At 36.7% G+C, this 57,671-nt stretch carries 60 protein-coding genes and 1 tRNA gene (2 of these 61 only partly in view); 26 read left to right on the forward strand and 35 right to left on the reverse strand.

Annotated elements, in window-relative coordinates:
* Positions 1-834, forward strand: partial view of a GH3 auxin-responsive promoter family protein gene (locus tag SJY37_RS01890; protein ID WP_379953352.1) — the 3' portion only. 687 nt of this gene lie to the left of the window's left edge; only the last 834 of its 1,521 coding nucleotides appear in the window; its start codon lies off the left edge, out of view; its stop codon occupies positions 832-834.
* Positions 835-906: 72 nt separating this feature from the next.
* Here SJY37_RS01890 and SJY37_RS01895 read toward each other — a convergent pair whose 3' ends face one another.
* Positions 907-1,536: a hypothetical protein gene (locus tag SJY37_RS01895; RefSeq protein ID WP_379952740.1), complete on the reverse strand. Its 630-nt coding sequence runs from the start codon at positions 1,534-1,536 to the stop codon at positions 907-909.
* A gap of 60 nt (positions 1,537-1,596) precedes the next feature.
* Here SJY37_RS01895 and SJY37_RS01900 point away from each other — a divergent pair, with 60 nt between their 5' ends.
* Complete coding sequence (locus SJY37_RS01900; protein ID WP_298330406.1) at positions 1,597-2,319, forward strand: DUF6503 family protein; 723 nt, start codon at positions 1,597-1,599, stop codon at positions 2,317-2,319.
* A 3-nt stretch (positions 2,320-2,322) separates the two neighbouring features.
* Here SJY37_RS01900 and SJY37_RS01905 read toward each other — a convergent pair whose 3' ends face one another.
* The 3 genes from SJY37_RS01905 to rplU all read right to left on the reverse strand — a co-directional run bounded on the left by SJY37_RS01905 (position 2,323) and on the right by rplU (position 3,972).
* Positions 2,323-2,874, reverse strand: coding sequence for a hypothetical protein (locus SJY37_RS01905; protein WP_298330409.1), 552 nt, complete (start codon positions 2,872-2,874; stop codon positions 2,323-2,325).
* Between the two features lie 134 nt (positions 2,875-3,008).
* Entirely contained in the window at positions 3,009-3,269 is a 261-nt protein-coding gene (gene rpmA / locus SJY37_RS01910) for a 50S ribosomal protein L27 (RefSeq protein WP_144668082.1), read from the reverse strand.
* Positions 3,270-3,309: 40 nt separating this feature from the next.
* Complete coding sequence (gene rplU, locus SJY37_RS01915) at positions 3,310-3,972, reverse strand: 50S ribosomal protein L21 (RefSeq protein WP_379952741.1); 663 nt, start codon at positions 3,970-3,972, stop codon at positions 3,310-3,312.
* Positions 3,973-4,321: 349 nt separating this feature from the next.
* Here rplU and SJY37_RS01920 point away from each other — a divergent pair, with 349 nt between their 5' ends.
* A complete protein-coding gene (locus SJY37_RS01920; protein WP_298330419.1) occupies positions 4,322-4,891 on the forward strand; it encodes a hypothetical protein in 570 nt (189 codons plus the stop codon).
* Positions 4,892-4,956: 65 nt separating this feature from the next.
* On the opposite strand, the gene SJY37_RS01925 is transcribed toward SJY37_RS01920, so the two are convergent.
* From SJY37_RS01925 to SJY37_RS01970, 10 genes are all read right to left on the reverse strand, one after another.
* Positions 4,957-5,445, reverse strand: coding sequence for a DUF4199 domain-containing protein (locus SJY37_RS01925; RefSeq protein WP_379952743.1), 489 nt, complete (start codon positions 5,443-5,445; stop codon positions 4,957-4,959).
* A gap of 84 nt (positions 5,446-5,529) precedes the next feature.
* Entirely contained in the window at positions 5,530-6,066 is a 537-nt protein-coding gene (locus SJY37_RS01930) for an RNA methyltransferase (RefSeq protein ID WP_379952744.1), read from the reverse strand.
* Positions 6,067-6,127: 61 nt separating this feature from the next.
* Positions 6,128-7,012, reverse strand: a complete 885-nt coding sequence (gene era, locus SJY37_RS01935) for a GTPase Era (protein ID WP_108876956.1) — start codon at positions 7,010-7,012, stop codon at positions 6,128-6,130.
* A 138-nt stretch (positions 7,013-7,150) separates the two neighbouring features.
* Positions 7,151-7,612 carry an RNA methyltransferase gene (locus SJY37_RS01940; protein WP_298330429.1) on the reverse strand — a complete coding sequence of 154 codons (462 nt, stop codon included), beginning with the start codon at positions 7,610-7,612 and terminating at the stop codon, positions 7,151-7,153.
* 63 nt (positions 7,613-7,675) lie between these two features.
* On the reverse strand, positions 7,676-7,900 hold the full coding sequence (locus SJY37_RS01945; RefSeq protein WP_013751231.1) for a hypothetical protein: 225 nt from the start codon (positions 7,898-7,900) through the stop codon (positions 7,676-7,678).
* A 159-nt stretch (positions 7,901-8,059) separates the two neighbouring features.
* Positions 8,060-8,278, reverse strand: a complete 219-nt coding sequence (locus tag SJY37_RS01950) for a YgjV family protein (protein ID WP_204161796.1) — start codon at positions 8,276-8,278, stop codon at positions 8,060-8,062.
* Positions 8,279-8,457: 179 nt separating this feature from the next.
* A complete protein-coding gene (locus SJY37_RS01955; RefSeq protein ID WP_379952745.1) occupies positions 8,458-9,153 on the reverse strand; it encodes a VIT family protein in 696 nt (231 codons plus the stop codon).
* Positions 9,154-9,155: 2 nt separating this feature from the next.
* On the reverse strand, positions 9,156-10,292 hold the full coding sequence (locus SJY37_RS01960) for an efflux RND transporter periplasmic adaptor subunit (protein ID WP_379952747.1): 1,137 nt from the start codon (positions 10,290-10,292) through the stop codon (positions 9,156-9,158).
* Positions 10,293-10,302: 10 nt separating this feature from the next.
* Positions 10,303-14,634, reverse strand: a complete 4,332-nt coding sequence (locus tag SJY37_RS01965) for a CusA/CzcA family heavy metal efflux RND transporter (RefSeq protein WP_379952748.1) — start codon at positions 14,632-14,634, stop codon at positions 10,303-10,305.
* Positions 14,635-14,712: 78 nt separating this feature from the next.
* Positions 14,713-15,111: a hypothetical protein gene (locus SJY37_RS01970; protein WP_298330446.1), complete on the reverse strand. Its 399-nt coding sequence runs from the start codon at positions 15,109-15,111 to the stop codon at positions 14,713-14,715.
* A 195-nt stretch (positions 15,112-15,306) separates the two neighbouring features.
* On the opposite strand from SJY37_RS01970, the gene SJY37_RS01975 reads away from it, so the two are divergent.
* From SJY37_RS01975 to SJY37_RS02060, 18 genes are all read left to right on the forward strand, one after another.
* On the forward strand, positions 15,307-15,594 hold the full coding sequence (locus SJY37_RS01975) for a DUF983 domain-containing protein (protein ID WP_298330449.1): 288 nt from the start codon (positions 15,307-15,309) through the stop codon (positions 15,592-15,594).
* Positions 15,594-16,226, forward strand: a complete 633-nt coding sequence (locus SJY37_RS01980; RefSeq protein ID WP_144784973.1) for a Crp/Fnr family transcriptional regulator — start codon at positions 15,594-15,596, stop codon at positions 16,224-16,226. Before SJY37_RS01975 ends, SJY37_RS01980 begins: the two co-directional genes overlap by 1 nt.
* 75 nt (positions 16,227-16,301) lie before the next feature.
* Positions 16,302-17,114 carry a sulfite exporter TauE/SafE family protein gene (locus tag SJY37_RS01985; protein WP_298330456.1) on the forward strand — a complete coding sequence of 271 codons (813 nt, stop codon included), beginning with the start codon at positions 16,302-16,304 and terminating at the stop codon, positions 17,112-17,114.
* Positions 17,115-17,314: 200 nt separating this feature from the next.
* Positions 17,315-18,727, forward strand: coding sequence for an MBL fold metallo-hydrolase (locus SJY37_RS01990; protein ID WP_298330460.1), 1,413 nt, complete (start codon positions 17,315-17,317; stop codon positions 18,725-18,727).
* A gap of 160 nt (positions 18,728-18,887) precedes the next feature.
* Positions 18,888-20,294 (forward strand): rhodanese-like domain-containing protein, encoded by a 1,407-nt coding sequence (locus SJY37_RS01995; RefSeq protein ID WP_298330462.1) that lies wholly within the window; start codon positions 18,888-18,890, stop codon positions 20,292-20,294.
* A gap of 6 nt (positions 20,295-20,300) precedes the next feature.
* Positions 20,301-20,618 (forward strand): rhodanese-like domain-containing protein, encoded by a 318-nt coding sequence (locus SJY37_RS02000; RefSeq protein WP_298330465.1) that lies wholly within the window; start codon positions 20,301-20,303, stop codon positions 20,616-20,618.
* A 156-nt stretch (positions 20,619-20,774) separates the two neighbouring features.
* Complete coding sequence (locus tag SJY37_RS02005) at positions 20,775-21,140, forward strand: rhodanese-like domain-containing protein (RefSeq protein ID WP_366519241.1); 366 nt, start codon at positions 20,775-20,777, stop codon at positions 21,138-21,140.
* 138 nt (positions 21,141-21,278) lie between these two features.
* The gene (locus SJY37_RS02010) at positions 21,279-21,545 is read left to right on the forward strand and encodes a heavy-metal-associated domain-containing protein (RefSeq protein WP_379952749.1); all 267 of its coding nucleotides are present in this window, start codon (positions 21,279-21,281) and stop codon (positions 21,543-21,545) included.
* A gap of 3 nt (positions 21,546-21,548) precedes the next feature.
* On the forward strand, positions 21,549-21,809 hold the full coding sequence (locus SJY37_RS02015; RefSeq protein ID WP_298330471.1) for a DUF202 domain-containing protein: 261 nt from the start codon (positions 21,549-21,551) through the stop codon (positions 21,807-21,809).
* Between the two features lie 107 nt (positions 21,810-21,916).
* A complete protein-coding gene (locus SJY37_RS02020; RefSeq protein ID WP_379952750.1) occupies positions 21,917-22,822 on the forward strand; it encodes a DUF3365 domain-containing protein in 906 nt (301 codons plus the stop codon).
* A gap of 1 nt (position 22,823) precedes the next feature.
* Complete coding sequence (locus SJY37_RS02025) at positions 22,824-23,549, forward strand: DUF2490 domain-containing protein (protein WP_298330476.1); 726 nt, start codon at positions 22,824-22,826, stop codon at positions 23,547-23,549.
* Between the two features lie 3 nt (positions 23,550-23,552).
* Positions 23,553-24,338 carry a carbonic anhydrase gene (locus SJY37_RS02030; RefSeq protein WP_379952751.1) on the forward strand — a complete coding sequence of 262 codons (786 nt, stop codon included), beginning with the start codon at positions 23,553-23,555 and terminating at the stop codon, positions 24,336-24,338.
* 192 nt (positions 24,339-24,530) lie between these two features.
* Positions 24,531-25,838: an FAD/NAD(P)-binding oxidoreductase gene (locus tag SJY37_RS02035; protein WP_298330481.1), complete on the forward strand. Its 1,308-nt coding sequence runs from the start codon at positions 24,531-24,533 to the stop codon at positions 25,836-25,838.
* Positions 25,839-25,930: 92 nt separating this feature from the next.
* Positions 25,931-26,716, forward strand: a complete 786-nt coding sequence (gene epsC / locus SJY37_RS02040) for a serine O-acetyltransferase EpsC (protein ID WP_013751212.1) — start codon at positions 25,931-25,933, stop codon at positions 26,714-26,716.
* Between the two features lie 7 nt (positions 26,717-26,723).
* Positions 26,724-27,602, forward strand: a complete 879-nt coding sequence (cysM, locus tag SJY37_RS02045) for a cysteine synthase CysM (protein WP_298330486.1) — start codon at positions 26,724-26,726, stop codon at positions 27,600-27,602.
* A gap of 878 nt (positions 27,603-28,480) precedes the next feature.
* Complete coding sequence (locus SJY37_RS02050) at positions 28,481-29,146, forward strand: peroxiredoxin (protein WP_379952752.1); 666 nt, start codon at positions 28,481-28,483, stop codon at positions 29,144-29,146.
* Positions 29,147-29,209: 63 nt separating this feature from the next.
* Positions 29,210-30,538, forward strand: coding sequence for an MBL fold metallo-hydrolase (locus SJY37_RS02055; protein ID WP_298330494.1), 1,329 nt, complete (start codon positions 29,210-29,212; stop codon positions 30,536-30,538).
* A 6-nt stretch (positions 30,539-30,544) separates the two neighbouring features.
* Positions 30,545-31,018, forward strand: a complete 474-nt coding sequence (locus tag SJY37_RS02060; protein WP_108876974.1) for a Dps family protein — start codon at positions 30,545-30,547, stop codon at positions 31,016-31,018.
* A gap of 68 nt (positions 31,019-31,086) precedes the next feature.
* On the opposite strand, the gene SJY37_RS02065 is transcribed toward SJY37_RS02060, so the two are convergent.
* Together SJY37_RS02065 and SJY37_RS02070 are read right to left on the reverse strand one after the other, a co-directional pair.
* The gene (locus SJY37_RS02065; RefSeq protein ID WP_379952753.1) at positions 31,087-33,192 is read right to left on the reverse strand and encodes a TonB-dependent receptor domain-containing protein; all 2,106 of its coding nucleotides are present in this window, start codon (positions 33,190-33,192) and stop codon (positions 31,087-31,089) included.
* A gap of 69 nt (positions 33,193-33,261) precedes the next feature.
* A complete protein-coding gene (locus SJY37_RS02070; protein ID WP_339850159.1) occupies positions 33,262-33,627 on the reverse strand; it encodes a hypothetical protein in 366 nt (121 codons plus the stop codon).
* A gap of 214 nt (positions 33,628-33,841) precedes the next feature.
* On the opposite strand from SJY37_RS02070, the gene SJY37_RS02075 reads away from it, so the two are divergent.
* The 4 genes from SJY37_RS02075 (at position 33,842) to SJY37_RS02090 (ending at position 37,395) form a co-directional block, all read left to right on the forward strand.
* Positions 33,842-35,236 carry a cytochrome ubiquinol oxidase subunit I gene (locus tag SJY37_RS02075; RefSeq protein WP_379952754.1) on the forward strand — a complete coding sequence of 465 codons (1,395 nt, stop codon included), beginning with the start codon at positions 33,842-33,844 and terminating at the stop codon, positions 35,234-35,236.
* 2 nt (positions 35,237-35,238) lie between these two features.
* Positions 35,239-36,276 carry a cytochrome d ubiquinol oxidase subunit II gene (gene cydB / locus SJY37_RS02080; RefSeq protein ID WP_298330510.1) on the forward strand — a complete coding sequence of 346 codons (1,038 nt, stop codon included), beginning with the start codon at positions 35,239-35,241 and terminating at the stop codon, positions 36,274-36,276.
* Between the two features lie 144 nt (positions 36,277-36,420).
* Positions 36,421-36,978: a YeeE/YedE family protein gene (locus SJY37_RS02085; RefSeq protein ID WP_298330513.1), complete on the forward strand. Its 558-nt coding sequence runs from the start codon at positions 36,421-36,423 to the stop codon at positions 36,976-36,978.
* 3 nt (positions 36,979-36,981) lie between these two features.
* Positions 36,982-37,395, forward strand: a complete 414-nt coding sequence (locus SJY37_RS02090) for a YeeE/YedE family protein (protein ID WP_379952755.1) — start codon at positions 36,982-36,984, stop codon at positions 37,393-37,395.
* 73 nt (positions 37,396-37,468) lie between these two features.
* Here SJY37_RS02090 and SJY37_RS02095 read toward each other — a convergent pair whose 3' ends face one another.
* From SJY37_RS02095 to SJY37_RS02170, 16 genes are all read right to left on the reverse strand, one after another.
* Positions 37,469-38,431, reverse strand: a complete 963-nt coding sequence (locus SJY37_RS02095) for a succinylglutamate desuccinylase/aspartoacylase family protein (RefSeq protein ID WP_298330519.1) — start codon at positions 38,429-38,431, stop codon at positions 37,469-37,471.
* Complete coding sequence (rimK, locus tag SJY37_RS02100) at positions 38,424-39,296, reverse strand: 30S ribosomal protein S6--L-glutamate ligase (protein ID WP_298330521.1); 873 nt, start codon at positions 39,294-39,296, stop codon at positions 38,424-38,426. The genes SJY37_RS02095 and rimK overlap by 8 nt, the downstream gene beginning before the upstream one ends.
* A gap of 249 nt (positions 39,297-39,545) precedes the next feature.
* Positions 39,546-40,172 carry a Pycsar system effector family protein gene (locus SJY37_RS02105; RefSeq protein ID WP_379952756.1) on the reverse strand — a complete coding sequence of 209 codons (627 nt, stop codon included), beginning with the start codon at positions 40,170-40,172 and terminating at the stop codon, positions 39,546-39,548.
* A gap of 138 nt (positions 40,173-40,310) precedes the next feature.
* On the reverse strand, positions 40,311-41,558 hold the full coding sequence (locus SJY37_RS02110; protein ID WP_379952757.1) for a cation:proton antiporter: 1,248 nt from the start codon (positions 41,556-41,558) through the stop codon (positions 40,311-40,313).
* A gap of 1 nt (position 41,559) precedes the next feature.
* Positions 41,560-42,213 (reverse strand): ion channel, encoded by a 654-nt coding sequence (locus SJY37_RS02115; protein ID WP_035335779.1) that lies wholly within the window; start codon positions 42,211-42,213, stop codon positions 41,560-41,562.
* A gap of 172 nt (positions 42,214-42,385) precedes the next feature.
* The gene (locus SJY37_RS02120) at positions 42,386-44,335 is read right to left on the reverse strand and encodes a thiamine pyrophosphate-binding protein (protein ID WP_379952758.1); all 1,950 of its coding nucleotides are present in this window, start codon (positions 44,333-44,335) and stop codon (positions 42,386-42,388) included.
* An 11-nt stretch (positions 44,336-44,346) separates the two neighbouring features.
* Entirely contained in the window at positions 44,347-44,718 is a 372-nt protein-coding gene (locus SJY37_RS02125; protein WP_379952759.1) for a hypothetical protein, read from the reverse strand.
* A 58-nt stretch (positions 44,719-44,776) separates the two neighbouring features.
* Positions 44,777-45,529 (reverse strand): hypothetical protein, encoded by a 753-nt coding sequence (locus tag SJY37_RS02130; protein ID WP_379952760.1) that lies wholly within the window; start codon positions 45,527-45,529, stop codon positions 44,777-44,779.
* A gap of 11 nt (positions 45,530-45,540) precedes the next feature.
* Entirely contained in the window at positions 45,541-47,148 is a 1,608-nt protein-coding gene (locus SJY37_RS02135; RefSeq protein WP_379952762.1) for a glutamate synthase-related protein, read from the reverse strand.
* A gap of 29 nt (positions 47,149-47,177) precedes the next feature.
* Complete coding sequence (locus SJY37_RS02140; RefSeq protein ID WP_379952763.1) at positions 47,178-50,693, reverse strand: metallophosphatase; 3,516 nt, start codon at positions 50,691-50,693, stop codon at positions 47,178-47,180.
* A 1-nt stretch (position 50,694) separates the two neighbouring features.
* Positions 50,695-51,075 carry a hypothetical protein gene (locus SJY37_RS02145; RefSeq protein ID WP_379952764.1) on the reverse strand — a complete coding sequence of 127 codons (381 nt, stop codon included), beginning with the start codon at positions 51,073-51,075 and terminating at the stop codon, positions 50,695-50,697.
* Positions 51,075-51,341 carry a hypothetical protein gene (locus SJY37_RS02150; RefSeq protein ID WP_379952765.1) on the reverse strand — a complete coding sequence of 89 codons (267 nt, stop codon included), beginning with the start codon at positions 51,339-51,341 and terminating at the stop codon, positions 51,075-51,077. Before SJY37_RS02150 ends, SJY37_RS02145 begins: the two co-directional genes overlap by 1 nt.
* A 12-nt stretch (positions 51,342-51,353) precedes the next feature.
* On the reverse strand, positions 51,354-53,006 hold the full coding sequence (locus tag SJY37_RS02155) for a CRTAC1 family protein (RefSeq protein WP_379952766.1): 1,653 nt from the start codon (positions 53,004-53,006) through the stop codon (positions 51,354-51,356).
* A complete protein-coding gene (locus SJY37_RS02160; RefSeq protein WP_379952767.1) occupies positions 52,999-53,664 on the reverse strand; it encodes a DUF6796 family protein in 666 nt (221 codons plus the stop codon). Before SJY37_RS02160 ends, SJY37_RS02155 begins: the two co-directional genes overlap by 8 nt.
* Positions 53,665-53,935: 271 nt before the next feature.
* A complete protein-coding gene (locus SJY37_RS02165) occupies positions 53,936-54,613 on the reverse strand; it encodes a Crp/Fnr family transcriptional regulator (protein WP_379952768.1) in 678 nt (225 codons plus the stop codon).
* Positions 54,614-54,880: 267 nt separating this feature from the next.
* Positions 54,881-54,953: transfer RNA gene (locus SJY37_RS02170), tRNA-Met, on the reverse strand.
* A 163-nt stretch (positions 54,954-55,116) separates the two neighbouring features.
* Between SJY37_RS02170 and SJY37_RS02175 the strand changes: the two genes are divergently transcribed.
* Positions 55,117-56,673: a hypothetical protein gene (locus SJY37_RS02175; protein ID WP_379952769.1), complete on the forward strand. Its 1,557-nt coding sequence runs from the start codon at positions 55,117-55,119 to the stop codon at positions 56,671-56,673.
* 4 nt (positions 56,674-56,677) lie between these two features.
* Here the strand turns inward: SJY37_RS02175 and SJY37_RS02180 are convergent, their stop codons facing one another.
* The 3 genes from SJY37_RS02180 to SJY37_RS02190 form a co-directional block, all read right to left on the reverse strand.
* Complete coding sequence (locus SJY37_RS02180; protein ID WP_379952770.1) at positions 56,678-57,034, reverse strand: STAS/SEC14 domain-containing protein; 357 nt, start codon at positions 57,032-57,034, stop codon at positions 56,678-56,680.
* A 70-nt stretch (positions 57,035-57,104) separates the two neighbouring features.
* Positions 57,105-57,284, reverse strand: a complete 180-nt coding sequence (locus SJY37_RS02185) for a CPXCG motif-containing cysteine-rich protein (protein WP_013751183.1) — start codon at positions 57,282-57,284, stop codon at positions 57,105-57,107.
* A 51-nt stretch (positions 57,285-57,335) separates the two neighbouring features.
* On the reverse strand, positions 57,336-57,671 hold the 3' portion of the coding sequence (locus SJY37_RS02190) for a TolC family protein (RefSeq protein WP_379952772.1). 999 nt of this gene lie beyond the right edge of the window; the window shows 336 of its 1,335 coding nt (coding positions 1,000-1,335); the start codon falls outside the window, past its right edge — the gene reads right to left on this strand; the stop codon is at positions 57,336-57,338.

Consider the following 57,671-nt stretch of genomic DNA (forward strand, 5'->3'; position numbering starts at 1 on the left):
ATTGCTTATCATAACGTAAAAAATATCCATGAGATATGGCCCAATCTACAAGTTTTCACAAGTGGAGGCGTTGCTTTCAAACCTTATGAGAAGAGCTTTAGACAACTACTAGGAAGAAATATTACAGTAATCGACACATACCTTGCATCAGAAGGTTTTATGGCTTACCAGAGCAGACCTGAGACTTCCTCTATGAAGCTTTCTACTAATGCTGGTATTTACTTTGAATTTGTACCCTTCACTCCAGAATATATCAATAATGACGGCTCGCTATCACAAGATGCTACATCTCTTACTTTAAAAGAAGTAGAAACAGATGTAGACTACGTGCTTATCATAAGTACTGTTTCTGGTGCATGGAGATATCTTATAGGTGACACGATTGCTTTTACCGATGTAGAGAGAGCAGAAATTAAAATAACAGGACGCACTAAGTTTTTCTTAAACGTAGTTGGCTCTCAACTTTCTGTAAATAAAATGGAAGTAGCCCTAAGAGAACTTGAAGAACAATTTGATATTGAAATTCCGGAATTTACGCTAAGTGCAAAAAAGATAGATGGAGAGTTTTACCACTGCTGGTATCTAGGCACAACGGCGACTACAAATGAAAGCGAACTTGCAGAGGCTCTAGATAAAAGTTTGAAAGAAGCAAACAAGAATTATAAAGTGGCTAGAGGAAAATCTCTCAAAGGAGTAAAAGTTACCACTATTGACCCTAATATTTTTCACGAATGGAGTGGTCAAAACAAGAAAAAAGGAGGACAAGTAAAAATGGAGAAAGTGATGGATGAAGAGAAATTTGAAGCCTTTGAAGCCTTTGTTGCTAAGCAATAATTTCATAAAAAATCAACTATAAAAAAACGGGTATCATAATAGTGATACTCGTTTTTTTATATAAATATCTTGCTAGTCATGCTCCAGCAGGTGCATGACTTCTTCTGGCGACATGTATAGACTGCGCAGGCGTTCTTTGTAAGCCTCAGAAATATTTGCATGGTCGAGTATAAAGTTTTTAGTTTTTAAAATATAAGTTCCCATTCCATGAGTAATGGCAAATACATCTGCGGTACGTTCTACTTCTTTAATATGAGCGCCAGAATATAAATACTTCACTCCAAAAACTAACATCCCAAACCCAGAACGTTCCCTATAATCCATTACATGACCTAGCTCATGCCCTAACCATCCCGTAACCACATCACTTGGCACTTCAGAAAAACTGAGTTCATCTTGATCTATTTGTATCGTTCTTGATATAAGTATAATGTATTCTCGTTTCTTTCTAGATTTCAAAAAACTAGCCCAACGCGGTTGTGCCTGCATTGTCGACTTTTTTATATTGTCTTTAAACTGAAAAGTTATTGCAGTGTTCCACAACTCTGGGTAATGCTCTAAAGCAACGATAGCTTCATCATAAATTTCTTTAGGAATCACTTTATTCTCAAGGTTGAGCACTGCATCCTCAGTAGGTATTACATCTTTCTCTGTCATACTTTCAAAGTAGGGTTTATCTGCTTGCTGTGCTGTTAAGAGCATACTAAAGTTAGTTAGGATAATCCAAAAAGCAATGTGTATCTTCATCTTCAAAACATAGGTATGAAAAAATTATTAATAACGAGTATTGTTTTTTGTCTCGCTTTCGCGAAAGCGGACTTTGCAAATGCGCAATCTTTAAGACCTGTTACGGGGGCTGAGATTATTAAAAAATCAATAGCATTTCATGACCCCAATGACAATTGGTCAACCTTTCAAGGGGAATTTACCGTAGCACTTGATATGCCAGAAAAAGCTTCTAGAAAGAGCATTATCACACTTGACATTCCTAATGAATATTTTAATCTCACCACAAAACAAGAAGATGCAACTTCGTTTAGGGAGATAAGCAATGGCACTTGTAAATATACAGATGAGGCTGGAGAAATAATCACCACTACCACCGATAGCCAAGATTGTGAGAGAACGAGAATGTATCGCGATTACTACTCATACTTATACGGGCTTCCTATGAAGCTTAATGATCCAGGCACTCAGATAGATCCTACGGTGAAAAGCGTCACTTTCAAAGGGAAAAAGTATACCATGGTAAAAGTAACCTATGATAAGGCTGTAGGTTCAGATATTTGGCAATTTTACTTTAACCCTTCTACGTACGCTCTAGAAGTATATCAATTTTTTAAAGGCACAGATGAGACTACAGGCGAGTATATTCTGCTTGATGACATAGCTATCATCGAAGGCATTAAAATGCCTAAAAACCGCGCTTGGTATTACAACAAGGATGATGGATACTTAGGTACAGATAGCATTGTACAAGATTAATCGCTAATCCCTTTTTACGGTTAAAATCGCTTGCTTGTAATTACGCATGCTGTAATATTCTTTGTGCAATGAGGAAGCAAACTCCTCTACCCTTGCAAAATTTGCATATGATGGATTAAGACCATCATTAAAGTCCTCATCTGTGATAAGAAGCGCGATATACCACGTATCGCCATAAATTCTAATAGGATCATCATTAAATACAGGACCTATTCCATTTTCCTCCAACATCTTATTTGCTAACGGTCTTAGTAAATTGACAGTTTTTGTATTCTTACTCACTTCATAAAACGAGACATAGTAATTATTTCCATCAAGCACTACTGGCACATTATCTTCTACATAATTGTGCTGTAGATCATACTTTGTATTTACGTAAGTATAAAACTCATCTGCATCTTTTGGATCTGTGAAGATGTATGAATACCTCTTAGGCAGCTTTTTATTAAACTTCTTGGCTTTTTTAATGGAGCCATTACTCAGGTCAGGAGCTATTGCTACTGGAAAGCAAGATTGCAAAATAACCAAACAGAATAAACCTAGTATATATCTCATTTAATGTGTTTTACGTAACGCATCAAACAACATACCAAAACCATAAATACTTATTGAACTGAGTATAACCAAGAAAACCCTTACCGCATTGCGGTAAGGGTTTTATATGATAATTGAGAAACTATCCTCGTTTATTATGCCTCAAAAGGCACGATAGAAACGTAAGATTTGTTGTCTTTTTTCTTTTGGAATTTTACAACACCATCTACTCTTGCGTGTAGTGTGTGATCTTTTCCTCCGTATACGTTCTCACCTGGGTGATGCGTATTACCTCTTTGACGTACGATGATGTTCCCTGCGATTGCAGCTTGTCCTCCAAAGATCTTAACACCTAAGCGTTTTGATTCTGATTCGCGACCGTTTTTAGAACTACCAACTCCTTTTTTGTGAGCCATCTTGTTTCGGTTTTATAAGTTATACTTGATAGTATAGCGATTAAGCTTTACCACCGTCTAATTCGTCTTGCCATTTCTTAAGCTCATCCCACTTACCATCTGCAGCAAGTTGTGCTTGTGCTGGCCATGTGTCAGTTACGTGATTTCCACGTACACCTGCGATAATTTCAGAAATCTTAGCAGCATCAGTTTTTGCAAGTTGTGCAAAAGTTGAAATTCCTGCCTCTACAAGAGTTTCAGCAATTTTAGGTCCGATACCCTCTACTTTTTTAAGATCGTCTGCTTTAGAAGATTTTTTTGCAGTAGCCTTAGGAGCAGTTTCCTTTACAGGAGCAGCAGCTTTAGGTTCAGCTTTTTTCTCTTCTTTCTTAGGAGCAGCTTTCTTAGCTCCAGAAGTAGCGATACTTTCAATTACGATTTCAGTAAGAGACTGGCGGTGTCCGTTTTTCACACGGTATCCTTTACGTCTTTTCTTCTTGAAAACGATTACTTTGTCACCTTTAAGGTGTCTTAAGACTTTTGCTCCTACTAGAGCTCCGTCTATAGCTGGGGCGCCTAAAGTGATGTTAGATCCGTCTCCTACCAAAAGTACTTTGTCGAAATCGACAGTTTTTCCTTCTTCGGTAGATAGGCGGTTAACAAAGACTTTTTGGTCTTTTGCAACTTTAAATTGCTGCCCTGCTATCTCTACAATTGCGTACATAGCGATTAATTAAATATTGTTATTACACTAATAATAGCCCAAACCTCTCAGTTTAAGCGGGTGCAAATATACTATTTATCTTAAGATTTACAATAAGCATCATTTGTTTTTATATAATAATATCACTCTACAAATACATTCTTACAGAAAATTAAAAATTAACCTACAACAAATACCCAGCACCACGTCTCATTCTTACAAAACTCAGACAACAAATACCTACTCATCAGCGCAATAACAACATCTAAAGCAATAAGCTGCTAGAAAAATAAAATATTTTAACGTTTTTATTTGCACTTTAACGATTGTAGATATATTTTCGCCCACTTAACTAATCAATCAATTAACAATGAAACATTTAAAATCAATCATCACATTAATTATCTTAACATTTACACTTGCGTCTTGCTCTACAGATGATGCTCCAGATGTTGACACAAATCTTATTGTAGGAACATGGTCAATCCAAGATTTAAATTTCAGCAGCGACCTTACATACGCTTTTGCTGGTCAAACCATCTCATCTACCTCAAACGGCAGCGGATCAAACTTTGACTACACAGTAACTTTTAATGAAGACAACACACTGGTTGCAAATGGATCTTATGACTACTTAGTAACCTCAACAACAGATGGCGAAGAATTCACTCAAACAATTACTATCGAAGACGTTGACACAAATGGAACTTGGAGCATCGATGGAAACCAACTAACTTTTACAGGGTTTACAACTGCCCAAGTTGACAATGATTTTATTAGCGGAGGTCAAGATGCAGGAAGTTCTACAATAGAAATTCTCAACGCAACTACGCTTCTTATAACTAGCGATCTTGAAGATGCTGTACCTTTAGATTTACCAGAAGGAATAGATATAAACATAGAAGGATCTAGCGACGTCACACTAACTAGAATTAATTAGAACCTACCCAGTAAAAGCAAAAAAACCGCCAATTGGCGGTTTTTTTTGTTCTTATCTTTAAGTGCTTATCCTCGCACAGAGTCTCCTCTATCTTTTAATACTTTCTTTGTTCCTTCTGTATTCCAACTTGGCTTAAATAACTGCATAAAGCAGAGCGATAAGCATACCACAGTTGCAAAGCCTGCAATCGCTACTGTAAATACAACAGAACCTATGCTTGTATTATACGTTTGCTCCCAAGGACCAATTAGACCGTCTAGAAATTCTGGATTTATATTCCCTGCATATAATGCAAAAAATCCTGTAAAAATGATGGTTGCTACAAATCCCGAGACAACTCCATTTACCATACCGTCGGTATAGCTGTATGTAGCTCCGTTTTTAATTTGTGTATACTTAATAACCTCGTATATCCCAAAACCTACAATCACTCCATTAAAAAGTGAGAATAGCACATTAGTATGTAAGTTAAATAGAGAAAGTACTAAGAAGTACGCTATGAGGCCTCCGCTCATTGCAAAAGCAAATCTGATAGGCATTGTGAATTTTGACATCTTGTTCAGTTTTTGTGACATAAAGATAAACAAAATATAAAGCTATACTCTTAACCCACTGTTAAATAACAGCTTAACAAATCATTAAGAAACTCCTAACTTGCTGAATAGGTCCCAAATAACCACTCCAGCGCTCACAGAAATATTTAGAGAGTGCTTTGTACCCAACTGTGGGATTTCAATAACAGTATTACTTAGAGACACAATTTCTTGCTGAACACCTTTTACTTCGTTACCAAAAACAACGGCATACTTCTCACCAGTAGTAGGCATAAATTTATCAAGCATCACCGCTCCTTCTGCTTGCTCTATCGCACACACATGAACACCATCCTCTTTTAATTGTTGCACAAGAGAAACACTGTCCTCTACATATTCCCATGCTACAGCATCTGTTGCTCCTAAGGCTGTCTTTTGTATATCGCGATGCGGTGGCGTTGCGGTAATGCCACAGAGATAGATTTTCTCTACAAGAAAAGCATCTGAAGTGCGGAAAACGGACCCTACATTATTAAGACTACGTATATTGTCCAGTACGATAATTATAGGCGTCTTTTTTGCCTCCTTGAAGTCGGAAACAGATTTTCGGTTGAGTTCGCTATTTTTAAGTTTTCTATTCATGAATCAGTCGGTGTGGCCGTAATGCTTTGTAAACTTACGCTTTCGCGAAAGCGTACTTATACTACTTCTGGTTATAACCAAAACGCTTAAGCTGGTTAGAATTACTTCTCCAGTTCTTATTTACTTTCACATAAAGTTCAATGTGCACCTGCTTGCCAAAGAATTTCTGCAAATCCTTTCTAGCCTCTACACCTACTCTTTTTAAAGCAGTTCCTTTATGTCCAATTATAATTCCCTTCTGACTATCACGCTCCACCATAATTACTGATCGCATGCGGATGATCTCATCCTCCTCAAAGAAATCTTCTGTATCAATCTCTACAGCATAAGGAATTTCCTTCTTGTAGTGCATCAAGATTTTCTCACGGATGATCTCGTTTACAAAAAAGCGCTCTGGCTTATCTGTAAGTTGGTCCTTAGGATAAAAAGCTGGCGACTCCGGTAATAGCTCAATAATTCTATTGAATACCTGTGGCACACCAAAGCTCTCGAGTGCAGAAATAGCAAACACCTCAGCATTTGGCACTTTTTCAGACCATAACTTCAATGCCTCTGCTAGTGTCTCTTCGTTTCCTTTATCTATTTTATTTATAAGTAATAAAACAGGGATTTTTGAACCGCGTATTTTATTAAAAAACGCCTCATCTTTAAGCTCTTTCTCACCCAGCTCTACAATGTACAAAAGCACATCTGCATCTTCAAAAGCACTTTTTACAAAGTCCATCATAGACGCCTGTAACTCATATGCTGGTTTTATAATACCAGGGGTATCACTCAATAGCATCTGGAAATCCTCCCCATTTACAATACCTAAAATACGGTGACGCGTAGTCTGCGCTTTTGAGGTGATGATACTAAGACGCTCGCCCACAAAGGCATTCATAAGCGTACTTTTACCCACATTAGGGTTACCGATGATGTTTACAAATCCTGCTTTATGAGACATAATAATTTATTTTGGGCAAAGATACTTTAATTTGCCACGTTGCGCTTGCTCCTCAACGAGAACTGAGGTAATAGATGAATAAATATATGATTGAAGTTTACAAATTCTATACGTACGCTTTCGCGAAAGCGTAACTCATCAAGATCTAGGCTTCTCCCTAGTTCTATCATACATTACAATACTTCCCGCCACCGAAACATTGAGACTTAACGTAGATGGAAATTTTATAAGAAAATGCGACTTATCTATAGCCTCATTAGTAAGACCATGATCTTCTGCACCCAATAAGTAAACGCAACGACGCGGGTGATGAAAGGTCTCTAGCGCCTCTGCTCGATCATCAAGCTCTACGCCTACAATGCGCACACCTTTAGGCAAGTGCTTAAAAAAGTCATCAAAGGTATCATAATGGTAATACGGCATTGCCTTTACCGCATTATGCGTATCACTAGATTGCTTTGCATATCTATTACCGATGGTAAAAATAAAACTGGCGCCTAGATTTTGAGCAGAGCGCCATAAAACACCTAGGTTTTCTGGTGTTTTACCATTCTGTATCCCAATGCCAAAAAATTCGTTTGTAAAGTTGTCTGGTTGCATAGCCACACGCTTAAAAAGGGGTTCAATAAAAAAGAGACCGTCACAAGTGAGGCCTCTTTTATTTTACATACTATCAGGTCTACCCTTCAAGCGTTTTTCTATCTTCTTTTTCTTTTCGGTGAGACGCTTCATGGCGTCCATTATTTCAGAGTCTTTTGTCTCTTTAAAAATCTCATTCAGTGCAAGAATGAGTCGTTTAGCCTCTCTTGAAGCAGCAACGCGATCACTGGTGGACATATTGCTCATTGAAGCATTTTCAAAAGCCACCGCTTCTTCCATTAATTTCATACAGTATTTCAAATTTTGGCGAATATAAGCGAACCCATACTAATTTACAAGGATTTATGCAAATTTATACTCAATAATGTGCAACTTTAGATGAAAAAAGCGTAGCTTAAGCTATTCTTCCCCTTATTCACCCTAAGCCCTGTGACACAACAAGATACCTTAATCCTTCTTTATAAATAGGTAATATCCGTTTACAAATAGTATCGCAAGATTAGTAATAATGATAGGGATACTACCTAATAACACTCCGTACGTTACAAATAATGCACAGCCTATAGAGTTTACAATACGCAACTTGCGCAAATCTTTATTTAAAAATGATAGCAACACAAAAAGGCTTGCTAGGTAACCGACAATTTCTGTAGGATTGATTTCCATTATTTTTTATTGTTTTAGCACGTAACGCGCACTGACATGAACGCGCGAAGATACTTTACAATCTAGTCCATCACAAACTTAAAACCTGCGGTAACAAAACTAGCAACCTATATTACTGCGCACAATCTTTTGCGCAGTCGTTCTTAAACACACTAACACCCTCGATAATTAACTCACAATTAGATACTCACATTAAAGAACTGACCTATAAGCGCAGTTAATCCCATAGCCAGCGTACCCCAGAAAGTAATTCTAAGTACAGCCTTTATAGGGCTAGACCCTCCAGCCTTTGCTGCCACGACGCCTAAAATGATTAAAAACAAGATTGCAGCTACGTATTGCACATATTCCATCATCTCCAAAGGCGCCATAAAAGCAACCAATACAGGTAAAAAACCACCTACTGTAAAAGCCACACCAGAAGAAAATGCCGCTTGCAATGGTTTTGCCTCCGTCATTTCGTGTATTCCAAGTTCATCTCTTGCGTGCGCTTCTAAGGCATTATGAGCTGTTAATTGCGTTGCCACCTCTAGCGCAGTCGCTGGACTGAGACCACGACGCTCATATATTTTTGCGAGCTCTAGAAGCTCCTCATGCGGTGTTTCTATAAGTTCGCGCTGCTCACGGGCAAGATCAGACTTCTCTACATCTGTTTGCGAACTAACGGATACATACTCTCCAGCTGCCATAGATAATGCGCCAGCTACTAAGCCGGCTACACCTGCAAGCAGTACAGGTTCTCTAGTAGTACTTGCTGCCGCAACTCCTATAACGATACTCGCTGTAGACAGAATCCCGTCGTTTGCACCAAGTACTGCCGCCCTAAGCCACCCACTTCTATAGATGTAATGTTTTTCTGGTATCCTTGTCTCCATGATTACTCTCCTAATAAATTAAACAATCCTTTAGTTAAAAACTGCGTTTCGGTTGCCATGTCGGTATTGAATTGCACTAATGAAAATCCTTCACTTTCTTGAACTACCTCAACTTCGGCTTGACGGAAATAATAGGTGTCACTCTGCTTCTCATCGAGCACTAAGATATAAGAAATCTGATCTACCGTCACTATGGAGGATGAAGGTAACGCTTTCGCGAAAGCGGAATTTGTTACAATACTAGCATCTACAAACATTCCCGTTAAGAAATTAACACCAGACTCATTTTCTAGATGTCCATGCACTTTAATCGTTCGATTTGCTTCAATCGAAGTGCCTACAAGATGCACCTCAGCCTTATAAATCGCTGACGAAGCTTCGGGGATTTTAAAATCTATTGCCTGACCTTTCTTTACTTTTAAGATGTCTTTTTCAAAAACCGAAAGTTCTAGATGTATATGATCATTGTCTATAATTTCTAAAATTTCGGTAGCTGGTGAAACGTACGAGCCTTTTGAAACGTTTACCTTAGTAATGCTTCCCGAAATAGGCGCGTTAATACTAACCACAGAACTTATCTTTCCAGCTCGAACACTCGCTGGAGAAATATTAATCATTCTAAGTTGTCTATCTAATCCCGTGTGTCTAGCTACTGCAGTCTTATACTCACTTTCGGCTTTTAGAAAACTTTTTTGAGAGGTAATATTTTCTGCTCTCATTGTCACCTGTCTGTCGTATTCCGCTTTGAGATAAGTGAGTTGCGCATTTACCTCCATATATTGTTGTTGCAGGGCTACAAACTCAGGATTTTCAATAGTTACAAGCAGCTGACCTTTACGTACAATATCACCTATAAGCAATGGTGTTGTTTTTATGTATCCGCCCATACTAGCATTTACCACGGCTCTATTTTCTGGCGGCACATCAATCATCCCATTTACAGTAACTACCGTAGGAAATGATTTTTCTTCTAATCCTCCTAAGGACATCTTACTTTGATCAAATTGCGCCTGAGTTACTTGAATGCGATCATCCATCGCTTCCGTTTGAGAAGATGGCTCGGTTTTGTCTGTGGTTTTTTCTCCACAGCTTACTAGTATAAAACCTAGCAATGCTATTATATATAAGTTACGTATCATATGGTCTTATTTATAAGGTTAGGTAATTAATGGCAATTACAGTTTGATTGTATACATGGAGTTTCTCAAGGTGACTTAGTCTTATCTCATAAGCGCTCTCAAGACTCTGGATATACTGGTAAAAATTAATCTCACCATTTCTAAAACTACCGTTTGCTGTTTTTAAAATTTCTTGAGAAAGTGATGCTCCTTCATTTTCATAATAATCTAGTGCTTCTTGAAGTTGCGACAACTTTTCTGTTAGGGCATTATATTTTGCATCGAGTTGTATCTCATACTCACTAGATTGTGTGACTGCGATATCTTCGGCGATTTTTGCTGCTTTTATTTTAGCAGATTGACCGCCAAATAATATTGGGATCTTCACTCCTAATTGATATCCATAAAGACTACCATTGAGCCCAGAATTTGTTCCTTGAAAATAATTAAGACTTAGATCTGGCAGGAGCTGTTGTTTTTCAAAACGACCCTTTGCCTGAAGCAGGGATACTCTGTTTTGATAATATGCCACTTCTGCACTACTGCTTATATCTAAAGTTACTAGCGCTACTTTAAACGAAGGCTCACTAGCGACTACAATAGCTTCGTCTACCTGTACCACTTTTAGTAAATCCCCATACGTAAGTGCTACTTCGCTCTGCGCTTTTTTATAATTAAGCTCTACCTGTTTTTGCTTAGAAGCCGCAGTAATCTTCTCTAGGTAATTAGTCTCTCCTAGTTCAAAACGCCTTGACGCCATTCTAGAAAAATCTGTATACAAACTATCTAGTGCACTATACACTCGTTCCTTTTCTCTAGCAATTTGATAATCATAATAGCCAGCCGTCACTTTGCGTTCAACTTCCTTTTTCTTTATTTCAAATGCACTTGAAGCTACCTTAACGCTGGCTTTATTTACGCTCTTTTCTGAGAAGTAAACCGTGGGAAATTTAAAGTCCTGCTGTATCCCAAAAACCCGTAATGGCCGATCGTTTATAGCCAGATTATTCTCGTCAAACTCATAATACACCTGCGTTTTATCAAAGCTAAAAGCGCTATTAATCAAGGCTTCAGATTGTGCTACTTCTAGCCTACTTGCTTTTAACCCAAGATTATTTTCTATAGCCATCGGGATTAACTCTTGTAACGATTTAGTCCCTTCTTGCGCTCCTAGGTTTACAGAAAATAGTAATACCACTATACTTATGGTTGTAACCTTGCCTTTGGACAATCCTTCATTATTTTTCTTAGGAGTATTTAAGTACGCATAAAGAACTGGCAATACGACGAGGGTAAGTAAGGTCGCTGTAATCAACCCTCCTATTACCACAGTAGCTAGCGGTCGTTGCACCTCTGCTCCTGCATTTGTAGAAATTGCCATAGGCAAAAACCCTAAAGCCGCAGCAGATGCTGTGAGCAACACAGCCCTCAATCTATCTTTTGTTCCTTGCTTTATTAAAGCTTCTATACTTTCAAAACCTCCTTTTTGCAGCTCTTTAAAATGCTCTATCAATACAATTCCGTTTAAAACTGCAATCCCAAACAAAGCAATAAAACCTACTCCAGCCGAAATACTGAAAGGCAGATCACGCAACCATAACAAAAGAACACCTCCTACCGCAGCCAGCGGTATTGCAGAATAAATCATCAGTGCTTCCTTTACAGATTTAAAAGCAAAATAGAGAAGAATAAATATGAGAATAAGCGCAATAGGTACTGCAATCATTAATCGCGCCTTTGCACTTTGTAAGTTTTCAAACTGTCCTCCATAAGTAATAGAATACCCTACAGGTAATTTTACATTCTCGTTAATCAGCTTCTGGACGTCATCCACCACAGATTGTAAATCACGATTACGCACGTTAACACCCACTACAATTCTTCTTCTTGTATCGTCACGAGATATTTTGGCAGCTCCTGTTTTATAGCTTATAGTTGCTAGTTCGCTTAATGGTATTTTTCCACCAGCAGGGAGATCAATGTATAGATTTTTAAGGTTATCGATATCTTGACGCTTCTCTTTGTCTAGTCGTACTACTAGGTCAAAACGCTTTTCTCCTTCAAAAACGCTTCCAGCAGTCTTACCCGCAAATCCCATGGAAACCATATCATTGAGATCCTGAATATTGAGACCATACCTGGCTATTTTTACTCTATTATATTGCACACTCATCTCTGGCAAACCTGCCACTTTCTCAACAGAAACATCTGCTGCGCCTGCTACGTTTTCGATAAGAGATCCTATCTCACTTCCTTTCTTTGCAAGAATTTCAAGATCATCGCCAAAAATCTTAATCGCAATATCTGCGCGTACACCGGTAATCAATTCATTAAAACGCATCTCTATAGGTTGTGTAAACTCTACTTCCATTCCTGGGATGACAGCAAGTGCTTCTTTAAACTTATCTGCCAGCTCATCTTTTGACGAGGCAGACGTCCACTCTCCTTTAGGTTTGAGTACAATAATCACATCGCTTTCTTCCATAGACATGGGATCTGTAGGCACCTCTGCAGCACCTATACGAGTTACCACTTGCTTTACTTCTGGAAATTTACTTAATAGTATTTTCTCAATTTCGGTGGTAATTTCTACCGTGTTACTTAGAGAGGTTCCTGTTTTTAAAACTGGCTGAATCACAAAATCACCTTCATCAAGTGTGGGAACAAATTCTCCACCCATGGTGCTATACAAATAGATAGCTACTGCTAGTAAGGCTACCGCAATTCCTAATACTAATCTCTTGCTCTGTAATGCCCAGTCTATAACTGGCTCATATATTTTATTGAGCCAGTTCATGAGTCTCACAGAGATGTTTTTATCTGTCGCATTAGATGGTTTTAAAAACATAGATGCCGCTACAGGTACATACGTAAAACAAAAAATCATCGCTCCTATTAATGCAAAACTAAAGGTGAGCGCCATAGGCTTAAACATTTTTCCTTCTACACCGCTCAGTGAGAGAATAGGTATAAAAACTATCAAGATAATAAGCTGCCCAAAGATGGCCGAATTCATCATTTTTGATGCTCCAGAAAATGTAATCTTATCTTTTAATTGTTGTTGTTCCGCTTTCGCGAAAGCGTAAATCTCATCTTTCTTTCTCGTTATTTCAAAAGCTATAAATTCTACAATTATGACCGCGCCATCTATAATAATCCCAAAATCTATAGCGCCAAGACTCATCAAGTTTGCATCTACTCCAAAGATGTACATAAGTGACAATGCAAATAACAAACACAGTGGAATTACCGAAGCCACTACCAGCCCAGATCTAAAATTACCTAGCAATAAAACCACCACAAAAATCACAATCAGACATCCTAAAATTAAATTTTCGGCAACGGTAAAAGTAGTTTTTGCAATAAGATCGCTACGGTCTAAAAATGCGTTAATGTATACACCCTCTGGAAGTGATTTTGAAATCTCAGCAACGCGTTCCTTCACCGCTTCTATGACTTTTTTAGAATTTGCATCTTTAAGCATCATCACTTGACCAAGCACCTTCTCGCCCTCTCCGTTTCCGGTAATTGCTCCAAAACGTGTGGCGCTCCCATAACCTACTTTGGCAACGTCTTTTATATACACAGGTACTCCTTCGTCATTCTTAACCACGATGTTACTTATATCATCTAATGATGAAATGAGACCCTCGCCACGTATAAAAAATGCCTGATTTACCTTTTCTATATAGCCACCTCCAGAGACACTATTATTCATTTCTAAAGCTGTAAAAACCTCGCGCGCACTTATATCCATCGCGTTAAGTTTTTCTGTATTGATAGCTACTTCGTACTGCTTTAAGAATCCGCCCCAGGTATTTACCTCAACTACTCCCGGAATTCCTGAGAGCTGGCGCTTTACTACCCAATCTTGGATGGTTCTTAAATCTTCGGCATTATACCTGTCTTTAAATTCTGGTTCTACATCAAGTATGTATTGGTAAATCTCACCTAGTCCGGTTGTGATAGGCCCCATCTCTGGTGTGCCAAAACCCTCCGGAATTTTTTCTGATGCAGATTTGATTTTCTCAGCAATGAGCTGTCTAGGCAAATAAGTTCCCATATCGTCCTCAAATACAATGGTGACGACAGATAAGCCAAATTTTGAAACAGAGCGTATCTCTATCACGCCTGGTAAGTTTGCCATTTCTAGCTCTACAGGGTAGGTTATAAATTGCTCCATATCCTGCGTAGAGAGATTACGTGAGGTAGTAATCACCTGTACTTGATTGTTTGTTACATCTGGCACAGCACCTATAGGAATTTGCGATAATGAATACAGCCCAAATCCTATAATAAAGGCCGTAAATAAGAGAACAACAAATTTGTTTCTTATACTAAAATTGATAATATGTGATAGCATTTTGTCATAAAATAATCAATGTGAAGAGCCCCAAATCTTTACAAGACTAGGTGCTAAAAATAAATTAGATCTGATTAATTATGAAAGCCGTGGCGGCTGGAAGAGCCCATCTAGATGTAAAGAAGATGATGGTGCCTGGTAATGAAAATTATGTGCTTTAAAATCCGAAAACTCAAGAGTTTTGAATTCTTCTTTATTTGTAATTAAAACAAAATCCGCTACAGCCGTATGATGAGTTTGATGCTGAAAAGGTAATTGCTCGTGGTCTTTCTTTTCTTCTTGATGTTCTTTTTCGTGCTCTGCTTTTAGTTCGCCATAATGCTTTGCAATAAATACAAATATATTGTCTCCATACTGCTCTTTATGGAACTCTGCATGCTCAAAAAAGTCGCCCAGCTGCACCATATCATTAATGTGCATCCCAAAGCTTTGCAATAGGAAAACAAGTGACAACGATATGGATATAAGTTTACTCAAGGGTATAAAGATAACTAATTTTAAATATTACAATATGTAACATAAGTTACCGTGAGCATATTTTAATACGTTTAATTTTACATAAAAATTGAATTGTCCATGGGTAAATCGATAGTATATAGCATCTTATTTTTGAAATGTCCTCAATGCAGAGAAGGTGAATTTCTTGAGGCGCATCCTTATAAGCTTTCTAACATGAATAAGGTTAAAAAGAACTGTCCTAAATGCCAACTAAAATATAGTATAGAACCAAGTTTTTATACCGGCTCTATGTACGTATCTTATGGTGTGGGAATTGCAGTTGCCGTGGCCGTTTATGTTTTAACCCTTATTTTTGGTTTAGATTTTGGACCTACAGGTATTCTAACGAGTATCGTCATTGCGTTAATCATCACAATGCCATACATAGGTGCCGTATCAAAATCTATTTGGGCTCATTTCTTTTTTAAATATGACCCTACCATTCTTAAAAAAGCCGCATAATGATTCAAGAACTAAAAGCCAGCTACGGTCATCTCTTTGAAGATGAACTTATCAATGAAATACTCCAAGTAGGCACTTACAAGGAGGTTCCTGAAGGTTTTAAACTCATGGAAATAGGCGGCTATGTAAAAGGAATGCCGCTACTGGTCTCTGGAGTAATTAAGGTATTAAGAGAAGATAAAAATGGAGATGAGCTTCTCCTCTACTATCTAGAAAAAGGAGATACCTGCTCTATGACAATGACCTGCTGCATGGGACAAACTAAAAGTGAAATACGAGCAATTGCAGAGACAGACACCAAGCTCATTATGGTACCTGTACAGAAAATGGAAGAATGGACGGCTAAGTACAAGTCTTGGAGAAATTTTGTTTTTGAGAGTTACCACAACCGCCTCAACGAGCTATTACAAACTCTGGACAGTATCGCTTTTGACAATATGGATGAACGCCTTTTAAACTACTTAAAAGAAAAGGCGAGAGTAAACGATGAGCAAATTATTCATAACACGCATCAAGAGATTGCTTACGAATTGCACACCTCAAGAGTAGTGGTATCAAGACTTCTTAAGAAATTAGAGAACTTAGGAAAAATTGAATTACACAGAAATAATATCCAAATTATAGATTTATAGACCTTAAGTAACTTGGGTTACACCTAGGTCGTTATAGCAAGTCTATTTTTGTCTCTCAATACAAAGAAGTTTATAATGGAGATACTAGAAATACTTGGATATATAAGTGCCTTGATCATCGGCATTTCTTTAGGTTTAATAGGTGGTGGTGGTTCTATACTCGCTGTACCAGTACTAGCTTACTTATTTTCTGTAAATGAAAAAGTTGCCACTGCATATTCTTTATTCATTGTAGGAGCAAGTGCGCTCGTAGGTGGTTTTAAACAACATCTTAAAGGCTATGTAGACTGGAGAACAGCAATTGTTTTTGGACTACCCGCTATTGTCGGAGTTACCGTTGTGAGACATTATGTAGTACCTGCATTACCAGATATTTTATTTACCACAGGTGATTTTGAGTTTACACGTAGGATGGCAATGTTTGGCCTCTTTGCGGTACTCATGATTCCTGCTGCCTTTTCTATGCTCAAAAAAAGAAAGGATAATAAACAAAAAGGAGACGGCACTGTCACTTACAATTACCCACTTATTCTAATAGAAGGCCTCATCGTAGGAGGTATTACTGGAATGATAGGCGCTGGAGGAGGTTTTCTCATCATTCCCGCTCTTGTTATACTAGCAAATGTAGAAATGAAAGTTGCCGTAGGTACTTCTTTAATCATTATCGCTTTTAAATCATTGATGGGCTTCTTTCTAGGAGATGCATTAACCATGGATATAGACTGGTTATTTCTTTCCATATTTACAAGCATATCATTTGCAGGGATTTTTATAGGCAGTTACCTCAGTAATTTTATAGATGGAGATAAATTGAAAAGAGGTTTTGGCTACTTCATATTTATAATGGCAATATTCATTTTTTACATGGAGTTTTTTGTAAAACATTAAAGAGAATAAAAATTATAAAAGGGCTATTTCTTATTATTAGAAATAGCCCCTTTTTTTTGTGTGAACACTTGTCGCTACCACGACATAACATGACAAATATCATAGTTTATAAACTATCTACGTTTGTGTAACTTAAGTAACCTACACAGTTGAAATGACTGCTTACTTTTATGTTGTTGTAATTTAAAAATCCACATAAAATGAAAGTAGAACAAATTTATACAGGATGCATTGCTCATGCAGCATATTATATCGAAAGCAACGGAGAAGCTGCAGTCTTTGACCCTTTAAGAGAGGTGCAACCATACATAGAACGTGCACAAATAGATAATGCTACAATCAAGTATGTTTTTGAAACACACTTTCATGCAGACTTTGTAAGTGGCCACCTTGATTTGCATAAAAAAACAGGAGCAGATATTGTTTTTGGTCCAGAAGCAAAACCCGCTTATGATGCTATTATAGCAACAGATGGTCAAATTTTTGAGGTAGGTAATTACAAAGTTAAAGTTATCCATACTCCTGGTCATACCATGGAAAGCACAACATATCTTCTCATAGACCAACTAGGAAACGAGCACGGTATTATCACTGGAGATACACTCTTTATAGGTGACGTAGGTCGTCCAGACCTTGCGCAGCACGTCGTGTCTGACCTCACAGAAGAAAAACTCGCTGGTCACTTGTACGACTCTTTGAGAAACAAAATAATGCCACTTGATGACAATCTTATTGTGTACCCTAATCATGGCGCCGGATCTGCTTGTGGTAAAATGATGAGTAAGGAAACCACAGACACCTTAGGGAATCAGAAAAAATTCAATTATGCGCTTCAAGAAATGACTAAAGATGAGTTTATCAAAGCTGTACTTACTGGACTTACCGCACCTCCTGGATACTTCCCTCAAAATGTCTTGATGAACATTAAAGGATATGAAAGCCTAGACACTATTATGGATCGTGCAACTAAGCCACTTAATCCAGAAGCTTTTGAAATAATAGCAAATGAGACGGGTGCACTTATGCTAGATACTCGCGATGCCGAAGTTTTTGCAAAAGGCTTTATACCTAACAGCATAAACATAGGCCTAGACGGTAATTTTGCACAATGGGTAGGAGAAATGATTCCTGATGTAAAACAAGAAATTTTATTAATAACAGATCCAGGCAAAGAAGAGGAGACGATTACTAGACTTTCTCGTGTAGGTTATGATTTTACAATTGGGTTCTTAAAAAATAGCTTCTCCTCATGGAAAGAGAGCGGCAAAGATTTTGAAACAATCGCCCGTATTTCACCTCAACAACTAGAAGCCGAATATAAAATGGGACAACCTCTTGTTTTTGATGTACGTAAAAAAAGCGAATTCTTATCAGAACACGTACTTGGGGCTATTAACGTGCCTCTTAATGAGATTAACCAGCATCTCGCACAATTCCCAAAAAACAAGCCTTTCTTCCTTCACTGCGCTGGAGGGTATAGAAGTATGATTGCTGCTTCTATTTTAAAGCAACGAGGCTGGAAAGATTTCAGCGATGTACGAGGTGGTTTTGCTCAAATTACAGAAACTACGGTTCCTAGGTCTGAGTATGTATGCCCTACCACTTTATTGTAACCAGCTATTACTTTGTAGAGCTCTTACCCTATTAAGGATAAGGGCTCTATTTATTTTCCTCCTTTGTAACCTATGTTACTGTAGCAACTGTTTCTATTAGCTAATTTTACGTTATTAATAGTTGAGTCCGCTTTCGCGAAAGCGTAAAAAAAATACACTTATGAACGTTGAACAAATATATACTGGTTGTCTAGCTCAAGGAGCTTATTACATTGAAAGTAATGGTGAAGTAGCTATCATTGACCCTTTAAGAGAGGTAACGCCATATTTAAATAGGGCAAAACAAGATGATGCAAAAATCAAATATATTTTTGAAACTCATTTTCATGCAGACTTTGTAAGTGGTCACGTAACCTTATCAAAGGCAACAGGTGCTCCTATTGTTTTTGGACCAAATGCAAACCCAAGTTTTGATGCTATTATCGCAAAAGATAGACAAGAATTTCCTCTAGGTGACATTACAATTATAGCGTTACACACGCCTGGTCATACAATGGAAAGCACCACATATCTTCTTAGAGATAAAGACGGGAAGGATCATGCGATATTTAGTGGAGACACCTTATTTCTAGGCGACGTGGGAAGACCAGATCTTGCTCAAAAAATGGGCGAACTCACAGAAAAAGATCTCGCAGGTTTTCTTTATGATAGCTTACGTAATAAAATTATGCCGCTAGCAGATGACGTTACGGTATACCCTGCTCACGGAGCTGGATCTGCTTGCGGAAAGAATATGATGAAAGAAACGGTAGACACACTAGGGAATCAAAAGCAAATGAATTATGCACTACGTGCAGATATGACTAAGGAAGAATTTATAGCAGAAGTGATAGATGGTTTATTACCACCACCTCAATACTTCCCTCTTAATGTCAAAATGAATAAAGAAGGTTATGAAGATATTGAAGACGTGCTCAAAAGAGGTACGCATGCACTATCTCCAGCAGCTTTTGAAGCTGTTGCAAATGAGACAGGAGCTATCGTACTAGACGTGCGTCATCAAGATAAATTTGCCAAAGGGCATATCCCTAGATCTATATTTATAGGCCTAGATGGGAGTTTCGCGCCATGGGTAGGCGCCTTAATTGCAGATGTAAAACAACCCTTATTGCTAGTTACAGAGCACGGTAGAGAGAAAGAAACCATTACTAGGTTATCTCGTGTAGGCTTTGACAACACAATAGGATATCTGGAAGGAGGATTTGATGCTTGGAAAGACGCTGCCATGGAATACGATACCGTAAGTTCTATCACAGCAGATGGTTTTAAAAACGAATTAGAAAAAGGTAACAAACCTGTTTTTGATGTGCGTAAAGAAAGTGAGTACCTATCAGAACATGTACTTGGAGCAAACAACACACCACTAGATTTCTTAAATGATCATCTAGCTGAATTTCCAGACAAACCGTTTTATGTGCATTGTGCCGGAGGTTATAGAAGTATGATAGCCTCATCTATATTAAAAAGTAGAGGAATTCATAACTTAATAGATGTACAAGGCGGCTTTAAAGATATTAAAGAAGCTGGCATTCCGGTGTCTGCCTTTGTTTGTCCTTCAACACTTTAAAAGACTATGAAAAATATATCACAAGTAGATTGGGAATCGGCAATTGAGAATGACAGCAATGCTATAATTCTTGATGTTAGAACTCCTGGAGAATGCAGTGAGGGTATCATTGAAAATGCAGTAATGATTGATTTTTTAAACAGCGCTACGTTTCAAGAAGAAATAAAAAAACTTGACCAAACAAAGAATTACTACGTGTACTGTAGAAGTGGTAATCGTAGTGGTCAAGCATGCCGAGCACTAGATAATCTAGCGATAAAAAACACGTTTAATCTAGTAGGTGGAATGCTAGACTGGAATGGTAAAACCGTAATTCCAGCTTAAACAAAGACATTCCATAGAGTGATGACTATGGTCTTATTGATTGGTTAGTAAAAAACGAGGTTGTCAGTAATGATAATCTCGTTTTTAATTTAACATGATATGTAACTTAAGTTACTGGCAGTGGGTAACTAGAGGACTATCTTTAATAAAAAAATAATGAAATTAACAATCCTTATTATGTCCATATTATCATTTCTCTTTGGAGGTAAACCTCAACAAAATAGCAATATCACTGTTCTAAGCACAGCCGACTTTAAAACCGCTATCACAGATAAAAAAGTGCAGTTAGTAGATGTTAGAACTAAGAATGAATTCGATAGTGGTCATATACAGGAAGCTGTAAACATTGATATTTTTGATAAAGACAATTTCATTTCTGTTTTCAACTCTTACAATAAAGAAGAGCCTATTTATATCTACTGTAGATCTGGAAACAGGAGTAAGAAAGCCTCACAGACCTTAGACAGCTTAGGATTCAAACAGATTTTTGATTTAAAAGGAGGATTTATGGCTTGGCAGTAATGCTTATTCATCTGTTTAAAAACAGGCGTATTCTATCACATTTTTTCAATTACGCTTTCGCGAAAGCGTAACATAGAACTCACAAGGCTCCTACATCAAACTGCCTCTTTAGATAATTATTTACTCAACACATATCTTATGAAAACATCAATTATAGTACAGAACTTAAAATGCGGTGGTTGTGCAAAAACAATCACATCAAAAATATCTGAACTTGACAATATATCAAACGTACATGTGGACACCGAAACCGCTACTGTTTCCTTTACTTCTCAAGGTACAGAAGACGCATTAAGTGTAAAAGAAAAGCTCAAGTCATTAGGCTACCCATCTATTGAAGATGAAAATGGAGTGCTCTCTAAGGCAAAATCTTTTGTAAGTTGCGCTACCGGAAAAATGAAATGACTTATGAAAAAATTATCACTATCACTCACTGACAAATTAGCGATAGACAGAACAAGACTTGCAAACGAGCGTACTTTTCTAGCCTACTTTAGAACCTTTATTGTGTTTTTGAGTTCTGGTCTAGCGATTATCAAACTCGACATTCTCACAGAAATAAAGTGGATAGGCTTTATGCTAAGCATCATAGCGCCTGCACTGTTTCTATTAGGTTTAATACGTTTCTTATATGTAAAAAGAAGCATTAGAAGGTATTACACAGCTTAAATCAAATTTACACTCATAACATTATGAAACCATCTCTTTTTTACCTGCCCCTTGTACTCACACTAATACTACTTACAAGTTGTAACGAGTCACAAAAGACTACATATGTGAGTCAATCAGGTGTGACACCAGAACTAGATAAGATCACTACTGCTGTAAACCACCCAGGAAAGAAGTTAATGGAATCAAAGTGCTACGCTTGCCACAATCCCTCTACGGGTCACGAAGGAAGGATAGCACCTCCTATGGTTGCAGTAAAATCTCATTATATGAACGATGAGACAACTAAGGAAGAGTTTATAGCTGGAGTCTGGAACTTTGTACAAAAACCATCTAAGGAATCATCAAAAATGAGAGGAGCCGTAAAGCGTTTTGGCCTTATGCCCTATCAACCATTTCCTCAAGAGGAAATTGAGCTCATTGCAGATTATATGTATGACTACAAAATAGATGAGCCAGCATGGTTTAAAGAACACATAGAGGAAGAGAGCAAAGGCAAGATGCAATATAGAAATGATGGTAAAACAGAAGACAAGGCAGATATAGGTTTGCGCTACGCACTACAAACAAAACAAGAGTTAGGAAAAAACCTAATGGGTACTATACAGAAAAAAGGCACTCTTGAAGCTATCTCTTTCTGCAATAAAAAAGCCTACCCTATTACTGATAGTATGGCTGTGGTTCAAAATGCGAGAATAAGGCGAGTGTCTGACAAGCCTCGCAATCCAGCAAATCAAGCTTCTCAAAAAGAATTAAGCATCATAACACATTTTAAAAAAGTAATAGCAAGTGATGAAGATTATGAGCCAGTAACGGAAATAGTGGACGATAAAGTAAACTTTTATTACCCTATTACTACAAATGCTATGTGTTTACAATGTCATGGCACTCCTACAATAGATATTGAACCTGCTGTTCTTTCTTCCATCAAAAATCTTTACCCTACAGATAAAGCAGTGGGTTATAACGTAAATGAAGTACGCGGTATTTGGAGTATCTCATATGAGAATTAGCATGAGGTTTTTTATCATTCTAGTTTTTACAATTACCACTTTATACAGTGCTCACGCACAAGATGAAAACAAAACACATTACAGCAGCTGGAACACCATAAATGTTGTAAACAAGTTGAATGATCAATGGGCGGTAAATGTAGAGCTTAACGCAAGACGCACTAACTTTTTAAGAGATTGGGAGCAAATTGTGATTCGTCCCTTTGTGCATTATATGTTTGAAAATGATTTAGATATAGCCATTGGGTACAGTTATATAAAAAACTATAACTACGCTTCTTATAGCACACCCATTGATGCTACTGAGAATAATGTATTTCAACAACTTACGATAAAGCATAAGTTTTCAAAATTCTCATTTGATCACAGGCTACGTTTTGAGGAACGTTTTATTAATAAAATAACAGAGAATGATGGCGGTACATTCTTAATAGATGGTACTACTTACAGAAATCGATTCCGTTATAAATTTCAGATTACGGTTCCTGTGAAAACTTTTACATCAAATCAATCTCTAAGTTTAGTGATATATGATGAGGCTTTTTTAGACTTTGGCAGTGGTTTACGACCAGAAAAACTTGATCAGAACTGGATGTTTATAGGAGTAGGTTTTCGCGCAAGCGAACATATACACATTCGATCTGGCTATCATGACATCTATGCAAAAAGAGGAAGCATCTTTAGAAATAACCGAATCTGGGAAACTACATTAACTTATAAAATATAACAGATGAAATTGCTTATCGCCGGAATATCGATACTTATAGCGGTCAATAGTTGTCAAAATGAAGCAACTACACATACTGAAAACAACCAAAGCAACAACGCACACACAGAGAAGCACTGGAGTTATAATGGCGAAACAGGTCCTTCACACTGGAAAGAACTTGAAGTAAATTCTGATTGTGGCGGTAAGTATCAATCTCCTATAAATATTGTGAATTATCAACTAGATGAAACACTTGCTCCATTAAACATCACTTATTCTGATAGCACATACATACATGATGTAGTAAATAATGGACATAGTATTCAATATAATTTTGATGCTGGAGATTATATAACATTAGATAACAAAAGGTATGAGCTAAAACAGTTTCACTTTCATGAGCCCGCAGAGCATTTGATAGACGGAGTGCGCTACCCTATGGTTTTACACCTTGTACATATAAGTGATGCTGGAGAATACGCTGTGTTTGCTGTAATGGCAAAAGAAGGTGTAAGTAGCTCTCCTTTTGATTTTTTAGAAAGCTATCTTCCTTTGAATGTAGAAGAAACCAAGGTTGTTGACACTGCTTTTGATATGAATTTAAACCTACCTGAGGACAAAACATATTTTAACTACACGGGGTCTCTTACCACACCACCTTGCACGGAGCGTGTAGAATGGTTTATTTTTAAGGAGCCTATAACGGTATCTTTAGAACAAGTTGAAAAATTAAAAGCCTTAATGCCTCTCAACAATTATAGAGATGAGCAACCACAAAATGGCAGGGTAATTAGAGTGTCAAGATAACACTGCATATTATTTTATAGTACTTCGAGGTACAAGTTTATCTTAAAGACCCAAGTACACTTCTATTTGAAATTATTCTATAGAAGTTCCTTTAGCACACTAGTTTACCTTTTTTACGTCTATGTAACTTGAGTTACAGTAATTCCTTAAGTATTCGACTATTTTTAAATCATCAACAGTAAAATGACATCTATGGCTTTACATTTTCAAGTTTTAATAATAGGAGGAGGTACCGCTGGTATCATGACTGCCGCCCAACTTCTTAAAAACAAAAAAACGAATAGCGTAGCTATCATTGAACCTGCAGACACACACTACTACCAGCCAGCATGGACGCTTGTAGGTGCCGGTACCTATGACTTTAAAAAAACAGGTAAACCCATGTCTGCTGTGATTCCTAAGGGAGCGAAGTGGATCAAAGATAAAGCAGCTGCTTTTGATGCAGATAATAATACGGTACATACCGCTAGCTCTGGCCACATCACTTATGACTATCTCGTAGTTGCTCCCGGCCTTGCTTATGATTTTAGTCTTGTACCTGGATTAGGTCAAGCAATGGATAAAGGTGTTGTATGTAGTAATTATACAGATCCTCAACATACATGGGATGTGATAAAGAACTTTAAAGGTGGTGTTGCATTATTTACACAACCTGCAACCCCAATTAAATGTGGAGGAGCGCCTCAAAAAATCATGTATCTAGCAGAAAATCACTGGAGAAAAAGTGACACTGCATCAAAAACTGATATTGTCTTTGCTACTGCAGGAACCATCATTTTTGGAGTTAAGGAAATTGCAAAAACACTAATGGAAGTTGTAGATCGCAAGGACATTAATTTACGATTTAATCATAGACTCGTTGAAGTAGATAGTGAAAATAAGATTGCATGGTACGAGCTCACAAAAGACATCTCTGCTGGAGGTTGTGTCGTGATGTCTGGTGATGATGATGGAAAATATCTAGACGAGACTTTCCAATATAATTACAAGAATGTCAAGGTGACCAAGAAAGGTGATAAGTACGGAATACATTATGACATGCTACATACTGCACCTCCATCTGTTGCGCCTCAATTTATACGAGATTCTAAGCTCGTGAATGATGCTGGCTGGCTTGATGTAGATATACACAGTATGCAACATAAAAGATATAGCAACATCTTTGGCTTAGGTGATGTAGCCGCACTGCCTACTGCAAAAACTGGTGCCGCAATCCGCAAGCAAGTACCTATCGTAGTTGATAATTTATCTAAACTCATGCAGAGCAATACAATAGGTAAGCAATCTTATGGAGGCTACTCTTCTTGCCCACTAGTAACAGATTATGGCAAGATGGTGCTAGCAGAGTTTGATTATCATAACAATTTTACACCAGATCCTAAACTCAAGCAACTATTAATAAAAGATAGTTCTAAGGAACACTGGAGGCTTTGGATGCTTAAAAAATACATGCTACCCTACTTATACTGGAATAAAATGATGAAAGGAGACAACGTATAACCCCCTACTATCGCGTTAAAAAAGAGACAAAATATCAATTTTGTCTCTTTTTCATTAACTAATGTTTTATAATTACCTACAGAGATATAAAAATGAATTATACCGATTTAATTACATCTATCAATAAACAGAAAAAGGAAATCAAAGTTTCCATTCTGTTGAAACAAGAATCGCAACGATTTACACAGTTGTTATTTAACACACTGTTTGATAATGGAACAGATACAGAAAAGACTCTTGAGACTCTTGAAGCCTTATTTATTACCATAAGAGATCTTGCTTGTCCAGAGATTAAAGGTAGTCCGTGTAAAAAATGGGATGACTTCACACTTGTAATACCTACGCTCTTTTGTAGTTTAAAAAAGGATGCAGAGGCTATTTATAGCAATGATCCCGCTGCACAATCCCTAGAAGAAGTGTACCTAGCCTATCCTGGTTTTTTTGCTATTGCGATTTATAGAATGGCAAGAGAATTTTATGAGTTAGGTTTACCACTCATACCACGACTAATGACAGAATATGCACACCAGCTTACGGGTATAGATATTCATCCAGGAGCACAAATAGGAGAATCCTTTTTTATTGACCACGGAACCGGAGTAGTGATAGGAGAGACTGCCGAAATACATAATAATGTAAAACTATATCAAGGAGTTACCCTAGGTGCACTTACGGTAAACAAGGATTTAAAGAGCATAAAAAGACACCCTACCATTGAGGATAATGTTACGATTTATGCAAATGCAACAATACTAGGTGGAATTACAGTTATAGGAAAAGATAGTATCATAGGAGGTAATACTTGGGTGACAAAGACAGTACCTCAAAACTCTATAGTACTCCACAATCCTAAAGTAGAAATTCGCAATAAAAAATAAATAAGCAATGAATAAGACACTCTTAGATCAAATAGGAAATACTCCCATAGTCAAGTCAATAGCATTAAATACAAACCCAAATGTGAGTTTATATTTTAAACTAGAAGGTGATAACCCTGGAGGTAGTGTAAAGGATCGAGCTGCTTATAATATGATTAAAAGCGCGCTAGATAGCGGCGCTATAGATAAAAGTACAAAGCTTATTGAAGCTACAAGTGGTAATACAGGTATAGCACTTGCCATGATTGCTGCTATTTATGGGCTAGAAATAGAACTCGTAATGCCTTCAAAGGCAACTAAGGAACGTGTGCAAACCATGAGAGCTTACGGAGCAAAAGTTACACTTCACCCTGACGGGATAGAAGGCGCTAGAGATTATGCTATTGATAAGGTTGAAAATGAAGGGTACTTCTCTTTTAACCAGTTTTCAAATGATCATAACTGGCAAGCTCACTACAAAACCACAGGTCCAGAAATATGGAGAGATACTCAAGGTGAGGTAACGCACTTTGTATCTTCTATGGGAACCACAGGTACCATCATGGGAACCTCAACATTTTTAAAAGAACAAAACAGCGATATCCAGATTGTAGGAGTACAACCTACAGATGGATCAAGCATACCGGGCATACGTAAATGGCCACAAGAATATTTACCAAAAATCTTTAATGCTTCAAAAGTAGATAGAACGATTGAAGTAAGTCGTGATGAGTCTATCGCCATGGCTAGAAGGCTAGCACAAGAAGAGGGAATACTAGCAGGTATGAGTAGCGGTGGCGCAACTACGGCGGCTCTAAAACTAGCTAGTGAACTAGAAAGCGGAGTTATAGTAAGCATCATTTGTGATCGCGGAGATAGATACCTTTCGTCAGAGCTATTTGAATAGTGATTACTTACTTCATAATATAGTATAAATAAAATGAGGGTAATTACGCTTTCGCGAAAGCGTAGTTGTATGTAATTTGAGAAAAGTCAATGCAGAGAACAGAATTTATAGATAAAAATCAGCTTTTTGGACTTATAGAATATATTCTTTCGGACTCTAAAATTGAATTCTATGAATCTTACTCTGAAATGGAAAAGAAATAGTTCAGATAAGTAAGTATTCTGAGTTTCTAAAATATTTCGAAAACTCAATTTCTGAAAATAAAAAGCAATTAAAGTTCGGTATTTATTATCCTGAAGCAAAGGGCAAATTCTATATCGATAAAATCAAGCTAAACCCTAAATATTGTAATGGAAAAACCTATAGATACAATACGAATGGGTGGGGAGTGATTTATGTGCATCTGGATTTACAAAAAAGTAAAATTGAATGCAGAGTTTCTGTAAATTCAAAAACAAGAGCCCAAAACTGGACTAGTACTAATCCTGAATTTGGAAATCCTGAATTATGGGAATGGAAAATCGTGGAAAATAACGCAAGAAAAATAATCACCCGCCTGAAAAAAACTACACACAACAAAACCTTAACGTAATGCGGTGTTTTGGGTTTAGACGAAAGGTCTGTGTATATTTATAGTGTCGCTAAATCTTATGGATATAGCTTTGGACAGGAAAAAATAAAACTAAACAATAAGCTTTAGCTTCGTGCGCAGACGGAAACGAAAAGTCTCCTTTCAACCGCACTACGCTTAGCTCAACCGTCACCCTCATTTGTTAAAGTTATTTTAAAAAAACTAAGTATGTAACATAGGTTACTAAGCCACCTACGTCTATAACGTATCTTTATATTATAAAACATAACGATAAATATATACTATTATGGATAAAGAAAACCTATTGCCGGAACAAGTAATCTCAATGCCTAGAATAGGTGATACAGCACCAGATTTTGAGGCAGTTACTACTAAGGGAACTATAAAAATGTCTGAGTTTGCAAAAGATAAGTGGACAGTGATGTTCTCTCACCCTGCAGATTTCACTCCAGTGTGTACCACAGAAATGAGTGGTTTCGCTATTAGAAAGTCAGAATTTGACGCCTTAAATACAGAATTACTAGGTCTTAGTATAGACAGTATACACGCTCACTTAGGATGGGTTCAAAATGTAAGAGAAAACACAGGTGTTTACTTTGATTTTCCTATCATCGCAGATATTGATATGAAGGTATCAAAGCTATACGGGATGTTACAGCCTAACGAGAGTGAGACTGCAGCAGTAAGAGCTGTTTTCTTTATTGATCCTGCCAAAAAAATTCGTCTTATTATGTATTATCCGCTTAATGTAGGTCGTAATATGGATGAAATTCTAAGAGCGCTAGATGCACTGCAAATGTCAGATAAGCATAAGGTATCTATGCCACTAGACTGGAAAAGAGGTGATCAAGTGATTTGCTCTCCACCTAAAACACTAGACGCATTAAACGAGAGACTTGCAGATGATTCTGTAGAAAAAGTTACTTGGTATCTCGCAAAGAAGAGTATCTAAAACTTATAAAAAAGGGCTTGAGAGCATTCACTTAAGCCCTTTTGTTTTCTTAAACCTAAGATTATGAAAGTACAACAATTTGAATATAAACCATTAGCACATTACTCATACGCATTAGTGAGTAATGGAGAGATGGCCATTATAGATCCAGAGCGTGACCCTAAGGAGTATTACGCTTTCGCGAAAGCGAATAATGCAAAAATCATAGCTATCATAGAAACACATCCACATGCAGATTTTGTGAGTTCGCACTTGCAAATTCAAAAGGAAACTGGAGCAACAATTTACAATAGTGCAAAGCTAGGAGCAGATTATCCACATACAGCATTTGATGAAGGTCACAGCATTACGATAGGTAAGGCAACACTAAAAGCTATAAATACTCCAGGCCACTCACCAGATAGCATAACTATTGTTGCAAGTCAAGGTAGTGATACTATCTTATTTACAGGAGACACCCTTTTTATAGGAGATGTAGGCCGTCCTGACTTACGTGAAAAAGCGGGGAATATGAAAGCTAAGCGTGAGGAACTCGCAGAAATGATGTACCAGACTATAACTACTAAGTTCACAGATTTACCTGATAACGCTGTAGTATATCCAGCACATGGAGCAGGATCTTTATGTGGTAAAAATCTGAGTGATGCAAATAGCAGCACGCTGGGTAATGAACGTATGGGTAACTGGGCGTTTAAAGCACAATCCAAAAAAGAATTTATGGATACCATCCTTGATGGACAGCCATTTATACCATCTTATTTTGGGTTTAATGTTGCCATCAATAAAACTGGCGCAGAAAGCTTAGAGCCTGCTATAGAACGAGTTCCTTTTAAGAAGGATGTCGCAGCGACTGGCTTAATTGTAGATATGAGGGATGAAGCCATATTTAAAGAAGGCCATCTTGCAGGAAGTATAAACATACAGGCAGTTTCAGAAAATGCAAAGTTTGAAACTTGGCTAGGTGCAATCGTACAACCTGAAGAAGAGTTTACACTAGTTATAGCTTCTGAAGAAGATAAAAATTACATGCTGAACAGAGTTGCCAAAATAGGCTACGAAAAGCAGCTAAAAGAAATAATAACGCTGGGAACTGAAGGTCTAGTTAAATCAGCAGATTTAAATCTGCAAGATTTCAAAAACAATCCCGACAACTATACCATTATAGACATCCGTAATGTAAGCGAAGTTCAAGAAGAGCAATTCTTTGAGAACGCACTGTCACATCCTCTAAATGAATTGAGAGAAACAGCAAGTAACATCTCTAAGGACAAACCTATTGTAGTACATTGTGCTGGTGGATATAGAAGTGCTGCAGGAAGTAGCATTCTAGAAAGAGAATTAACAGGGGCAACTATTTTTGACCTCAGTGAGAATATTAATAATTTTAAATAACTAATTATGAGCAATACAAACAACATCGGTTTAGACATTTCGACATCTCAAACCACAGCAACCCAACTTAACGACTTACTTTCTAACTACCAGATTTTTTACATGAACCTAAGAGGTTTTCACTGGAATATTACTGGAAAGAAATTTTTTGAACTACATGTGAAGTTTGAAGAGTTATATAATGACGCACTTCTTAAAGTAGATGAAATCGCAGAGCGTGTACTTACTCTAAGTGCTACTCCTACTCATTCATTTAAGGACTACTTAAACAGCTCAGACATAGAAGCTGCCAAAAATGTAACTGATGGCGAAGAGGCAATAGATAACATCCTTGAATCTTTAAAGGTTTTATTACAAAAGGAAAGAACAATACTTACAACTGCTGGAGATGGTGGTGATGAGGGTACTGTTGCTTTAATGAGTGATTACATCACACAACAAGAAAAGCTAGTATGGATGCTCTCTGCATACCGCAACTAGTACTCAGGATTTACATAATAAAAAAGCCCTTTTGATTTTATCAAAAGGGCTTTTTCTATAGCTACCATCTAAAATCCATACTGTACAAATACAGAGAAATTTCTACCTGGGTCGTTTATAGGTACTCTTGTAAAATCTGCCTGATTTGCAAAAGAGAAGTTGAGGTGATTATTATAAGTCTCATCAAATGCATTTAAGACTGCTAGACCTACATTAAAGTCTTTAATAACTTCCATACCAAAACGCACGTCTAAGGTTTCATAACATGCTGTTTCCTGCTCTCTAAAGCTTGACGCTATCTCATCTTGTTTTGATGTCACTGTATAATCTACACTAGCCCAGTATTTATCTTTTTCAAAAGCTACTCCTAGTCTTGTAATCAAAGGAGGTGTTAATGGCAGCGACTCATCTAGATCTTTATTTCTAGTATAAACATAAGAGAGACTAGTATTAACATTGAAATAACGAGCAAAATCGATTGCTACATCGGCTTCAAAACCTGTTTTGTAAGCGTTATCAAGATTCACAAATCGTTTTACTTCTTGCGGTTGTTCATTAGGCATAAATTTACGATCTAGTGCAGGGTCTACTACAGCTACAATATAATTTTCATAAAGAGAGTAATACCCCGACAGGCCATACCTAATTGCATCAATTCCCGTAGTAAAAACTTTTTTACCTTTTATTCCTATTTCAAACTGGTTATTTACCTCAGCTTCTAGAAAAGGATTCCCCACATATTCAAAAGGATCTTGTCCTACAGAGAAGTGATTTATATAACGCTCTATCATATTTGCAGATCGTACGCCACGCCCATAAGCTGCCTCTAAAGTTGCATTATCTGACACTTTATGCTTGATAGAGACCGTTGCTGAGATATTATGTTCCTCTCGCTGCTCTAAGTTATTATATAGCTCCTGGAAATCTGCCTCTGGATCTAGAATGTCTGAGACCACAAGATCATATCTCACTCCTGCAGTAAGCATTGTCTTATCTGAGAATGCATATTTATTTTCTACAAATAACCCAAAGTCATTTACATAAGAGTCTTGCCATACTTTATCCTGAAAAATCAAAGGTTCTGCAAGCTCCATACCCATCATATTACGTTTTACAACTCTAGTCCTACCACCATCTCTTGCAATAAGCATGGCATCAAGACCTCCATAGAGAATCCAATTATCTGTTGGTTTCATTTTTAACTCTAGCTTCCCTCCTACCGTAGTAGCGTCTATAGCAGACAGCGCCTCTGTAGTCATGAACGAAGGTCTGTTTTCGTTAGACATGATATGATCTACATAAGAGTAATATACTTTTGCATTAAGCTCTTTTATAAAACCATTCTCCTTAGCCTTCTTATAGTCTATGGACAAAATTGAACTATTATCCTCTTCTGTATCCATTGGTAATCCAGCGTGTAATACATCTCTGCCAAATGATTGTCTCCAGTGCGCTTGAATTCTTTGGTTATCGTTTATGTTATACCCTAACCTCAAACCATAATCTAGACTTCTAAAGGAAGAAGGAATCTCAACACCATCCCCATCTTCATAATTACCAAAATCACGATAACCAGCATTTGCAGTGATATCATATTTCTCAGTTACTTGATTTAGCGATAAAGAAGATACGAGAGAATTACCATTAGATTCATATCCAGTATTTACACGACCATGCAAGCCGTTGTCCATAGATTGAGATTTCTGAGTCACTAGATTAATCACTCCGCCAAAAGTTGCTCCATACCTCACGGTATAAGGCCCTTTTATTACCTCAATACGTTCTATCTCTTCAGGCACAACATGAGTGGTAATAGGATCCATTCTGTTAGGACAAGCGTGCACTGCCTTTGTACCACCGTCAAATTGAATATTAAGCTGTTCATATTGACTAGCTCTAAATGACGGATCTATGGCATAGTTACCGCGTTTAATCAATGAAAAGCCATTAAAATCATTAAATAAGTCGGCTACATTTTTGGGTTGCACGACCTTCTTTAGAAGATCTGTTTTAACAGTAGTTAGTACTGGGTCTGTAGTTCCTTGTCCAGTGACAAGTACTGTATTTAATTGAATAGATTTTGAAGTTATTGTGTCTTGTTTTTTTCCTGTTTCTTGAGCTATCATTGACACAGGTATAAGTGCGCACAGAAGCGCAATGCTTTTTATATTCATTGTTTCTTTTTTCCAAATTACATCACAGTGATATGGAGGAAATAGCATACATCTATTTCCTCTCCTTTTCTAAATAAAAAAAGGATACACCTTTGGAGGATGGAAAATTGAGTAAGAAAACATATCACTATACAAAGCCGTGTAGTGATGATTATTACCTTTTGTGGCTGGCACAAATGCTACTTCTTGGAAGCTCACCTCTAGCTGACAAAAAACCAATTGATCCCACTTTAGAATTGGAGTCTTTTGTTCATCTTGAGATGATGTATTGGCTGCTACTTTAGTTAGAAAACATTTACCGTCACACTTTAGTTCTGGCTTGTCTGTGTTCTCACATAATTGTGCTACAAAACTTTCTATATCCAGCGTGTACCATCCATAAACAGCAGATACTCTTAAGCTATTGCTCAAGAGTAACAACGATAGTATGGACATGGCAAACAGCTTCACTAAATAAAAATATAGGTGACAGGTACGCTTTCGCGAAAGCGTAATTAAAAAAGTTAACTAGTCAAAAATATTGAGAAATCTACTTTCTATAAGCTACCTAGGTTACACAAAGAAAAAAATTAAAACTTCCCTTATGTAACCATTGTTACCTATCTAAAAATGTTTAATTTTTATTTTTGTTTACAAAATCTTCAGAACTATGGATACCGAAATTCTTGCTAGAATCCAGTTTGCATTTACCATCTCCTTTCACTACATCTACCCACCATTGAGCATAGGCCTAGGTCTTATTATGGTGATTATGGAAAGCTTGTGGATACGCACAAAAAATGAACAATATCATATCCTTGCCAAATTTTGGACTAAGATTTTTGCACTCACCTTTGGGATAGGAGTGGTTACGGGAATTGTAATGGAGTTTGAGTTTGGTACAAACTGGGCAACATATTCTCGCTATGTAGGTGACATATTCGGGAGTGCACTAGCCGCCGAAGGTATTTTTGCCTTTGCTCTAGAAAGCGGATTTCTAGGTATCTTACTCTTTGGATGGAACCGTGTAAAACCTTGGGTACACCTCGTTGCAACCATAGGTGTATTTTTAGGATCTATGTTTTCTGCCGTTTGGATTGTGGTAGCAAATAGCTGGCAGCAAACGCCTGCTGGTTATCATATTGTAGGAGAAGGAATGAATGCCCGTGCAGAGATTACAGATTTCTGGGCAATGGTTTTTAATCCTTCTAGTGTAGATAGACTTACTCATACGTGGTTTGCAGCATTTCTCGCTGGAGCATTCTTAGTACTTAGTGTACATGCATATTACCTTATTAAAGGACGTTATGTTGTGATTTCTAAAATGGCTTTTAAAATTGCGCTAGGAGTTGCCACTATCTTTTCATTAATGCAGTTAGTCACTGGTCACAGTTCGGCAGAGGGCGTTGCTGTTAATCAGCCAGCAAAACTAGCTGCGCTAGAAGGACATTATGATGCAAGTGGCCCAGCAGATTTATATCTTTTTGGTTGGGTTGATAATGAAACACAAGAAGTCACAGGGATTAAATTACCAGGAGGATTATCTTTCTTACTGCATCAAGATTTTGACGCCCCAGTAACTGGTCTTAATGCTTTTCCAGAAGAAGACAGACCTGGACAAGTAAATGCGGTCTTCCAGTTTTATCATATTATGATTGCAATCGGTATGTTCTTCATTGGGCTTACGCTTTTTGCTTGCTTTTTATGGTGGCGAGGTACGCTGTTTGAAACAAAATGGTTGCTTAGAATATTTGTGCCATCTGTAATATTAGCCCAATTAGGTAATCAAGTAGGATGGTTTGCTGCAGAGATGGGACGACAACCTTGGGTAGTATATGGGCATTTGAGGACTTCTGAAGCCTTCTCACAAGCTGTTACTGCAAATCAAATTGTCTTCTCACTGGTACTATTTTTTGTGGTTTACGCTTTATTACTTTTCTTATTCCTTTACTTGTTAACTAAAAAGATCAAACACGGCCCTTATAAAGAAGACGACAATGATATGGAAGAAAGAACCTTTACCAAGGAGATTACAGAACAAGTTGCAAACACTCTAAACTCATAACTATGGAAACTTTATTAGGTATAGATTACCCTACACTTTGGTTTCTTGTGGTAGGAGGTGTTTTTTCTGGATATGCCATACTAGATGGTTTTGATTTTGGAGCAGGCGCTTGGCATTTGTTTTTTAGAAAAGAACTTAGCAGGCGTATCGCTCTTAATGCTGTAGGACCTGTATGGGACGGTAACGAAGTCTGGTTAGTAATAGGTGGAGGTGCGCTCTTTGCAGGATTCCCAGTAATGTACGCCACTTTCTTTTCTGGCTTATATATCCCTTTTATGCTCTTTTTAATGTTTATCATTTTTAGAGCAATTGCTATAGAATTTAGAAGTAAAGAAGAATGGCTATGGTGGCGCAAAATGTGGGATATATGCTACAGTGTGAGTAGTATCATGCTAGCGTTTTTACTAGGTGTTGTCATGGGCAACGTACTGCAAGGAATTCCTATAGGTCCAGATCTAGAGTATGACGGAAGTCCATTTCTTGGCTTTTTAAATCCGTATGCAATCATTACAGGATTTACTACACTATTCTTATTTATGACCCACGGAGCTATCTATTTACTACTCAAAACAGAAGGAAAGCTTTTTGATAAACTAGAAGGACTTCTTAAAAAAGCTATTATTCTTTTTATAGTGTTCTTTCTAATCACATCTTTATACACGCTTATTTACATACCTCATCTATCTGATGATTTTAAGGCAACTCCAGCTTTATTTATCATACCAATACTTACGTTTTTAAGTATCGCAAACATTCCGAGATTGGCTCACAAAAAGCGTTTTAAGATAGCCTTTTTCTTCTCTGCACTTACCATTTCTTTAATGATGGTTCTTGTAGCTATAGAGTTATACCCTACGCTGCTATACTCAACAATTGATCCGGCAAATAGTATTACTATTTACAATGCCGCATCTTCAGATAAGTCCTTAGGCATAAGCCTGACAATGGTAGCTATAGGAACACCGCTCGTTTTAGGATATACTTTCTTTGTGTATAAAACCTTTGCAGGTAAAGTAAAACTAGATGACCACAGTTATTAAACGAGTGTTTTAAAAAAGTATAATCCTCACACTAAAAGCACACTAGATATCCTAGTGTGCTTTCTTTATTACAATCATCTATTTGAGTAACCTAGGTTACAAATAAGCTTGCTTTAAAAGTTGATATTTGCATAAAATAATAACATGGATTGGATTTTCTCCCCGTGGCCTTGGTATGTATCAGGACCCATCATTGCTTTCATCATGTTTTTACTTATTATGGTAGGTAAGAATTTTGGAATGTCTTCTAACTTAAGAACGATGTGCACCATCTGCGGCGCAGGAAACAAAGCAGATTTCTTCAAATTTGACTGGAAACATCAACGATGGAATCTCACTGTGGTACTTGGTGCAATTATAGGCGGTTATATAGGATCCCAATGGCTATCTACAGACATCGCAGTAGCTATTAATCCAGACACAATAACAGACCTGAACAACCTTGGCTTTAATAGTGCGGGAAAAGCCTATTTACCTACAGAGTTATTTGACACAAGCGCATTACTTAGCTTTAAAAACTTGGCCTTATTAACTATAGGTGGATTTTTAGTGGGCTTCGGTGCTAGATATGCGGGTGGATGTACTTCCGGTCACGCCATTTCTGGTTTAAGTAATTTACAACTACCATCACTTATCGCCGTTATAGGATTTTTTATAGGCGGCCTGTTTATGATTCACGTGCTATTCCCCTTTATATTTTAAAAAATGAGAACACTTATATATTTATTAATCGGTATTCTTTTTGGAATAACTATGTTTAAATCTGAAGCTGCTTCGTGGTTTCGTATTTATGAAATGTTCAAGTTTGAGTCATTTCACATGTATGGAATTATAGGGTCTGCCCTAGTGATAGGCATTATAGTAGTACAACTTATTAAACGTCTCAACATCAAATCATTTTATGGTGAGACGATTCATTTTCACCCTAAGGCAAAAAGCTTTAGTCGTTACATGATAGGTGGCGTTTTATTTGGTTTAGGCTGGGCACTAGCAGGAGCTTGTCCAGGACCTATGTTTACCTTAATAGGAGCGGGTTACATTCCTATTCTTGTAGTTATTGTTGCCTCGCTGTTGGGTACATTCGTATATGGATTATTAAAGGATAAACTACCTCACTAGAGGCTGTTTATCCTTTATCTATATTAAGTGTTGTTGTTACGCTTTCGCGAAAGCGTAATTACTTAAAGAGTTATTATTTTGTAATATGCACAATAGCATCTCCTTGATTAACTATCGGAGCATGATTGATACAGATAATATATCCCGAATTAGGTGCTTTTATATTTTTTTCAAAATCACCAAAAGGTCCAGAAACACTCGCAATTACATCGCCTTTTTCTACAAAAGTCCCAGCTTTTACATGAGGTCTATACATTCCAGAATATCGTGCTCTGATCCAAAATGACTTCTCGATAACGATAGACTCTGCTTCTACCCTCCAGCTGTAATCATCAGAAAGTTCTTTTGTAAAATCACGCACGCCGAGATGGTGCATTACTTTTAAAGCTCCTGTAACTCCAGCGTCTGTAATGTCGCTATCTATTGCAAGAGATTTCCCTCCTTCAAAAAGTAGTACTTTCTTCCCCTTTTTTACACAAGAATCTCTAAAGGATTTCTCTCTATTTTGTGACTTGAGTATAAATGGTGCTCCGAAGGCTTTGGCAAGCTCTAGTGTCTCATCATCTTCATTGATTCTTATCTGTGGAGCATTAAATCGCTCTCTACCACCTGTATGAAAATCCATACAGTAATCAACATGTGGTATAATCTCTGTCATTAAATTATATGCATACCTGCTCGCCAGCGAACCCCTTGTACTACCAGGGAATACTCTATTGAGATCTCTCCCATCTGGAAACTCTCGCGTCTGATTAAGAAAACCAAAAACATTTACCACTGGAATACATATGATCGTCCCGTGAGTTGGCTTATTATATTTTTTTGAAACAATCTGCCTTACAATCTCTACTCCATTAACCTCATCACCGTGAATACCGCCAGTAATAAGAATACATGGACCGGGCTTTGGTGCTCGCTCAATAATGATAGGCACTTCAATCTTTGTTCTAGTGTGAAGCTTTGCAATGTCTAGGTTTACTTGTAATCCTTTTCCTAAAGAAACAGCGTTCCCTAGTATTTCAATATCATTAGGCATTTCTCTCTACGTACTTTATAATGTAGTTTGCAATATTTTTTCCTGTTGCAGTCTCAATCCCTTCAAGACCTGGAGACGAGTTTACTTCTAGAATTAATGGACCACGAGAAGATTGTAAGAGATCTACTCCTGCAATTCCTAATCCCATTGCTTTTGCTGCTTTAAGCGCCGCATTTTCCTCTTCGTCTGTGAGTTCGATAACGTTTGCACTTCCTCCTCTGTGTAAGTTAGATCTAAACTCTCCTTCTTTACCTTGTCTTTTCATAGCTCCCACTACTACTCCGTCTACAATAAAAACACGTATATCTGCTCCTCCAGCTTCTTTAATAAATTCTTGAGCAATTACTCTTGCTTGTAAACCATTAAAAGCTTCTAGTATAGACTCTGCAGAGTTCTTATTATCTGCAAGTACTACACCTAGGCCCTGCGTTCCTTCAAGTAATTTAATTACAAGTGGCGCTCCTCCTACTCCATCTACAACCTGACCAACATCCTTAGAGTAGTTTGTAAAAACTGTTTTAGGAAGTCCTAAACCTGCTCTTGATAATATCTGTAAACTTCTTAATTTATCACGTGATCTTACTAATGCTTGAGATTCTGTTGCAGAGAAGACCTTCATCATCTCAAATTGTCTCACTACTGCTGTACCAAAAAATGTTACAGAAGCCCCTATTCTCGGGATTACCCCATCAATATCCTTTATCTCCTTACCCTTATAGACAATAGTAGGGTTTTTCTTTTCAATAACGAGGTTACACTTAGTGTGGTCAATAATGATCATCTCATGACCTTTTTTCTCCCCCGCTTCGATAAGACGCTTTGTTGAATATAAATTTGGATTCTGTGATAGCACTACAATTCTCATAATGTGGATTTAGTTTCTTTTGCCGAGAAGATAATCTAATAAGTGGTTATTTAATATTATTTGAGGCAAATATTTTTGCTCAATCGCATAACTATTAATGCTTTTTTACAATAGCTACGATGTGAGGAAGTTAAACCTATTCCCTTATCGCAAAATACAGCGCATAAAAAAAGCTTCACATTGCTGTGAAGCTTTTTTTATAAGAGTCGTTACTTCTTAATCATAGCGGCGGGAATCTATGCCTAATCTTTATATCATCCCTCCAAACAGCATATGACAAGCCAAGAAAGCCACTACAGAAAGAATAATACCTATTAGAAAGATATTAAAGGATTTTCTTAATAGTTTAAATTTTCTATCCATCGTTTTACCTAAATGATACGTATCCTTTGCTATTGTTTTATAAAGCTCATCACCCTCATTCATCAATGAGGTAATATTCTCAACATACTCATGCTCCTCCATATCTTGAAAATTACCGTAAAACATTAAGTTACGGGCATTCCTATCTCCATGAATCAATTCTGGACGGGTTGCAAATATGGCATAAGCGATAGAAGACAAGTTTGTAATGAGAATGAGAACTACAGGATATATTAGGTGCGGGTCTGTGCTAAGCTGGCTCATGACAGTTCCTAATACTAAAGACAAAATAAGTGCATTGATAGAAATCAAAATATTTGATTTTGTATCAATCATTGTATTTAATGTATATTGATTTTTAGAAAGCAGTCTAAACAACGTTTCTACCCCACGTTCTGAGCGTGGCTCTAGCTTTGCAAGCTTCTTTTTTAACTGCTTTAAGGCTTCCTTATCTATATTAAGCTCTGCCATTAAATATTTATCTTCTTCTTTTTTCTCTTTTTTATCGCTCATAATTACCTTTAAAAAATTACTCATCGCCTGAGACGCACTCTTAATTACTAATCAAAACAGCTGCGTACCTATTAATTACAGTTACTTGATGTCAAATATAACAATGACTCTTAATATGAATACTAAGAGTTTATATTGCTAGTCATTTTTATATATCGCTTTTGCAAAAACACCTATTGAAAGTCCTTGAACGATTATAGAAAATAGCACTACTATATATGTAATATGCAGTATTAAGTCTTTTGATAACTCATCACTTAAACTTAGTGCTAGTGCAATAGATATACCGCCTCTCAATCCACCCCAAGTCAAAATTGCAATAGTTTTAATAGGCTTCTTCTCATCATGTTTAAGTAATGAGTACGGTAAAAACACAGAGCAAAACCGGGCAAAAAGAACAATTAAAATAGCCATTATTCCTAATATGAAGTAACTACTATTAAATTCTAATAAATGAATAGCGAGCCCCATAAGGACAAATAAAATACCATTAAAGACCTCATCTAGTATTTCCCAGAAAGAATTGATTGCTTTTTGTATCGGGTTTTTATCTTCATTTATATGTATTTTATTTCCTATAAGTAACCCTGCTATTACCATGGCTAATGGCGCCGAGACATTCAATAAAAATGCGCCAGATGTTCCTCCCATGACTACAGCTAGGGTGATTATTACGGCTAGTTGTGGGTTTTCTTTTAATGAGTTGATACACTTCAATCCTAAAAATCCGATGAGAAGTCCATAAAGAATGCCTCCTACAGCTTCTTCTAGAAATAAGAGTCCAATCTCTGTGCCTATCTGGGCAGCGCTATGATGCTCTGTAGCTGTGGTAATCAATAATATTCCAGAAAAAACGACAACGCCTATCCCATCGTTAAATAAAGATTCACCTTCTATTTTAATACCTAGAGACTCTGCAATATTTGTTTTTTTCAGAATTGCCATTACAGCGATAGGATCAGTAGGTGATATTAAAGCTCCAAATAACAGGGCGTATAAAAAAGGTAACTCTACATCAATTAATTGTGCACCAAAAAAGACAAGGCCTCCTACTAAAAAAGTAGATATAAGAACACCTAAGGTGGCAAATAATAAAATTGATTTCCTCTGTTCCTCGAGTGCTGCAAGGTTAACATGTAATGCTCCTGCAAATAATAAAAAACTTAAAATCCCATCGAGTAGGAGGGTTTTAAAATCTGCCTTAACGATAATATCACAAAAGAATTTATAGAATTCCGGGAATATAGTTTCACTTAATGTTAATGGAATAATTAAAAGCAAGCTTAAAATCATTAACCCAATCGTTGTCGGTAATTTTAACCACTTGTAATTTATATAACTAAAAAGAGCCGCAATTGTAAATACAATACTAAAAGATTCAAACATATTACTTTGATTTTGTATTAATATACTTCCCTACAAACACTCCGATTACAATAGCTAGATAAAATTGGCCTATTATATTCATCACTAATGTTATAGACTGAGCAGGTGCTGTAAGTGGTGTGATATCACCATAACCAACTGTAGTAATGCTTATAAAACTAAAATAGTAAAAGCTATAACCAGAGTATCCCTCAATTAACCTAAACGAATCGCTATTTATTAAATCAATAGATTCAAAAAGAACTCCTCCTATTATACCTAGATAAAGGAATCCCAATAAAGGACCTAATATAAACTGTAGGTTTATCTCTTTTATGAGCAATAATTGTCTCACTAAAATGACACAAAAACAAGCAAATAATAAAAAGGAGGACACTAATCTATAAATTAATATCACTATCGAACCGTCATTAGACAGTTCTAACCATATAGCGAGCAATGTAAAAAAGCCAATGATATAGGTGATAGATTTTGCCAGCTTGTTAGTTGCCAGTAAGGAGCTCCCTATGATTAATAAGGTATAATTTATGACAGTAACATAAGCCGGGCTTATACCCGTAATAAGAATATGAAAAGGTGTTAAAAGAAAGTTGAACACACTTAATATAGCAATCAGGTATTTATAATTTGCTATTATGGAATTAAGCCTACTCATTTTATTTATAATTTATAAATTAACCCTTCTAATAGCAATCAACCTCAACTTAGACTCTTTTGCTATATTAATGACCTACTTCTAGTGCACTTTACAAATCAATAAGCATTCTAAAACAATACCCTAAGTTGTCAAACTCCTTACTTCATAAACCTGTTCTGATGTGTAGTGTCTATATTAAATTTACGTCTGTGATTACTTCTAATAGCGCAGGGCCATCATGATCATTAAGCTTCTTCATAGCTGGCAATAAATCCTCGAGTTTCTCAACGCGAATCCCCAGAGCACCGCAGTTTTCTGCATATTTTGCAAAACTCGGATTTGTTAATGAGGTTTGCCATACATCAACCTCTGCCGCACGTTGCTCCTTTGATATTTTCCCTAGTTCTGAATTATTGAGTACAATGTGCTTAATATTCATATTATACTTAACAAGGGTGTTTATTTCCGCTAGATATTGACCTAAACCAGCATCACCAGATACAGACCATATAGGTCTTTTATCACCTTCTGCTGCCCAAGCACCCATGGCTGCTGGCAAAGCAAAACCTATAGAACCTAAATAACCAGACATTAATACAGACTGATTTGTAGGCTCAAAATATCTTCCAAATGAATACGTGTTATTACCCACATCAACAGCTATTACTGCATTTTCTGGCGTAACTTTATTCATGGCATCAAATACAGATATAGAACTAAGTCCATCGCCACAGTCTTGAAGGCGGCTTTCTTTTTCTTCGCGCCATAGTCTCCAGCGCTCTTTTATTTCTCCACGTTGATCTACTGCCACAGTCATATTACTAGTCTGAGCCGTAATGATTTTCATTGTTTCTGAGATTTCTCCCCATAAAGCAACATCTACTTTATGATGTTTACTAAGAGCCATAGGGTCGTAATCGACTTGAATGATTGGCTTCTTTGGAGTGATACCCGTATGATTAGAAAAAGAAGCACCTAGCACAAATAACAAGTCACTTTCGTTCATAAACCATGATGCTATAGGAGTACCACTTCTCCCTAAAACTCCACAACCTAAAGGGTGCTTATCTGCTATTAATCCTTTTGCTTTAAAAGTAGTGATGATTGGACAGTTTAACGCTTTCGCGAAAGCGGTAATAGCTTCCATTTCAAAACGTGCGCCATGCCCCACTATAATTGCTGGTCTTTTTGCTTTCTTAAGTAGCTGTAGAGCCTTTTCAACCATCTCCTTCGGAGGGCTTATATTAAAAGGAGTAATTCTATCTTCTGGAGTTTGCGCCTTTGCCCCTTCTGGTTTCTCTGTAAACGCTACCTCATCTGGAAAGGTTAAATGCACCACATCTCTCTTTACAAGAGCCGTCTTTAAAGCAAGAGACATCAACTCACTATGGTTAGAATTTAAATGAACCGCGTGGTTGAATTGGGTCACGCTATCAAAAGCCTTCACCAGGTCTACTTCTTGAAAAGCGCCTGTACCCACCACTTGAGTGTTAACTTGACCAGAAAGCGCTAGCAAGGGTACTCTATCCACCTTTGCATCCCACATTCCAGTATACATATTTGTCGCACCTGGACCTGCAATACCAAAACAAGCAGCAGGCTTACCGGTTAATTTTGCATATCCTGAGGCTGCAAAGGCTGCTGCACCTTCATGTCTGATTCCAAAATATTGTAACTTCCCTTTTTCCTCCTGCCTTCTCATTGCATCTGCCACAGCAAGATTACTATGCCCTACCATTCCAAAAACGGTATCTACACCCCAATTTACCATGGTCTCAATCATCACGTCAGATATGGTCTCTTTGTGTGGCTCCTCTTCTGGAATTGCAACATAAATAGCCTCACCCTCCTCCTTCACTTCAAAATTCTTTATTCCATCGTCAAAGCCTCCAGGAGAATTTCCTGTGCAAGGATCATAGTCCCAGCCATGCCATGGACAGCGCAGCATACCATTCTCAATAGACCCCTCACCTAGAGGTCCACCTTGATGTGGACAAGCATTATCTAAGGCCGAAAATTTTCCTTTGTAATGAGTTAAACAAATACCTTGATGACCAGCGGTTACTGTCTGGACTCGTCCTTCAGGAAGCATTTTTCTATTGTCTAATACCTTGTACCATTTTTTGCCATTTGAGTCCATATCTTTTATATTTAATTCAACTTATTTTTAAATTGCTGTTGACGTATTCTCACTGCTCTAAACGAATATGTTATTAAAGAAAGAATGCCTATTAATGCTAGAATAATTGCAAAAACACTAGTGTATAATGATGTCCTTTCTAAATCAAACAGCCCATTAATTACACTTGAGATTAACAGAAATGCTACTGCTACATAAAGAAAAACCATTGCTGTATTTAATAATTTTAACTGCACTAGCTTGTGACTAATCATCTTCTTTTGCTTGGATTGCTCAATCATCTGGTTTATCTCATTACTCAATGCCACCATTAAAGTGGATGTAGAAAGAATAAGCAATCCCAGACCGGGAACTATCGTAATAGGCAGATACCAGTTTTCCATAATTTACATGATGTCTAGGTTACTTGAATAGATCCAGTACTTCTAGTAGACTTATATTTTATACCGCTAGTAATAGATTGATTACCTCTTTAAAGAACTTCATGCCATCTGCCTCTACAATTCCGCTAGTATCGAGTATGGCACCTTTAAAACCGTCAGATTTCCACGTACCTAAGGTTAGTGGTTCTAGTCCAGAAGGATCTATAGCTTGACCTCCTTTGTAACCAGTGATATATAAATAGTGATTATCACAAACGCTATCTGGAATCGCTAGTCCTAAACCAATAGTTATGCTTGAATCTGGTATCTGGCTATAAATTCCAGTATCAAAATGATGTGGCCAGATTCTTATAGAGGCATTGAGATTATAGTTGTTGTCTATCCTTTCAAGAATAAATTGAGCCAGAATGCGTAGATGCATCATCTCACTTAAATCCTCAACATCAGATAATTTAAAGGTGAAATTATCATCAATAGTGTAAGGCAATTCATAGTGAAATTTATACGAATATTCCTTATTGAGAAATTCACGAGAGCTATTTGAAATCCATAATAGAAGCTCTTTATGAGTCGCTCCATCAAGACTCATTATTTTTGATACTGTATTAGATTTCCATTCTAAACTAAAGTTTCTATAATTTAATATGAGCTTATCATTAGCATCAGACAGTGGGTGAGTCTCAAGGAAACCTCCCTCAGGATTAAACCCTAGGTTTGTATGACTATCGTCTTCTTCTTTAGGTAAAAAACTTATTCCTGCTGCAGCTAGGTATTGAGAAGCGATGTGTAATTGTTTTTCTATAGTGTCCATAATGTGTCGTATTAAATTCCAGCATAATTAATTCCTGTCAAGAAGTGTATATCTCTATCGTATGTAGAAAGGTCATCTTGATTAAATTTTTCAATATCGTCATACCCACAAGCCCTTGCTATAACTCTAATTAAATTGTTTGTAGCTTCAAAGTAGTTTTGTAACTGCTTTGCCGATGAGTCAATAATTAAACGACTACGCAAAGATTCCTTTTGTGTAGCGATACCTACTGGACAATTATTGCTGCCACACGCGCGCATTCCTAAACATCCTATAGCTTGCAATGCAGAGTTTGAAACTGCTATTGCATCTGCTCCTAGCATTAATGCTTTTGCAAAATCTTCTGCTACGCGCAAACCTCCTGTAATTATAAGGGTTACATCTTTTGCTCCTACTTTATCTAGATAAGTACGCGCTCTAGCGAGTGCTGGAATGGTAGGTACATTGATATGATCTCTCAAAACGGTAGGCGCAGAGCCTGTTCCTCCTCCTCTACCGTCCAGAATAATGTAATCCACACCCACATCTAGAGCAAACTGGATATCCTTTTCTATGTGGCTAGCTGCAATTTTAAATCCTATGGGAATACCTCCTGTACGTTCTCTTACCGCTTTCGCGAAAGCTTTAAAATCTTCAACACCATGAAAATTTGGAAATGTAGCTGGTGATATTGCTGTCTCTCCTTCTTTCAACCCTCTTACCTCAGCAATTTCTTTACTTACTTTACTGCCTGGCAGGTGCCCTCCAGTACCTGTTTTGGCACCTTGGCCACCTTTAAAATGGAAAGCCTGAACGTTATCTAATTTATCCCAAGAGAATCCAAATTTCGCGGAAGCGAGCTCATAAAAATATTTTGAATTATTTGCTTGCTCTTCTGGTAACATCCCTCCTTCTCCAGAACAAATACCTGTTCCTGCTAGTTGGGCTCCCTTTGACAAAGCAATTTTTGCTTCACGTGATAGTGCGCCAAAACTCATATCACTCACAAACAAAGGCATATCTATGGTTAACGGTTTCTGTGCTTTAGGCCCTATAACAACTTTTGTAGCAACTGCTTCTTCATCTAGTAGTGGTCTTGAAGCTAGTTGCGCGGGTAAAAACTGAATATGATCCCATTTAGGAAGTGTGTTTCTATCTACACCCATGGATGCAGAAAAACCGTGATGACCTATGTTCTTTAAACCATTTTTTGCAAGCTCTTTTATATAACCCGTATAAGGTTCTGTATCTTCTGGATGGGTATCTGCATACGCTCCTAGGTATTCATCTCGATCAAAAGGTTGCGGATTCTTTTTGAGATATGCATCTATCTCAAATGCATCTACCATAAGCATTCCACCTTCTATTTTGGTAGAAAATTTATGCAACACCTCACTATTATTATATTCTGAAACGCCCGAGTCTACACGATAATCCCATCCGTGTACTCCACAAATTAAATTTTCACCATCTACGTGACCATCAGACATTAAAGCCCCTCTGTGATGACATCTCCCGTAAAGTACAGAAATTTCTTCATCAAATTTTACGACGACTAGATCAAGTCCATTTACGAGCGCATGTTCTGGCTCTTTGTTTTTTAAACTGTCTACTTGAATTATTGCTACGGGCTGTTTCATATACTATATAATTTTTTTGAAGTTTAATATTAAAAGACAAAGCCTAGAGAAAACACGATTCTTCCACCATCTGCGCTTGAGTAATACCCTAGATTAGTGGTAAAAGTTTCTAAGCCACTTACCCAAAAGGAGCCCCCTACACTATTACGCCATTTGTCTGAATTATCATTTTCTACCCATACTCTTCCGTAATCAAAACCACCGGTTACACCATACTTGAGAGGGATAAAACTAGTTTTAAATTTACCTAGCAACAATCTCAAATCTGTATTTTGATACACTGAGTATTTACCTATAAAGCGTTCTTTTCTAAACCCTCGCAGACTGTGATTACCTCCTAATGAGGCACCGTGATAAAATTCAAAATTATCACCTAGAATAGCTTCTCCTCCTATTTTTGTAGCTAGTACGAGACTGGCACTTTTGTTTAGTCTATGGTCTATTGCTATGTGAGGACGTACATATCCAAATTTATTGTCGATATCTTCTCCACCAATATTAGCTTTATAACCTGCCGTGATACCGGCATCTAACCCTAATGTAGGGTAAGAAATATCATCTTTATTCTTATAACCATAGTTAACCTCAAGACCAGCATAAGTTTGCTTCTCAAAAACTGTAGCCGAAGATGGTAAGAAGTTAATAAATCTATCTTCGGTGTTTTCTACTTCAAAGGACTCAATTAAAGGTTTAACATAAAATGAACCTCCATCTCTGCCATTCCAGATTAATGATATTGCAGCATTCCATTCTTTTATACTTACACGATTAAAGTCAATATCTACATCATCCTTATCGTAAAGTGTTTCATTACCAAAACCGAAAAAGTTTTGTGCAAAATTTGGACTCGTATATTTTCCCTCTACACCAAAATTCCAATTATGAAAAATATTTGAAAACTCACCTTTATATGAAACATCATAACCAGAATTACCTGTATAATAGGAAGCGCTTACTGAATGCTTTGTAGTAAATGGATTGCGCTGGATACCATAAGTTGTAAAATTATTTACAAAACCTATTCTAAGACCATCATCTGGGTTTGCACCTATGATGGGTAAAAATTGGTTAATACTGTATTTACGTTTTTTATAGTCGTAGTTGTTAATTTCATAATCATCAACTAACCATTTTTTTGACTTGCTATTAACGATGGTATTATTCTTCCCTTTATAATCGTAGAGCTTAACTTTTTTTGTGTTCTCAAAATTATAAATGTCATTTTGCTTTCCTCCTAAAACCTTGATGGTAATTAAATCATTTCCCTTCCCTGTTACATTGAAGGTATCGTTGCCGTCTAAACCGTAGATCCAGATTTCTTTAGTTTCATCTTTTATGAACGTTCTTTCAAAAATGCCAAGGTCTTTCCTTTGAACCTCAATCTTAGTTTCTCCATTAGGAAGTCGTTTAATATTAAAGACATCGTCTTTTTGCGTACCTGTTATTACTTCATGCTTGTTTACATAATCATAATAACGGCGAGCTATATCTACAATATTCCCTCTTCTTCCCTTAAGTTTTCTCTTAATATCCTCAATGGTTTGACCCTTCATTTCTACTGGAACATTCTCAAAGGCTAGTTCTATAACATCATCTGTAAGTCCAGTTTGTAAGGCCATTGCTTCTTTCTCCCAGTCTTTCCAGTCTGATTTATTGATAAAAGTCATGTCCAAAGGATAAGGCTCAAAACTGAACCATTTAGGACTACGCAATTCCTCATCATAAGATTGCATCATACGTAAGCTAGGCACAGCGCAGCTTAGGAAGTTTAAAACACTCCCGTCAAATATGGAAAAAGCTTGATCTCGATCTCTCGGTATGGGTTTGCAAATCTCTGATCCATCCTCATTTTCAAAAAGAGCCCATCTCCATTGATCCTCATGCCTATCCCAATCCCCTATGAGCATGTCAAATAATCTTGCTCTTATATAAGAAGGCTCATCTACGATAGACTTACCTGTTTTATTAATTTCTAAGAGAACGTCACTGGTGCTTAAAATATCTTTAGGCTTTCCAAAACTTGCTAAATCATTATGACCAGATTCTACACGCTCTTCTAGTAAATATAGCTCATCACCATACTCATCATTATACTCACCTAAATCTCGTTGTTTAGGTATATAGTACAACTCTGGGTTAGTATGGAAAATATTTACAGCATCTGCGAGAGTTCCTATAGTTGTAGGAGTGTAAGGATGAGCAGTTGTATAAAAATCTAAGAGAAATTTGTCTGCAAAACTTCCTTCTAGTTCTTCTTCTACATATTTGTCTTGAAACGCAGTAGATTGTAAAAACTTAATCGCGCTTTTCTTTAGAGCTCGCATTACATATTCCTTTCCGTCTTTAGTCTCTAGTCGCAGCGATTTAGACTGGTGGCCACCTCCTCGCCTTACAGGAGTGAGCCCTCCTTTTAATGTGTCTATAAAAGCAACTTTGGCATTAACTGTTTTGCTATATAAACCTCTATAATGATCTCCCCAAAGACCTTTGTACAGTTTGCTTTTTTCGGTTTCTTCTAACGTATATACAGATGAGCTAAACGTATTATTAAAGCTACTTCTTTCTTTATAATTAACGATTTCTTCCTTCTCTGCCTCCATGATTGTAGCTGAGAATGGCGTTGAGATACCTTGAAAAGAAACTCTTACAGTACCATTTTTAAAAACATCAATTCGTGCATAGCCATTTTCGCTTGAAGCGAAATCTTTATCACCTTTTACAGATGCCTTTCTTGTTTTACCTGCGGCTCCACTTATAATTTGAGAAACTCCATGCTTATTAATGTATTGTAAATTTTTATCACGTCCCGAAATAAAAATGAGATCTTCTGTCTGTCTTGCAAGAGTGACTAGACGATTTCTAAATTTTCTATTTTGCTTATTTTGAAAGTCATGCAATGAGGTACCACCTGTTCTAGAAATAAATCCTTCATTAGAGTTAGAAAAAACAGGATGATGCATCGCAACCATAATGATTTTTCCTTGAGATTTTTTAATCATACTCTCAAACTCTAAGAAAAAGTCTGTTCTGTTTTTTATATCACAATTTTCATTGAGGTAAATATGATCATTCCAATCTTCTAGATACCATTGTGAGTCTACAGTTATTAAAACGACGTTGTCAGTAATATTTGCCTTTTTAATGGGGCAACCTTTATCTGGATAGAATTTTGACTTACTATTTTCTTGAATAAACGCTTCTATCTTTCTCACATCTCTGTGCCCATTAGCAGCCCATTCGTTCTGACCTGGAGTAAAAATCACTTTACCATTAAATGATTCTAATATTTCTAGTTGCGATGCTATTTCTGCACTAGCTCCTTTTGTAAAACCATTGTCAGATACTGCATTACCAAGTATGAGTAATTGTGAATCACTCAATGTTTTGGCTTCATTATTTATTTTAGTTAAAACAGCTTGATCGTCTGTATTTCCTGTATTTGCAGTTACAAATATGGAAGTCTCTAATTGTTGTGCAGTAGCAAAATAGCTCACTAATAATAACGCACATAATAGAGGTAATTTTTTTAGATGGTAAGTTTTCATATTAGTGGTCATTCTTAGATTTTAAATAAAAAATTCTTAAACCAATTATGCTACTAAATAGCACTAAGGAATAGTAACACATAGGTGTCCCTGATTCTGTTTTTGGGCACTCAGCTTCTCCTAGGTATTGCATTATAGATGCGATGAAGGCTATGCCAAAAGCTAATCCTGCAAATAGAAAATACAATACATTCCATTTTTTAAGAAGATGTGCTACAAGTGGAACTAGAAAACATACTAGTACTACAATGCACATCGGAATGTGCAGTATTTTTGGACAACTATCCCCAGTGGCGAGTTCATCAATCACGAGAGTTCCCGCTCCATACAGCCCAATAATTAAGAGTACAACAATTAAATAGTATGTGATTTTTGTACTCATTATTTCTTGTATACAATTTTACAAGTAGGACACTCAGTACCTTTTACAGTACTCTTAAGTTTGATTCCATTCATATGAGTTACAATGAAATCCTGTACAAACGCATAACTAGCAGTGTGGTTGTTTACATTTATTTGGATGTCATTATACTTTTCTCTTATAAGATTATCATACTCCTGATCACCCCAACAATTTGGACAATACCCTATCGATAGATCAGATACAGCTTTAACCTTATCTGCAAATAATTCTTTTATAAAATTCATCTTGATATTGTATTATTCTTGAGTATCTAAAACTTCTTCGGTATCCTGACTATCTTTAATTAAAGACTTTAAGTCAACAATGCTATTAATTTTTGGATTTGCAACATTAACCTCCTTATCATTTGATAAGCGTACATTAATATTTAAAACGGTAGTTTCTCCACCTAGTCCAAATTGAATTAATGATGTTTGATCACTAGCTAAGCCTTCTCCAGTAACTAACCAATCTGTTAATTTCTTTGTAGGCGTCGTTACAGTTATTTTAGCACCTTGCGCATTAATTGACTCGCCTAGATCTACCTGTAGGTAATTATTTGTGCCACCCTCATTTAAATAAGCAAGCGCAGGAGAATCGATATTTACCCAAATCATATCCAAATAGCCATCTTGATTAAAATCACTTACTAATGATGTAATCGCATAGTGAGGATTTACAAGTTTGCTTTCTTTCTCAGTAGGAGCAAATGTTCCATCTTCTTTTTGAATAAGGACTCTACTAGGTAGTTTAAAAAGTTTATTAGGAGCTAGGTCTACATAGTTTTCTGCAACCATAAGATCCTGAAGACCATCGTTATTAAGATCTGCAAAGGTACAACCCCATGAAAATTCATAATCTGCTATTTTAGCCTCCTCTGCTGTATCTGTAAATTTAAAATCCCCATCATTTCTAAATAAAATCCACTTCTCATTAAACAATGAAGCGTCTTTTATGTCTCCCTTTGCAAGTACTCTAGGTAGAGTACTCCCGGTATTTGAAAACATAAAATCAACTAATCCATCATTATTATAATCACCTACAGCTAATCCCATAGGATAAGCAAACTTCTTAGTGAGCGGATTAGGCTTCATCGTAAAAGTTAAATCTCCATTGTTTCTATAAGTTCTAGCCTCTCCTGTATCATGGACCACAACTAAGTCTAACCACGTATCATCATCAATATCTACTAATACTCCTTGAAAAGTATTATGAATGTAATCTAGACCGGCAGCTTTGGTAATACTTACAAACGTATCATCGCCATTATTAAGTAAGAGCTCGCTAGTAGCACCGTAGGTATAATCCTCAAATATGGTTTGCCCCTCCATCAATTCCTTTTTAAGGTATGTGGCAAGAAAAATATCTAAATCACCATCTTTATCAATATCACCGACAGTAATTCCAGCTGGGTTAGATTTGGCATTCATAGGAGTGTCAATAATTTTTTCAGTGAATTTACCATTCGTATTATAGTAAATACGGAGGCCATCCTCCCTACCTAAAATAATATCTGTAAACCCATTATTATCAAAATCGGCAGAGACAACACCAACAGTAGTGGTAGTCTTACCTTTTGTAGGTAAATTGACCTCTTCAGAAATATTTACAAATTCGTTATTTCTGAAGGCAAAAATCGCATCCTCTTGGTTCATCCCACCTCCAAAGAAGACCTCATCTACATTATCATTGTCAATATCAATTAATGCTGATGGAGCAATAGGCAATGATTTATCACCATTATATCGATGATTAAAGTCTATAGAGATTGGAGTGAATGTTGGTATTTTTTCTTCTGAGATTGTAATATCATACTTGTCTGAAACTGAATCTCTCCAAAAAAAACCTAAAACCAAAATGATTAAAAGAAGAACAATGACGCCAAGTGTTTTAAGTATTTTTTTAAGCATTTTGATGGTTTTTAGTAAGGTTTTTTAATTGAATAAGAGAAAGCGTGAAGAGTATGAAATGAGTTACATTCATTAAAATAGGTAACATGTGCGCTCCTAGAGATGGAATAATTTTACCTATAATTACTAATAATATGAGAATCGCTATAGGGCTAAAGAAAGCCATCCATTTTTTGTAATAGGTCCCACCTTTAAGGATAGCTGTAATGAAAGCAATAGATAATACTGCTATAACTATACGGAGTATTTTGACCAGCACTTCCATGTGGCCTGTATAATGATCTAAGAGGGTTGTGTAGGTAGTAGCGTCTATACTATTTTTTAGATGCACTACATTACCTATTGATGCTCGAGAACCTATCCAAACACCTCCTACTGCAAATGCAATAAAACCTACCGCTAGAACAACTCGAGCTAACATCTCATTACCAGATTTAAGCATTCTATATATGTGTATATAACCCGCAAAATAAAATGGTAATCCTATAATTGCTATATAATGTCCCATCGATAGATTACCTAAAGACACGTATTTGAAAAACTCATAGTCTTTTGAATGTTCTAAAATATCAGGAGAGTAATGCAAAAGATACTCACCCAGCCCAACAAGGAGCGAAGCGAAAAGGCCTAGATAGCCTAAAAATTTGGTTAGTTTCATCTAATTTTCAATCAGTTAGTTTGATTTATGTCGATATATGTTAAAATTCCTTTCATAAATTGAAAAAATTTGTTAATTATTATATGGAGTAGCTAATAGCTTTCATTCACAAATCATAGAACTTGAGAATATTTTGTCTTTTAAATGGTAATCAACTATTACCTGTTCAAGTAAGAACTTATAGGTTTGCAGGACCACTGTACACTACGTTAAAAATTGAAATCTCTATAGTAAGCTAGAATCACTCAACACAATTGTTCAAATAGTCGCTTTAAACCTCATCAAGGTTCTGAGATGCTTTTGAAATGAATTCCATATTATAATTTATAAAGCCTTCTTTTCTCATGGAACTCAATACATTGCTAACAGTTTGCCTAGAAGTATTTGTGAGGTTTGCAATATCCTTGTGACTTAAAAGGTTCTTAGCCTTTAAACGACCAGATACTTCAGCCTCTCCAAATTCTTCTAGATAATCTGATATAAACTCCTTAATTCTTGTTGTACTGTCTTTGTATAACAAATCATGTAGTCGTCGTTCAAGTTTTTGAATACGTAAGCCATAGATTTTGAGAAGTCCATTTTTAAGGGATTTGTGCTTATCCATAAGCGCTTCCATCTCATTGGATTCTATATAACATATAACACAGCTTTCTAACGCATAAGCAATTTCTTCACTTGCAGCTGCCTTATCATATAAAGCAAGCTCCCCAAAGACATTTCCCCTTTTAACTATGTACTTAGCAGTGTTGCTCGTTTTATCTACAATTTTGACACTTCCCTTTTTTAAGAAAAAAACACTATTCTTATGCTCATCTCTAAGTTCGATGCGCTTACCTTTTTCTATAGTATCCATTTCAAGAATCTCGCACATTCTCATCATATTGATCATTCCGAGCTTCTTAAAGAGATTAAAACCCTCTAAAAACCAGTATTTTGTGATTGTCTTCAAGTATTAATCATTTAGGTTACACAACAATAGTAGTAAAATAGTTTAGGGTTTGGACGACTTATTTTGAGGATACTTACTTCAGGCGACACTTTAGAGTAATCAACTAGAATGTGAAAACTTTTATTTAAGAAAACTGTCTAAATGCTAAAGAATAGCAAAAAAAGCACGCTGCAACATCATTATGAAGTAGAGGGAATATACTGTAGGTACAGTAGGAAACTAGAGGAAATAAAAAAAGCTCCACATTGCTGTGAAGCTTTTACTTAGTAGCGGGAACTGGACTCGAACCAGTGACCTTCGGGTTATGAGCCCGACGAGCTGCCTACTGCTCTATCCCGCGATATATGTTCCAGTAACACGTTTCTTGATTAGGCCATCAGTACTGCGTTAATTGGAGTGCAAATATACAACAAACTTTTCCTTATTACCAAATCACAAAGGGCATATTTAACAAGAAATCACAAACTTTTTTCTCAGCGATTACTGCACACTATATTTAACCTATGAATAAAAAAACAAGAACGATTCTCATCTCGCTGGTAATCTTCATACTAGCACTTTTTACAGCTCAACTTCTAATAAATCGTGCAGTAAAAAATAAAGCAGAATTTTTTCTAAAAAATCGACTTCCTGATCATTTTACTGTCTCATATAGCGATATAAATCTAAAAAGCTTCTCTGGAACCATCACTATTATAGATCCAGAAGTGCATATTCAGAACAAAACGGATACTATAACGCACACAATTGTTAAGGCAAACTCATTTACAATTGAAGATGTGAGCTACTGGAGCTATCTAGTTCGTAAAGAAATTAGAATAGAAGATATAAAACTCAACGATGCAGCAATTACTTACAGCAAGCATAAATTCAAGAAATCAACAGACACGGTAAGAAAACCTCTTGCCAAAGTTTTTAAACCCATTCTGGTTCAAGAATTAAGTATAGATAATGCTTCCTTAATGATTTATGACGGAACGAAAGATTCAATATCCGTTAGCGTAGCAGATATAACCTTAGAAATAGACGACATCTATATGGATAGTAAGACGTTAACCAGAAAGCTACCTCTAGATTACTCCGACTACAATGCTAATGGTTCTGATATATCTCTAAAAGTAGGCAACTACGAACGGCTCACTCTTGACGATTTTACCATAACTGATAGAAAAGGACGTTTCAACAATATTACACTGAATACAAAATACAGTAAGAAGGACCTCTCGAATGTAATCCCAGTAGAAAGAGATCATTTTAATCTAGAAATAGCAGTCATTGAAATAGACAATCCCACTTTTGGATTTGAAAATAGTGAGTTATTTGCAGGAGCTAACTCAATTACCATTAGCAAGCCTACTTTAGAGGTTTATAGAGACAAGCTAGTTACTGACGATAATAGTTACAAGCCTCTTTATAGTAAGATGCTCAGGGATGCTCCTATTAACCTCCTAGTAGATGATGTTACTATTAAAGATGGTAGTATTGTTTATCAAGAAAAATTAAAGGATGATAATCAAGGAGGGCGCATTGAATTTTCTGCTCTTAATGCATCTATAAACAAACTAGGAAACACATATCCCGCTGGAGATAAAACAGCCTTAAAACTCACCGCTACTTTTATGGATAACACTCCTATTGAAGTAGATTGGTCTTTTGATGTAAATGATAAAAATGATCTTTTTCTATTTAAAGGAGGTATGGGCAAATTACCAGGAGAACAGATGAATCAATTTACTGCTCCCAATCTAAATATTAAACTCACAGGTGAAACTTACCAAACCTACTTTACTATAGACGGTAATGCTAGCAAGTCTACCATAGATATGCGTATGAAATATGACGATTTTGAGATTGAAATAATGCGCAAAAGAGGAAAAGGCATTAACAAGTTACTATCTAAGGTTGTAAACCTGTTTATTAAAGAAGATAGTGATGACAAACCTACAGATTTTAGAGAAGGCTCTGGTGAGACAGAAAGAGACACAACGAAGTCATTCTTCAATTATCTTTGGCTTAACCTCAAGTCTGGTTTAATCGCAACACTAGCAGGAAAAGGGTAAACTCTTATTTTTTCATAACCCAGCACAAAGCATCTACACGTTTTTTTGACGAGAAAGCCTTTACGTCTGAGGTCATTAATAAATCCTTGAGACGCACTACTCGGCGTATCCACGATCTGTTAGATACAATCACTAATCTATTGATACGTTTAGCATAAGAGATATCAAAAAATGTATGGTCAATAAATGCTCTTATTTCAATCTCATCCACATCATCATCTTCAAGGTAGATATTGATTTTATCGTGACTTTCAAGCTTTTTCTCTATCGCCGCCTTAACTTGATTAACACCATCTTGAGCTATTTTGTTTTCATAAACAAAGCCTAGAGTGTCATCTGCGATATTAAGTTCTATAATCATGAAGAATTTATTAATAGAAAGATAAATCTTTTATGAATGGAAACGTAAAAACGTATTGTAAGAAAATAGTCTATTGTTCAATATCTATGGCTGAGAATGAAGTTAAGGTTCCATCCTCAAAACCCACTTGTAATTCAATGGGGTTACAGCACACCTCACAATCTTCTACATAAACACTACTTATGGATGGATCTAAGAGCATAGAAATCTCTTCCCAACAGTATGGGCATTGAAAAAAATGTTCGTACATGATGATCTAATTTATAGAGGAGTACGCTTTCGCGAAAGCGCCACCTACGTATTAAAAATCTACATTAAGTAATTGACCTGTAAGCTGTAATAATTGTATCTCTGCAAGCTTTGCAGTATACTTTGCTGCGTTCTTGGTAGTTTGCGCATTAAGAAGATTTAATTGCGCCTGACGGAATTCTATACTAGTAATTTGACCTAACTTAAAACGCTCCTCAGACCTATCAAAGTTTGCTTTACTCGTAATTACATTCTGTTCTTGTAAGTTATAAATTGCAAGTGCATTATAATAGTTGCCTTTTGCATTTGAAATATCACGTTCTACTTGTTGCTTGAGTTGCTCTTTGATATACTCTTGGCTGTCAAGTGCTATTTTAGCATTCTTAAT

Origin of the sequence: Dokdonia sp. R78006 (assembly GCF_042466145.1) — a bacterium.
Taxonomy (GTDB): domain Bacteria; phylum Bacteroidota; class Bacteroidia; order Flavobacteriales; family Flavobacteriaceae; genus Dokdonia.

Coding starts and splice junctions, on each gene's coding strand:
- SJY37_RS02160 (WP_379952767.1), bottom strand. CDS start 53,664: ATGAAACTAACCAAATTTTTAGGCTATCTAGGCCTTTTCGCTTCGCTC.
- SJY37_RS02145 (WP_379952764.1), bottom strand. CDS start 51,075: ATGAGTACAAAAATCACATACTATTTAATTGTTGTACTCTTAATTATT.
- SJY37_RS01955 (WP_379952745.1), bottom strand. CDS start 9,153: ATGGAGACAAGGATACCAGAAAAACATTACATCTATAGAAGTGGGTGG.
- SJY37_RS02005 (WP_366519241.1), top strand. CDS start 20,775: ATGAAATTAACAATCCTTATTATGTCCATATTATCATTTCTCTTTGGA.
- SJY37_RS02070 (WP_339850159.1), bottom strand. CDS start 33,627: ATGTCCATACTATCGTTGTTACTCTTGAGCAATAGCTTAAGAGTATCT.
- SJY37_RS01950 (WP_204161796.1), bottom strand. CDS start 8,278: ATGGAAATCAATCCTACAGAAATTGTCGGTTACCTAGCAAGCCTTTTT.
- SJY37_RS02060 (WP_108876974.1), top strand. CDS start 30,545: ATGAGCAATACAAACAACATCGGTTTAGACATTTCGACATCTCAAACC.
- SJY37_RS02110 (WP_379952757.1), bottom strand. CDS start 41,558: ATGTTTGAATCTTTTAGTATTGTATTTACAATTGCGGCTCTTTTTAGT.
- SJY37_RS02025 (WP_298330476.1), top strand. CDS start 22,824: ATGAGGTTTTTTATCATTCTAGTTTTTACAATTACCACTTTATACAGT.
- SJY37_RS02030 (WP_379952751.1), top strand. CDS start 23,553: ATGAAATTGCTTATCGCCGGAATATCGATACTTATAGCGGTCAATAGT.
- SJY37_RS01930 (WP_379952744.1), bottom strand. CDS start 6,066: ATGAATAGAAAACTTAAAAATAGCGAACTCAACCGAAAATCTGTTTCC.
- SJY37_RS02130 (WP_379952760.1), bottom strand. CDS start 45,529: ATGGACACTATAGAAAAACAATTACACATCGCTTCTCAATACCTAGCT.
- SJY37_RS02085 (WP_298330513.1), top strand. CDS start 36,421: ATGGATTGGATTTTCTCCCCGTGGCCTTGGTATGTATCAGGACCCATC.
- SJY37_RS02050 (WP_379952752.1), top strand. CDS start 28,481: ATGGATAAAGAAAACCTATTGCCGGAACAAGTAATCTCAATGCCTAGA.
- SJY37_RS02010 (WP_379952749.1), top strand. CDS start 21,279: ATGAAAACATCAATTATAGTACAGAACTTAAAATGCGGTGGTTGTGCA.
- SJY37_RS01940 (WP_298330429.1), bottom strand. CDS start 7,612: ATGCAACCAGACAACTTTACAAACGAATTTTTTGGCATTGGGATACAG.
- SJY37_RS02185 (WP_013751183.1), bottom strand. CDS start 57,284: ATGTACGAACATTTTTTTCAATGCCCATACTGTTGGGAAGAGATTTCT.
- SJY37_RS02120 (WP_379952758.1), bottom strand. CDS start 44,335: ATGGACTCAAATGGCAAAAAATGGTACAAGGTATTAGACAATAGAAAA.
- SJY37_RS02065 (WP_379952753.1), bottom strand. CDS start 33,192: ATGAATATAAAAAGCATTGCGCTTCTGTGCGCACTTATACCTGTGTCA.
- SJY37_RS02115 (WP_035335779.1), bottom strand. CDS start 42,213: ATGAGTAGGCTTAATTCCATAATAGCAAATTATAAATACCTGATTGCT.
- SJY37_RS01965 (WP_379952748.1), bottom strand. CDS start 14,634: ATGCTATCACATATTATCAATTTTAGTATAAGAAACAAATTTGTTGTT.
- SJY37_RS02015 (WP_298330471.1), top strand. CDS start 21,549: ATGAAAAAATTATCACTATCACTCACTGACAAATTAGCGATAGACAGA.
- epsC (WP_013751212.1), top strand. CDS start 25,931: ATGAATTATACCGATTTAATTACATCTATCAATAAACAGAAAAAGGAA.
- SJY37_RS02000 (WP_298330465.1), top strand. CDS start 20,301: ATGAAAAATATATCACAAGTAGATTGGGAATCGGCAATTGAGAATGAC.
- era (WP_108876956.1), bottom strand. CDS start 7,012: ATGTCTCATAAAGCAGGATTTGTAAACATCATCGGTAACCCTAATGTG.
- SJY37_RS02155 (WP_379952766.1), bottom strand. CDS start 53,006: ATGCTTAAAAAAATACTTAAAACACTTGGCGTCATTGTTCTTCTTTTA.
- SJY37_RS02075 (WP_379952754.1), top strand. CDS start 33,842: ATGGATACCGAAATTCTTGCTAGAATCCAGTTTGCATTTACCATCTCC.
- cydB (WP_298330510.1), top strand. CDS start 35,239: ATGGAAACTTTATTAGGTATAGATTACCCTACACTTTGGTTTCTTGTG.
- SJY37_RS02150 (WP_379952765.1), bottom strand. CDS start 51,341: ATGAATTTTATAAAAGAATTATTTGCAGATAAGGTTAAAGCTGTATCT.
- rpmA (WP_144668082.1), bottom strand. CDS start 3,269: ATGGCTCACAAAAAAGGAGTTGGTAGTTCTAAAAACGGTCGCGAATCA.
- SJY37_RS01900 (WP_298330406.1), top strand. CDS start 1,597: ATGAAAAAATTATTAATAACGAGTATTGTTTTTTGTCTCGCTTTCGCG.
- SJY37_RS02175 (WP_379952769.1), top strand. CDS start 55,117: ATGAATAAAAAAACAAGAACGATTCTCATCTCGCTGGTAATCTTCATA.
- cysM (WP_298330486.1), top strand. CDS start 26,724: ATGAATAAGACACTCTTAGATCAAATAGGAAATACTCCCATAGTCAAG.
- SJY37_RS01945 (WP_013751231.1), bottom strand. CDS start 7,900: ATGAAATTAATGGAAGAAGCGGTGGCTTTTGAAAATGCTTCAATGAGC.
- SJY37_RS02090 (WP_379952755.1), top strand. CDS start 36,982: ATGAGAACACTTATATATTTATTAATCGGTATTCTTTTTGGAATAACT.
- rimK (WP_298330521.1), bottom strand. CDS start 39,296: ATGAGAATTGTAGTGCTATCACAGAATCCAAATTTATATTCAACAAAG.
- SJY37_RS02125 (WP_379952759.1), bottom strand. CDS start 44,718: ATGGAAAACTGGTATCTGCCTATTACGATAGTTCCCGGTCTGGGATTG.
- SJY37_RS02055 (WP_298330494.1), top strand. CDS start 29,210: ATGAAAGTACAACAATTTGAATATAAACCATTAGCACATTACTCATAC.
- SJY37_RS02095 (WP_298330519.1), bottom strand. CDS start 38,431: ATGCCTAATGATATTGAAATACTAGGGAACGCTGTTTCTTTAGGAAAA.
- SJY37_RS02105 (WP_379952756.1), bottom strand. CDS start 40,172: ATGAGCGATAAAAAAGAGAAAAAAGAAGAAGATAAATATTTAATGGCA.
- SJY37_RS01905 (WP_298330409.1), bottom strand. CDS start 2,874: ATGAGATATATACTAGGTTTATTCTGTTTGGTTATTTTGCAATCTTGC.
- SJY37_RS02135 (WP_379952762.1), bottom strand. CDS start 47,148: ATGAAACAGCCCGTAGCAATAATTCAAGTAGACAGTTTAAAAAACAAA.
- SJY37_RS01920 (WP_298330419.1), top strand. CDS start 4,322: ATGAAACATTTAAAATCAATCATCACATTAATTATCTTAACATTTACA.
- SJY37_RS01990 (WP_298330460.1), top strand. CDS start 17,315: ATGAAAGTAGAACAAATTTATACAGGATGCATTGCTCATGCAGCATAT.
- SJY37_RS01985 (WP_298330456.1), top strand. CDS start 16,302: ATGGAGATACTAGAAATACTTGGATATATAAGTGCCTTGATCATCGGC.
- SJY37_RS01980 (WP_144784973.1), top strand. CDS start 15,594: ATGATTCAAGAACTAAAAGCCAGCTACGGTCATCTCTTTGAAGATGAA.
- SJY37_RS01960 (WP_379952747.1), bottom strand. CDS start 10,292: ATGATACGTAACTTATATATAATAGCATTGCTAGGTTTTATACTAGTA.
- SJY37_RS01895 (WP_379952740.1), bottom strand. CDS start 1,536: ATGCTCTTAACAGCACAGCAAGCAGATAAACCCTACTTTGAAAGTATG.
- SJY37_RS02180 (WP_379952770.1), bottom strand. CDS start 57,034: ATGATTATAGAACTTAATATCGCAGATGACACTCTAGGCTTTGTTTAT.
- SJY37_RS02035 (WP_298330481.1), top strand. CDS start 24,531: ATGGCTTTACATTTTCAAGTTTTAATAATAGGAGGAGGTACCGCTGGT.
- rplU (WP_379952741.1), bottom strand. CDS start 3,972: ATGTACGCAATTGTAGAGATAGCAGGGCAGCAATTTAAAGTTGCAAAA.
- SJY37_RS01975 (WP_298330449.1), top strand. CDS start 15,307: ATGAATAAGGTTAAAAAGAACTGTCCTAAATGCCAACTAAAATATAGT.
- SJY37_RS02140 (WP_379952763.1), bottom strand. CDS start 50,693: ATGAAAACTTACCATCTAAAAAAATTACCTCTATTATGTGCGTTATTA.
- SJY37_RS01995 (WP_298330462.1), top strand. CDS start 18,888: ATGAACGTTGAACAAATATATACTGGTTGTCTAGCTCAAGGAGCTTAT.
- SJY37_RS01925 (WP_379952743.1), bottom strand. CDS start 5,445: ATGTCAAAATTCACAATGCCTATCAGATTTGCTTTTGCAATGAGCGGA.